Below are 55,832 nucleotides of genomic sequence, written 5' to 3' on the forward strand. Positions count from 1 at the left end.
TACACCTGCGCCTACTTCGAGCGCGACGACATGACGCTCGAAGAAGCTCAAATCGCGAAGTTCGACCTGGCGCTGGGAAAGCTGAACCTCGAGCCCGGGATGACGCTGCTGGACATCGGCTGCGGCTGGGGCGGCGCCCTGAAGCGGGCTGTCGAGAAGTACGACGTCAACGTCATCGGAATCACGCTGAGCCGCAATCAGTTCGAGTACAGCAAGAACAAGCTGGCCGCGTTGCCGACCGACCGCAACATCGAGGTGCGCCTACAAGGCTGGGAAGAGTTCGAAGACAAGGTCGACCGGATTGTCACGATCGGCGCCTTCGAAGCTTTCAAGATGGAGCGCTACTCGGCATTTTTCGAGCGCGCGTACGACATCCTTCCCGATGACGGCCGCATGCTGTTGCACACGATTTTGGCGTATTCCCAAAAGCAGCAGCATGAGCGCGGTGTTTCGATCACGATGAGCGATTTGCGCTTCATGCGATTCATCGGCCAGGAAATCTTCCCCGGCGGACAGCTGCCGGCGCAGGAGGATATCTTCAAGTTCGGTGAGGCTGCTGGCTTCTCGATCGAACGGGTGCAGTTGCTGCAGAAGCATTACGAGCGGACCCTCAACATATGGGCGGCCAATCTGGAAGCCAATAAGGACAAGGCGATCGCTGTCCAATCGCAAGAGGTCTACGACCGTTACATGCACTACCTGACGGGGTGCGAGAACTTCTTCCGCAAGGGCGTCTGCAATGTGGGGCAGTTCACGATGGTCAAGTAGGACAAAGCAATTCAGCCCCGAACGTGATTCGTTCGGGGCTGATTGCTCGTTGTGGTCCGGTTACTTTTCCAGCGTGAATTGATTGACGTCGGTGTATCCCTCACGGAACAGCTTCGCGCAGCCGGTCAGGTACTTCATGTACCGGTCGTAGACCTCGTGGGACTGGATCGCCAGGGCCTGCTCGCGATTGGCCTCGAGGGCTTCGGCCCACAGGTCCAGGGTTCTGGCGTAGTGCAATTGCAGCGACTGGACGCGGGTCAACTCGAAGCCCGTCGTCACCCCATACTCGCCGACGGTCTGCGGGGTCGGCAGCCAGCCGCCGGGGAAAATCTCGGCCAGAATGAATTGCGAGAACTGGACGATCTCGTGGGTCAGTGTCATGCCCTTGGCCCGGGCGTCCTTGAACGACGGACGAACGATGGTGTGCAGCAACATCACTCCGCCGGGCGGCAGCGCCTGGTAGGCCATCTTGAAGAAGCGGCCGTAGCGTTGCCGGCCGAAGTGCTCGAACGCGCCGATCGACACGATGCGGTCCACCGGCTCGTGGAACTTCTCCCAGCCTTCCAGCAGCACACGTCGGGTGCGGGAGGTATCCATCTGGTCGAAGGACTGCTGCACGTGCTCCGCCTGGTTCTCCGACAGCGTCAGGCCCACGACGTTGACGTCATATTTCTCGATGGCCCGCCGCAGCGTGGCGCCCCAGCCGCAACCGATGTCCAGCAGCGTCATCCCGGGCTCGAGGTTCAGCTTTCCCAGCGCCAGGTCGAACTTCGCGATTTGAGCTTCTTCGAGCGTCATGTCGTCGCGCTCGAAATAGGCGCAGGTGTAGCCCATTGTCGCGTCTAGGAATAATGCGAAGAATTCATCCGAGACGTCGTAGATGGACTGCGACTCCTCGTAGTACGGTTCCAAACTTGTCATGCTCGATGTAGACCTTTCGTCCTATTCAACGCGAGCATACTAACCGACCGTCCGGTGGCCAGCCGTCTGGGCACGGACGGGTAGTGAGACGTTACTCAATAGGTATAGAACCCCTGGCCCGCCTTCTTGCCGAGCCGGCCGGCCTCCACCATACGCAGCAATAGCGGCGGCGGTGCGTACTGCGGTTCCTTGAACTCCTCGAACATCTTGTCCGCGATCAACTTCAAGGTGTCCAAACCGACCAGGTCGGACAGCCGCAGCGGGCCCATCGGGTGCGACAGCCCGGCCACCACGGCCTTGTCGACGTCTTCGACGGTGGCGAAGCCGGCTTCCACCATGCGGATGGCCGACAGCAGGTAGGGCACCAGGAGCGCGTTGACCACGAACCCGGATCGGTCGGAGCAGCGCACCACCTGCTTGCCCAGCACCGCGCTCGCGAATTCCTCGGTGCGGGCGGCGGCGGCGTCATCGGTGACCAGCGTGCTGACCAACTCGACCAACGGCAGCACCGGGACCGGGTTGAAGAAGTGCAGACCGAGCACGCGTTGCGGGTTCTTGGTGGCCGCGGCGATCTTCATGATCGGGATGCTGGAGGTGTTGGACGCCAGCACCGCTTCGGGGTCGGTAATCACCCGGTCGAGTTCGGCGAACACCTGCGCCTTGACCGCATCGTCCTCGATGATCGCCTCGATGACCAACTGGCGGTCGGCAAGGTCCTTCAGGTCTGTGGTGAAGGTCAGCTTGCTCAGCGCCCGGTCGCGTTCCCGCTCGGTCACCTTGCCGGCGCTGACGCCGCGCTCCAGCGACTTCACGATGCGGTTGCGTCCGGCCGTGATCAGGGCCTCGGTGGTCTCGAACACCGTCACGTCGACACCGGCGCGGACGGAGACCTCGGCGATGCCGGACCCCATCTGGCCGGCCCCGACAACGCCTACCCGCTGAATCGTTGCATCACTCACTGTCTTCTCCGGTGTCGTATCGTCTTGCACCGCAATAGGCCCCGCCCAGCTTTAGCCGGGCGGGGCCTACGCTACTTCATCTCATTTTCGGCGGCGGCGTGCGCCGCGACCTCGCGGGCTCAGTGACTCAAGCCGTCGGTTTCACTTCGTCCTCGCGGGCCGAGGCCCGCTCGTCCTCAGTGAAACTGGCCCTCTTCGGTGGAGCCGGTCAGCGCGGTGGTCGACGAGGTCGGGTCCACGGTGGTGGCGATGCGGTCGAAGTAACCGGCACCCACCTCGCGCTGGTGCTTGGTGGCGGTGTAGCCACGCTCCTCGGCGGCGAACTCGCGCTCCTGCAGCTCGACGTACGCGCTCATCTGGTTGCGGGCGTAGCCGTAGGCCAGATCGAACATCGAGTAGTTCAGGGCGTGGAAGCCGGCCAGCGTGATGAACTGGAACTTGAATCCCATTGCGCCAAGCTCCTTTTGGAACTTCGCGATGGTGGAGTCGTCCAGGTGCTTGCGCCAGTTGAACGACGGCGAGCAGTTGTAGGCCAGCATCTGGTCGGGGAACTCGGACTTGACGCCCTCGGCGAACTTGGCGGCGAGCTCGAGGTCCGGAGTTCCGGTCTCCATCCAGATCAGGTCGGAGTACGGCGCGTAGGCCTTGGCCCGCGCGATGCACGGCTCCAGGCCGTTGCGGACGCGGTAGAAGCCTTCCTTGGTCCGCTCCCCGGTGATGAACGGCTGGTCGCGCTCGTCGACGTCGGAGGTGATCAGGGTGGCGGCCTCGGCGTCTGTCCGGGCGATGACGACGGTCGGAACGTCGCACACGTCGGCCGCCAGGCGGGCCGAGGTCAGGGTCCGGATGTGCTGCTGGGTCGGGATCAGCACCTTGCCGCCCAGGTGGCCACACTTCTTCTCCGAGGCCAGCTGGTCCTCCCAGTGCGATCCCGCCACACCGGCGGCGATCATGGCCTTCTGCAGTTCGTAGACGTTGAGCGCACCACCGAAACCGGCCTCGCCGTCCGCGACGATCGGGGCCAGCCAGTTCTCCACCGAGGTGTCACCCTCGACCTTGGCGATCTCGTCGGCGCGCAGTAGCGCGTTGTTGATCCGGCGGACCACCTGCGGCACCGAGTTGGCCGGGTAGAGGCTCTGGTCGGGGTAGGTGTGGCCGGACAGGTTGGCGTCACCGGCGACCTGCCAACCCGACAGGTAGATGGCCTTCAGGCCGGCGCGGACCTGCTGCACGGCCATGTTGCCGGTCAGGGCGCCGAGCGCGTTGATGTACTCCAGGTCGTGAAGCTGCTCCCAGAGCACCTCGGCGCCGCGGCGGGCCAGCGTAGCCTCCTCGACGACGGTGCCTTGCAGCGCGACGACGTCCTGGGCGCTGTAGGTCCGGTTGACACCCTTCCAACGCGGGTTGGTGTCCCAGTCCTTCTGGATCTGCTCGGCGCTCTTGGGGGTGCCAACGACAGACATTGGGCATGCTCCTTCACGATCTTCACTACTGAGTTGCTGGATGCTTCACCGGCCGTAGCTAGCGGCTCAACTTCACTGGTGTGCTAACTCGAAGATGGCACAGCCTGACCATGCATTTCCACCCGTTTCATTTGCCAATTTCGGCAACGGCTTCGCGCGAAATTGCAAATTTTGCGAAGATGAACGGTAACTGAACCGTTTCAGAAGCTACCCGCCAGTAACCGGAATCCGCAGGTCAGCTGGCAATTTAACGGGACGCTTGTCCGGTTAGCGATTGAAGAGCGCGGCGACCGCTTTGGTCTCGTCGCCGACCGCATATGTGAGCGTTGTAACAGGCCGATCGACGAGCCCGGGACCGAATTGTTCGGTCGATCCGGCCGGATGGATGTGCGAGATGATCTCCAGCTTGTCGCCCAGCGCCACCGGCGCCTCGTGCTCGATGGTGATGCGCAGCGGCCGCGCCATCAACGCCAGGTGCGACGCCAGATAGTCCTCGATGACGCTCCAGTACACCGAGTTGTTCATGTGGTCGAACAGGTCGATGTCGGTGACCCGGAGCGGAAACTCGTGAATCTCGACCGCGTCGTCGCGGCTGCCCGGCTTCAGATAGCCCTTCCACCGCAGCCGGTCGACGGACGTGGTCTTGTGCAGGCCCGCCAGGAAGTCGTCGGAGATGCGCGACGGCATCTGGGTTTCCCGGTTGATGTTGATCCAGAAGGCCTCGGACTCGATCAGCCCGCCCTTGCGGCCGTCGACCCGGACCCGCATCTCGCACCACCGGTTCGAGGTGCCCGAACACCAACGCCGGCACCGCAGCATGTCCTGGAATTCGATCGGGCGGATCAGGTCGAGCATCGTGCGGCGGACGATCCACAGCGGGTGGGTTTCCTCGAAGCCCATCTCGCGCAGCTGGTCCTGGCCGATGTCCTGAATATGCCGGCACGCCGCGTCCAGGCGCAGCCGGCCCGTGCGATCGATGTCGGCCACCCGCAGCGGCCATTCGCGGTCGAACACGTCGGGGTGGCCGTCGGGAACCGGCATCAGTTCTTTGTCCAGGCTCACGGCTTCGCTCCCCGTTTCCTCCTCGTGGGCACCCCAGGCCAGTCCTCGGGCCTCCGTTGCGAATCATGCCAACGACCTGGGCCAAAAACCAATTGCGACGCGACCGTGCTTGCTGCCAACTCTGCGAACCAGACCTTCGCATAGCCGGTAACCTCGGAGAAGTGTCCAAAACGTTCGTCGGCTCCCGCGTTCGCCAGCTGCGCAACGAACGCGGGTTCTCCCAGGCCGCCCTGGCTCAGACGCTGGAGATCTCGCCGAGCTACCTCAACCAGATCGAGCACGACGTTCGCCCGCTGACGGTGGCCGTGCTGCTGCGCATCACCGAGGTTTTCGGGGTGGACGCGACCTTCTTCTCCTCTCAGGACGACACCCGGCTGGTCGCCGAGCTGCGCGAGGTCACCATGGACCGGGATCTCGACATCGACGTCGACCCGACCGAGGTCGCCGAGATGGTCAACGCCCATCCCGGGTTCGCCCGTGCGGTGGTCAACCTGCACCGGCGCTACCGGATCACCACGGCGCAGCTGGCGGCCGCCACCGAGGAGCGGTACTCCGACGGCAGTGGCAGCGGGTCGATCACCATGCCGCACGAGGAAGTGCGCGACTACTTCTATCAGCGGCAGAACTACCTGCACGAGCTGGACACCGCCGCCGAGGACCTGACCATCAAAATGCGATTGCACCACGGCGATTTGGCGCGTGAGCTCACCCGTCGGCTCACCGAGGTGCACGGGGTGCACATCAACCGCCGGATCGATCTCGGCGACACCGTGCTGCACCGTTTCGACCCCGAGACCAAGACGCTGGAATTCAGCAATCACCTGTCGCTGGGGCAGCAGGTGTTCAAGATGGCCGCCGAGCTGGCGTACCTCGAGTTCGGGGATCTCATCGACACTTTGGTGGAGGAGGGCAAGTTCACCAGCGACGAGTCGCACACGCTGGCCCGGCTGGGATTGGCCAACTACTTCGCCGCGGCCGCCGTGCTCCCCTACCGCCAGTTCCACGACGTCGCGGAGAATTTCCGCTACGACGTCGAGCGGCTGTCGTCGTTCTACTCGATCAGTTATGAGACCATCGCGCACCGGCTTTCGACGTTGCAGCGGCCCTCGATGCGCGGCGTGCCGTTCTCGTTCGTCCGGGTCGACCGGGCCGGCAACATGTCAAAACGTCAGTCCGCCACCGGTTTTCACTTCTCCTCCAGCGGAGGCACCTGCCCGCTGTGGAATGTCTACGAGACGTTCGCCAATCCGGGCAAGATCCTGGTGCAGATCGCCCAGATGCCCGATGGCCGCAACTACATGTGGGTGGCCCGCACCGTGGAACGTCGCGCGGCCCGGTATGGTCAGCCGGGTAAGACCTTCGCGATCGGCTTGGGCTGCGAGCTTCGCCACGCGCACCGGCTCGTCTACTCGGAAGGACTCGACTTGTCGGGGGAAATAGCGACACCGATCGGCGCGGGCTGCCGGGTCTGCGAACGCGACAACTGCCCGCAGCGCGCCTTCCCGGCGCTCGGCCGCGCGCTCGATCTCGACGAGCACCGCAGCACGGTGTCCCCCTACCTGGTGACCCAACCATGAGTACCGCACCGGACGGCCGCATCCCGTCGGGCCGGTTTCGCGAACTGGGGCCGATCAATTGGGTGGTCGCGAAGTTGGGTGCGCGCACCGTCGGCGCCCCGGAGATGCACCTGTTCACCACCCTGGGCCAGCGCCGGCTGTTGTTCTGGACGTGGCTGGCGTACGGGGGCCGGTTGCTGCGCGGCAAGCTTCCCACCATCGACACCGAATTGGTGATCCTGCGGGTGGCGCACCTGCGCGCATGCGAATACGAGTTGCAGCACCATCGCCGGATGGCGCGGGCGGCCGGGCTGGATGCGGACCTGCAGACCGCGATCTTCGCCTGGCCCGAGCAGCTGGACCCGGTCGAGGCCCGCCTGACCGTGCGTCAGCAGGCGCTGCTGGCGGCGACGGACGAGTTCGTCCAGGACCGCACGGTCACCGCCGATACCTGGCGTCAGCTGGCGACTCATCTGGATCGGCGGCAGCTGATCGAATTCTGCTTGCTGGCAAGCCAATACGATGGACTTGCCGCGACGATGTCCGCGCTCGAGATTCCGCTGGACAACCCGCACCGGTCATAGATAGACGTCGGTGAGGATGGCCAGCGTCAGGATCACCGGAAGTACCGGCAGCGCGAAGGCGAACGCGCCCCAGGACTGCTTGCCGCGCCGTCGCTGCCGCACGCCCCACACCGCCGCGCCGATCCCCAGCACCACCGATGCCAGCAGCACCAGCGGGCCCCACTGGCCGGCCGTCGCGTTGTCGCCGTTCGAAATGGCCAGCAACCACAGGACATAACCGGTCGCCAGGCCGGCGACGGCACCCGCGATGGTCTGGGGGCTGACGGTGCGCATGATCGGCGGGTCAGAAATTGATCATGTGCCCGACCAGGCCGTGGAAGCATTCCTGCAGCGCCTCGGACATGGTCGGGTGGGTGTGCACGTTGCGCGCCAGCTCGGTGGCGGTCAGATCCCACTTCTGGGCGAGTGTCAGCTCCGGGAGCAGCTCGGAGACGTCGTGGCCGACCAGGTGTCCGCCCAGCAGCTCACCGTATTTGGCGTCGGCGATCAGCTTGACGAACCCGCTGGGGTCGCCCACGCCGTGGGCCTTGGCGTTGGCGGTGAACGGGAACTTCGCCACCACGACGTCGTGGCCTTCGTCGCGGGCCTGCTCCTCGGTGAGTCCGAAGCTGGCGACGTTCGGCTGGCAGAACGTCGCGCGCGGCAGCATCCGGTAGTCGCCGAGCGCCAAAGTCTCGGCGCCGGCGATGGTTTCGGCGGCCACCACCCCCATGGCCTCGGCGACGTGGGCCAGCATCAGCTTGCCGGTGACGTCGCCGATCGCGTAGATGTGTTCGATGTTGGTGCGCATGTAGTCGGTGATCCCGATGGCCTTGCGGTCGGTCAGCGCGACACCGGCCTTCTCCAGGCCGAAGCCCTCGACGTTGGGCGCAAAACCGATGGCCTGCAACACCTTCGCGGCCTTGAGTTCTTGTGAGTTGCCGTCCTTGCTGACGACGACGGTCACCTCGGAGCCGTTGTCGTTGATGGACTCGACTTTCGTTCCTGTCAGGATCTTGACGCCCAGTTTCTTGAACTGCTTCTCGACCTCTTTGGAGACCTCGGCGTCCTCGTTGGGCAGCGCGCGCGGCAAGAACTCGACGACGGTCACGTCGACGCCGTAGTTCTTCAGGACGTAGCCGAACTCCATGCCGATCGCGCCACAGCCGGCGATGATGATCGATTCCGGCAACTCCCGGGACAGGATCAGTTCTTCGTAGGTGACCACGTTTTCCGACAGCGACGTGCCGGGAACCAGGCGGGTGCTGCTGCCGGTGGCGATGATGGCGTTGTCGAACGTGACGGTCTCGGTGCCGCCGTCGTTGAGGTCGACCGACAGCGTGTTGGCGTCGGTGAACCGGCCGTACCCGTGGATCTCGGTGATCTTGTTCTTCTTCATCAGGAAGTGCACGCCGGCGACGCGGCCCTCGGACACTTTGCGGCTGCGGTCGAACGCGATCCCGTAGTCGAAGGTCGCCTCGCCGCTGATTCCGAAGGTCTTGGCCTCCTTGGTGAAGATGTGCACGAGTTCGGCGTTGCGCAGCAGCGCCTTGGACGGGATGCAGCCGACGTTGAGGCAGACCCCACCCCAGTACTTCGGTTCGACGACTGCGGTGTTCAAGCCCAATTGCGCGGCGCGGATGGCTGCGACATATCCGCCGGGACCGGCCCCGAGGACGACGACGTCATAGTGAGAAGTCACGAGCCCACCCTAGTGCGCCGTGACCCCTGGTGGCCGCCCGGGCGAGGCGTCAATACGGAATGACGCCGACCAGACAGTGCCCCACTCGCTCGCAGTGGTAGTAGCCGTACAGGGGCGCCGCGGCGACCAGCGCCGCGAACGGGCCGGACATCACCGCCACCGAGAGCGCCGACACCAGCGGCCTGCCCTGGGTCATCGCCAGCATCACCGCGCCGACGATGCACGCCACCACGTAGGCCAGGACCGCGAACAGCGCCGCAGTCTTGTCGGCCGAGTGGTACCACCAATAGAACAGGCCCAGCCCGATCACGGCCGCCACCGCCCATACGCCGAAGAGCACCAGGGCCAGCTTCCACCACTTGAGGTAGAGGTACCGGCCGGGCACGTTGATCGGTTGCACCGGGCCGGCGGGCTCGGGCGGCGCTTCGTCGGCGTCCGGCGTGGGCGTGGTGTCCCCGTCCTCCGCGGTCTCGGTGGAGGGCGCGGGCTCGGTCGCGACGGGGTGCTCGCCGGTGTCGTCATCGAAATCGGGGACCCATGACTGGGTGCCGGTGTGCTCGGAGTCGTCTTCGCCATCCGAGAAGTCCGGCACGAAGGCCTCGGTGCCGGGGCTCGAGGCGTCCTTACCGCCAGGTGCGTCGTCTTCAGGCGCCTTGTCGTCAGGCACCGGCGGTCACCCGCAACGCGACCAACATGCCGAACCAGCCCGGCGCCACCGACAACAGGAACGCGCCCAGCATGGTGACCCACCGGCGTCCGGAAAACAGGATCGTCGCCAGCCCGACCACGCTGAGGATGCCGACCCCCGACGCGAGGGCGACGCCCGGGCGGACACTGCCGTGGATCGCCACGGCGCACGCCACACCCGCCAAGAGTCCGACCGCACTGCCGATCAACATGGCGCTGGCCAACAACCACGGACGCGGAAGGGGAATCACTTTCCCGACTGTACTGCGGTTACCGGCGCAGGGGGCTCGTCCCCGTCGCCGCGTCGGCCACCACCGGACCCCGGGTCGCGGGGCGTTCACCGCGTTCGTAATCGGCGCCGGTGATCACCGCCGCGGCGGCCAGCGCGGTCCGTTCCTCGTCGGTGAAGACCCGGCCGCGGGACAGGAACCGCACCCCGTCGGGCGCCTCCAGGCTGAAACCGCCGCCGCGGCCCGGCACCACGTCGATGACCAGTTGGGTGTGCTTGTCGCGATAGTGGGCCGTGTACTGCGGACCCGAAATCCACACCGGCACCCCGTCTGTCCCGACGTCGAGGACGCCGAGCAAGACGTCGCGGTCGCCGACCAGAAAGTCGCCCAGCGGGTAACACATCGGCGACGACCCGTCGCAGCAGCCGCCGGACTGGTGGAACATCACCGGGCCGTGGCGGTCCTGCAGGCGCGCGAGCAGCTCGGCGGCGCCGGCCGTGATAACCACCCCGGCTGGCGGGAGACCCATGACGCCCATCCTCCTCCGTTTTTCCGGTCGCTCTGCTCCGTCTATCGTCGCCGGCGCATCAGAAGAACCCTTGCGCCTTCTCGGAGTAGGACACCATCAGGTTCTTGGTCTGCTGATAGTGATCGAGCATCATCTTGTGGTTCTCCCGGCCGATGCCGGACTGCTTGTAGCCGCCGAACGCCGCGTGCGCGGGATAGACGTGATAGCAGTTCACCCACACCCGGCCGGCCTGGATGTCGCGCCCGGCCCGATACGCGGTGTTGCCGTCGCGGCTCCACACCCCGGCGCCCAGGCCGTAGAGGGTGTCGTTGGCGATCGAGATCGCGTCGTCGTAATCGGCGAACGACGTCACCGTCACCACCGGCCCGAAGATCTCCTCCTGGAAGACGCGCATCTTGTTGTTGCCGCCGAAAATCGTCGGCTGCATGTAGTAGCCGCCGGACAGGTCGCCGCCGAGCTCGGCGCGTTCGCCGCCGGTGATGATCTTGGCGCCCTCGTCCTTGCCGATTTCGATGTAGGACAACACCTTCTCCAGCTGGTCGTTGGATGCCTGCGAACCCAGCATGGTCTCGCTGTCCAGCGGGTCGCCCTGGCGGACCGCCTTGGTGCGGATCGCGGCCAGTTCGAGGAACTCGTCGTAGATGTCGGCCTGGACCAGGCTGCGCGACGGGCACGTGCACACCTCGCCCTGGTTCAGGGCGAACATGGTGAAGCCCTCCAGCGCCTTGTCCTGATAGTCGTCGGCCTTGGCCATCACGTCGGAGAAGAAGATGTTGGGACTCTTGCCCCCGAGTTCCAGGGTGACCGGGATCAGGTTCTGCGATGCGTACTGCATGATCAGTCGCCCGGTGGTGGTCTCTCCTGTGAACGCGATCTTGGCGATCCGGTTGCTCGACGCCAGCGGCTTGCCGGCCTCTGCGCCGAACCCGTTGACCACGTTGAGGACCCCGGGCGGCAGCAGATCACCGATCAGTGACATCAGGTAGAGCACCGAAACCGGTGTCTGCTCGGCGGGTTTGAGCACCACCGCATTGCCGGCCGCCAGCGCGGGCGCCAGTTTCCACGCGCCCATCAGGATCGGGAAGTTCCACGGGATGATCTGCCCGACCACGCCGAGCGGCTCGTGGAAGTGGTAGGCCACGGTGTCCTCGTCGATCTGCGACAGCGAGCCCTCCTGCGCGCGCAGCGCCCCGGCGAAATACCGGAAGTGGTCGGCGGCCAACGGAATGTCGGCGGCCAGCGCCTCGCGGATCGGCTTGCCGTTGTCCCAGACCTCGGCCACCGCCAGCGCGGCGGTGTGCTCCTCGATGCGGTCCGCGATCTTGTTCAGGATCGCCGCCCGCTCGGCGGGTGCCGTCTTGCCCCAGCCCGGAGCCGCAGCGTGCGCGGCGTCGAGCGCTTTCTCGATGTCGGCCTCGTCGGAGCGCGCCACCTCGCAGAACGTCTGGCCGGTGACCGGGGTCGGGTTCTCGAAGTAGCGTCCCTTCGCCGGCGCAACCCACTGCCCCCCGATGAAGTTCTCGTAGCGGGATTCATATGACATCAATGCCCCGGCAGAACCCGGACGTGCGAAAACAGTCATCTGCTCTCACCCCTCGTTCGGCTGTGTAATTCACCTCACACTACCGCCGGAGCCACAATGGATTTCTATGGCTTCTATGACGTCGCAAGCTCACGCCGCCCCGCACGACAACGAAGATCCGTACCTGTGGCTCGAGGACGTCACCGGTGACGAGGCGCTGGATTGGGTGCGGGCCCGTAACGAGCCGACGCTGGCGCGCTTCCGCGACGAGAATTTCGAGCGGATGCGCGTCGAGGCGCTCGAAGTGCTCGACACCGACGCCCGCATCCCGTATGTGGTCCGCCGCGGCGAGTACCTCTACAACTTCTGGCGCGACGCGGCCAACCCCCGCGGGCTGTGGCGGCGCACCACGCTGGACAGCTACCGCACCGACTCCCCCCAGTGGGATGTGCTGATCGACGTCGACGAGTTGGGCCGGGCCGACGGCGAGAAATGGGTGTGGGCCGGCGCCACCGTCATCTACCCCGAATACACCCGCGCGCTGGTCAGCCTGTCCCGCGGCGGCTCCGACGCCTCCATCGTGCGTGAATTCGACATGCTGACACGGGAATTCGTCGACGACGGGTTCGAGCTTCCGGAAGCCAAGTCGCAGGTCAGCTGGGACGACCCGGACACCGTGCTGGTCGGCACGGACTTCGGCGCCGACTCGCTCACCGATTCCGGTTACCCGCGGGTGGTCAAGCGGTGGCGCCGCGGCACCCCCCTCGCCGACGCCGAAACGGTCTTCGAGGGGGCACGTTCGGACGTGAACGTGGTGGCAAGCACCAGCCGGATTACCGGCTACGAGCGCACCCTGATCGGCCGGGCTTTGGACTTCTGGAACGAAGAGGTCTACGAACTGCGCGGCCCGGAGCTCATCCGCATCGACACCCCCACCGACGCCAGCGTGAGCCTGCACCGCGAGTGGCTGTTGATCGAGTTGCGCAGCGACTGGTTATTGGGCAACGCCACCTATACCGCCGGGTCGCTGCTGGCCGCCAACTATGAGGAATTCCTCGCCGGCACAGCGCAATTGCAGGTCGTCTTCGAACCCGACGCGCACACGGCCCTCAACCACTATGCGTGGACCAAGGAGCGGCTGCTGATCGTCTCACTGGCCGACGTGGCCAGCCGCGTGGAGATCGTCACGCCCGGCAGCTGGCGGCGTGAGCCGGTGGCCGGCATTCCGGCCGCGACCAACACCGTCGTCGTTTCCGCCGACGACACCGGCGACGAATTCTTCCTGGATTCGAGCGGATTCGACTCGCCGTCGCGGCTGATGCGCGGAACCGACGGCGCGCAACTCGAACAGATCAAGTCCGCACCGGCCTTCTTCGATGCCGAAAATATCACGGTGGCACAGCATTTCGTCGCCTCACAGGACGGCACGCCGATCCCCTACTTCGTGGTGCGTCCCGGCGGCCCGCAAGCGTCCGACGGCCCGGCGCCCACCCTGCTCTACGGCTACGGCGGCTTTGAATCGTCGAACACCCCGGGCTACAGCGGTGTGCTGGGCCGGCTGTGGCTGGCCCGCGGCGGCACCTACGTCCTGGCCAACATCCGCGGCGGCGGCGAGTACGGCCCGGCCTGGCACACCCAGGCGATGCGCGAGGGCCGGCACAAGGTGGCCGAGGACTTCGCCGCCGTGGCAACGGATTTGGTGGAGCGCGGCATCACCACGGTCGACCAGCTCGGCGCGCAGGGCGGCAGCAACGGCGGCCTGCTGATGGGCATCATGTTGACCAAGTACCCGGACAGGTTCGGCGCCCTGGTGTGCAGCGTTCCGTTGCTGGACATGAAGCGCTATCACCTGCTGCTCGCCGGCGCCTCCTGGATGGCCGAATACGGCGACCCGGACAATCCGAAGGATTGGGCGTTCATCTCCGAATACTCGCCGTACCAGAACGTTTCGGCGACGCGCCACTACCCGCCGGTGCTGATGACGACGTCGACCCGCGATGACCGGGTGCATCCGGGTCACGCCCGCAAGATGACCGCGGCACTTCAGGCCGCCGGTCATCCGGTCTTCTACTACGAGAACATCGAGGGCGGGCACGCCGGCGCGGCCGACAACGAGCAGGTCGCATTCAAGTCGGCGCTGACCTATTCGTTCCTGTGGCAGATGCTCGCCCGCCCCTAAGATCATCAGCGTGTCAGCGATCCAACGCATCGAACTCACGCTGCTGGCGACGGGATTGATCTTCATCCTGGTCTCGGCGGCCCAGGCGCGCTATCGGTTCATCAAGCACCGTCGCGCCGGGCGCCGGTTCTACTGGGCGACCGCGATCGTCGGCATCGTCTGCTTTGCGTTCGGGACCGGCCAGCTCTGGCCGAACGGCGTCCTCTCGGCGGCGGTCTTTTCCGCCATCGTCGCCTTCTCGGCCTACCTCACCACGCCGTATCTGAAGATCAACGGGCACATCTACGCCTCCTCGCCGGAAAATCGGGAGCCCGATCCAGAATGACCCCGCAAGACTTCGAGACGCTGCTCTACACGACGGCCGGTCCGGTCGCCACCATCACGCTGAACCGCCCCGAGCAGCTCAACACCATCGTGCCGCCGATGCCCGACGAGATCGAGTCGGCCATCGGCCTGGCCGAGCGCGACGCGGCGATCAAGGTCATCGTGCTGCGCGGCGCGGGCCGCGCCTTCTCCGGGGGGTACGACTTCGGCGGCGGGTTCCAGCACTGGGGCGAAGCCATGATGACCGACGGCAAGTGGGACCCGGGCAAGGACTTCGCGATGGTCAGTGCCCGTGCGACCGGGCCGACGCAGAAATTCATGGCCATCTGGCGGGCGTCCAAGCCGGTGATCGCCCAGGTGCACGGCTGGTGTGTGGGCGGGGCCAGCGACTACGCGCTGTGCGCGGACCTGGTCGTCGCCAGCGAAGACGCCGTGATCGGCACGCCCTACAGCAGGATGTGGGGGGCGTATCTGACCGGGATGTGGCTCTACCGGCTGAGCCTGGCCAAGGCGAAGTGGCACTCGCTGACCGGCCGGCCGCTGACCGGCGCGCAGGCCGCCGAGATTGAGCTGATCAACGAGGCGGTGCCGTTCGAGCGGCTCGAGGCGCGCGTCGCCGAGATCGCCGCCGAGCTGGCGCAGATCCCCCTGTCGCAGCTGCAGGCGCAGAAGCTGATCGTCAACCAGGCCTACGAGAACATGGGGCTGGCGTCCACCCAGACGCTGGGCGGGATCCTCGACGGCCTGATGCGCAACACCCCCGACGCGCTGGCCTTCATCGACACCGCGCAAACCCAGGGCGTGCGGGCCGCCGTCGAGCGCCGCGACGGCCCGTTCGGCGACTACAGCCAGGCCCCGCCGGAGCTGCGGCCCGACCCGACGCACGTCATCGCCCCTGATCGCGACTGATACTGAGATGCACTAGCGAAATCCTGGCAGTGAGCTGGGAACTGTCCCAGGCCAGCCAAAAAGTGCTACCGTAACAGCTATGTCTCGGCTGAGTACTGGCCTGCGTGCAGGCGCCGCGTTCCTAGCTCTGGGTATCACCGCTGCGATCTTTCCGTCGACCGCGGGGGCCGATTCGACGGAGGACTTCCCGATCCCCCGCCGGATGATCAATACGACGTGCGACGCCGAACAGATCCTGGCGGCCTCCCGGGACACCAGCCCGGTGTACTACCAGCGCTACATGATCGACTTCAACAACCACCCGAACGTCCAGCAGGCCACCATCGACAAGGCGCACTGGTTCTTCTCGCTGTCGCCGCAGGACCGCCGGAACTACTCCGAGAACTTCTATGCGCCCGTCTCCGACCCGCTGTGGGTGGCCTGGCCCAACCACATGAAGATCTTCTGGAACAACAAGGGCGTGGTGGCCAAGGCCACCGACATCTGCAACACGTATCCGGCCGGCGACATGTCGGTGTGGAACTGGGCGTAACGCCTTCTCAGGCCGCCGTCCCCCGATCGGGGGACATCCCAATCATCCGTTGACAGGATGGTCCGCCGCGCCTCGCCGCGGGATAGTTGTGCCATGCACAGCACAGGCGCTGAGTCATCCCGGGGCGAGGCCCACCGCGACGGATTCGCGGGCATCCTGGCGACGCTCGACTGGCATGAAATCACCTGCCAATCCGACGCCGGCTGCACCAGCCGCGCCAGCCACGTCGTGCACCGGCACGCCGTGGACGGCTGCAATCGGCCCGCCCTCGACCCGCTCGGCAATTCCGTCGGCATTCTGTGCACCGGCTGCCTGCGCGACCTGCAGACCGAGGTGCTGCGGCAGCTCGACCGCATCAGGTCCACCCCGCATGCCTACTGCCTGACCTGCGGCAGACCCGTACACAAGCTGAGTCAGGCCCTGCGCGTGACCGACCTCCGTCGGTAGTGCGGCGCCGTGGCCGCCGCAGTTCGACATTGACGCGCCGCGTGAGATCAGCGCGGTTGTACCACTCCGCCCGGTGGGTGCGCGTCGACGTCGTTGAGGATCAGCTGGCGCACGGCGCGACGCGGTCCGTACGGACGCAGCATGGTGCTGGCCGGCCGTGGACGCACGTGCTGCGGCCACCAGAACCAGCGCCCGAGCAAGGTGGCCAGCGACGGCGTCATGAACGACCGCACGATCAAGGTGTCGAACAGCAGACCCAGCGCGATCGTCGTACCCACCTGGGCCATCACCAGCAGCGGGCTGAACATAAATGTGGCCATGGTGGCGGCGAACACCAGACCGGCGGAGGTCACCACCGAGCCCGAACCGGCCATCGCGCGGATCGTCCCCGTCTTGAGTCCGGCGTGGATCTCCTCCTTGAACCGCGATATCAGCAGCAGGTTGTAGTCCGAGCCCACCGCCAGCAGCAGGATGACCGCCATCGCCAGCACCATCCAGTGCAACTTCAAACCCAGGATGTACTGCCATAAGAGGACGGAGAGTCCGAACGAGGCGCCCAGTGACAGCAACACCGTACCGACGATCACGACGGCCGCCACGACGCTTCGGGTGATCACCAGCATGATGACGAAAATCAAAGTGGCCGCGGCGATTCCGGCGATCATCAGGTCGACGTTGGAGCCGTCGTGCATGTCCTTGTACGTCGCGGCGGTGCCGCCGAGGTAGACCTTGGCGCCCTCCCAGGGGGTGCCCTTGATCGCCTCGTGCACGGCCTGCTTGATCGGTGCGATGTGGTTGATGCCTTCAGGAGTCGCCGGGTCGCCTTCATGGGAGATGATCAGCCGGACTGCGTGCCCGTCCGGCGAGATGAACTGCTTGAGACCCCGCGCGAAATCCGGGCTCTTGAACGCCTCCGGCGGCAGGTAGAAGGTGTCGTCGTTCTTCGCTTTGTCGAAGGCATCGCCCTGCGCGGTGGCGTTGTCGGACTGCGCTCTCGCCTGTTCGTTAAGACCCTGCGTGATCGCATAGTTCGACATGATGGTGTCGAGGTTGCGCTGCTGGCTCTCGATCTGCGGCGGTATCAGCGCCACCAGCTTGGGCTGGATCCGATCCAGCTTGTCGAGGTTCGCGCTGAGGTTCACGATGTTCTCAGCCACCTGGTCGATGCCGTCGAGCGCATTGAAGACCGACCGCAGTGCCCAGCAGACCGGGATGTCGTAACAGTGCTTCTCCCAGTAGAAGTAGCTGCGGATCGGCCGGAGGAAGTCGTCGAAGTTCGCGATGTCGTCGCGCAACTTCTCGGTGATCTGCACGGTTTCTTTGGTGAGCCTGGTGGTTTCGTGCGTGGTGTTGCTCAGATCCTGGGTGACCTGCATCTGCTCATGCAGCGTTGCCATCGTCTTGTGCAGCTCGTCCGCCTGCTTGAGTAGGTTCGCCGCCTGCTCGTCCTGATAGTGCTGGGTCTGGATCCGCCCTGCGGCCTGGGCACCCATCTGAAAACCGAGGGTGCTGTGATCGAGCGGCGTGCCCAACGGCCGGGTGATGGTCTGCACCCGGCCGATACCGGGGATGTGGAAGACCGCCTTGGCGACCTTGTCCAGGACGATGAAGTCGGCCGGGTTACGCAGGTCGTGATCGGTCTCTATCATCAACAGCTCGGGATTGAGCCGAGCCTGGTCGAAGTGCCGGTCCGCGGCGGCATAGCCGACATTGGCCGGGGTGTCCGCCGGCAGGAAGTGGCGGTTGTCGTAGTCCGTCTTGTAACCGGGCAGGGCGAGCAGACCAACCAACGCGACCGCGATGGTCACCGCGAGAACCGGTGCGGGCCAGCGGACGACCGCGGTGCCGATGCGACGCCAGCCCCGGGTCTGCAGCTTGCGTTTCGGATCCATGAGCTTGAAGAACGAAGCCACCGTCAGAATCGCCGGACCCAGCGTCAAAGCCGCCAACACCGCGACCAGCATGCCGACCGCGCAAGGCACCCCCAGCGACTCGAAGTACGGCAGCCGGCAGAAGCTCAGGCAGTACATCGCGCCGGCGATGGTCAGGCCGGATCCCAGCACGACATGCGCGGTGCTGTGGAACATGGTGTAGAACGCTTCTTCGCGCGTCTCGCCCAGACCACGGGCCTCCTGATAGCGGCCGACCACGAAGATCGCATAGTCCGTCCCGGCGGCGATCGCCATCAGCACCAACATGTTGTTGGCGAAGGTCGACAGCCCCATGATCCCGTAATTGCCCAGCGTCGCGACGACGCCACGGGCGGCGGCCAGCTCGATGAACACCATCGCCAGCATGATCAGCATGGTGCTCAGCGACCGGTAGACGAAAAGCAGCATCACCACGATCACTAAGAAGGTGACAAGAGTGACGACCGCGACGCCCTTCTGCCCCGAGTGGGACTGGTCGGCGAACAGCGGACCCGCGCCGGTGACGTATGCCTTGATTCCCGGCGGCGCGGGCACCGAATCCACGATCTTGCGGACGGCCTCGGCAGACTCGTTCGCCAGCCCGCTGCCCATGTTGCCGGCGAGGTAAACCTGGACGTACGCGGCCTTTTGATCGTGGCTCTGGGAACCCGCCGCCGTCAGCGGATCACTCCAGAAATCCTGGACGTGCTGAACGTGTTCCCTGTCTTGTTCGACGCGCCTGACGATCTCGTCGTAGTAGCGGTGCGCTTCGGCCCCGAGTGGCTTGTCGCCCTCCAGCAAGATCATGGCCGAGTTGTCGGAGTTGAACTCTTTGAACGTCGATCCGACCCGCATCATCGACTGAAAGGATGCCGCGTCGGTCGGACTCATCGACACCGAGTGGGTTTTCGCGACGACCTCCAGCTGCGGCGCCACGGTGTTGGTGATAAAGACGATGCCCAACCACACCAGGACGATCGGCAGCGCCAACCGGTGGATCATCCGCGGCAGGAACGGCGGGATCAGCGGCTGATCGACGCGCGGCGGAGCCTCGACTGCCTCGCTCATGCGGACTTGTCCAGGCAGTAGACGAAGGCGTTCACGGTTTGGTTGGGATCTGAGCGGTTCGGAGTCTTGATGACGTCACCGCTGCCGTCGTGCTTGTTCACCACGAACTGGCAGGCGATCCAACTGCCGTCTCCTTGCGCCACCAGGTTTGCCGGAATGCCGGGCTTCGTTGAACTCAATATTTTGCTCCAGGGCAAGGGCACGTTGAGAGCCTGCTGCGGATGGGAGTTTTCGTCGAGGTAGTTGATGGTTGCCGTGCTGCCCGGTGGGCCCCAGACCTCGAGCGTGATTGTCTTGGCGTTGAACTCATCGAGGACCTCGCCCGAGGTGCCACCACCGAACGAACCTTTGTGAACGCCGAAGACCCCGTGCAATCGGTATACGACGAATCCCGAGACCGCGACGACAGCTGCAATCGTGAGCACCAGCCAGAAACGCCCCAGAAGCCCCTTTTTCCTGGCACGCTGCGGGCCGACTTCGTTGCCCTCGCTGCCGGCGGAACCCTGCTTCATCAGCGGCTCGGTCCTTGGCTCAGTCGTCGTCATGGGCGCTTCAAGTCTTTCACCGGTTGCAATTCGCCAAGCCATAGCGCTCCCCCCTTTCTGAGTTCATGAGGATTCCGAGATGAGGCCGATGCACGTGGCCGTCAGCAGGCGGGTGAGCGCGGACGCGAAGTCCAGATTCCACTCGGGCGGAACGACTTCGGGCTCCTCGGCATAGACGTCGGTCAACTGCTCCGGCGGGTTCGCGACCTGCCACAGCGTGGCCGCCAGCGAGTACGCGGCCAGCAGGATGTCGAGCGAGCCCGACCGTCCGAGTTCCGGCAGCGCGCTGCCGATCGCGTCGGCGAGCGACAGGGTGGCGGCGGTGCTGATCCGCCTGACCTCGATGACCCGCTCCGCGTCCACCTCGTGTTCGAGGTGCAGGTGCAGGTTGGCCAGCAGGTCACAGAACAGCGGGTCGTCGGCCAGGGCTTCGGCCAGCGTCTCGGCGATGCGCGAGGGCGACTTCGCGCCGGGCTCGGCCAGCTTCTCGGACACCGTGTTTGACCATCGCACCCAGCCCTCGGCGGACAGGTGCAGCAGAACTTCCTTGTGCGAGGTGAAGTACCGGCGCACCGCCGAGTAGTGAATCCCGGCGCGGGTGGCGACTGCGGTCAGGGTGACCGACGCGACGCCGGCCTCCATCGCCAGCGAGCGTGCGGCTTCCACAAGGGCCTCCGCACGTTGGCGCTTTTTTTCCTCGGTGCGGGCGCGCTGGAATGTTAGTTGCGCCACCGGCTGAGCGTAACGCACAACGCGTGATTTGTATAACGCACGTCACATGATTTGTGCCGCGGTCACTCTCCGGCGCCGAAACAGGTAAAGGTGTAGCCATGCGCACCGCCCGGCGTCCTTCGAGCCCCTCCGACTAGCCCGTGCAGACCATCGCCCTGATCGGGTTTCTCGGCGGGCTCATCACCGGCATCTCGCCATGCATCCTGCCGGTGCTTCCGGTGATTCTGCTGTCCGGCATGGACACCGGAGCCCGCCGGCGCAGCGTGAGTTCCGCGGCGCGACCGTACCTGGTGATCGCGGGCCTGGTGTGCAGCTTCAGCCTGGCCACGCTGATCGGCTCCGCACTGCTGACGGCGCTGCACCTGCCGCAGGACGCGATCCGGTGGGCCGCGCTGGTGGTGTTGATCCTGATCGGGCTGGGATTGATCTTCCCGCCGGTGCAGCACCTGATCGAGCGGCCGTTCGCGTATTTCCCGCAACGCCAAGTCGGCTCGGGGACAGATGGTTTCGGCCTGGGACTGACGTTGGGTGCGCTGTACGTGCCGTGCGCGGGGCCGGTGCTGGCCGCCATCGTGGTGGCCGGCGGGACCTCGTCGATCGGCCCCGGCGCGCTCGTGCTGACCGCGACGTTCGCGATCGGCAACGCGCTTCCGCTCCTGGCTTTCGCACTGGCCGGGCGGCGCGTCACCGAACGGGTGGCCGCGTTCCGCCGTCGGCAGCGCGCGATACAGATCGCCGGCGGGATCGCGATGATCGTGCTGGCCGTGGCGCTGGTGTTCAACCTGCCCGCGATGCTGCAGCGAGCCGTCCCCGACTACACGACGGCGATGCAGAACAAGCTGGGGGCCAACGACATTCAGCGCAGCCTGGGCCCCGCCCCCACCCAGCAGCCCAACCACGGCAGCGGGCTGCAGCTGAGCCCGCCCAGCACCACCGTCGACGGGGCGTTGAGCGACTGCTCCAGCGGCTCTTCCGACCTGCAACAGTGCGGACCGGCACCCGCCCTGACGGGCGTCACCGGGTGGCTCAACACCCCGGACGGCAAACCGCTGGAGCCGGCGTCGGTGCGCAACAAGGTGATCCTGATCGACTTCTGGGCCTATTCGTGCATCAACTGTCAACGTGCCATCCCGCACGTAATCGATTGGTACAACCGGTATCGCGACAGCGGGTTTATGGTCGTCGGGGTGCATACGCCCGAGTACGCGTTCGAGCGGGTGCCCGCCAACGTGGCCAGCGGCGCCGCCGACCTGCACATCACCTATCCCATCGCGCTGGACAACGACTACGCGACGTGGAACGCCTTTCAGAACCTCTACTGGCCGGCCGAGTACCTGATCGACGCGAATGGGCAAGTGCGCCACACCAAGTTCGGTGAGAGCGACTATGACGGCACCGAGAAGCTGATCCGCAAGCTTCTCCTCGACGCCCACCCCGGCGTCCAGCTGCCCGCGCCGACGAACTCGCCCGATATGACGCCGCAGACCAGGCTCACCCCCGAGACCTACCTGGGTGTCGGCAAGTCCGGAAACTACGGCGGCGGCGGGGATTACAAGGAGGGCGCCGCCACGCTGAGCTTCCCGCCGAACCTGACCGAGGACAAGTTCGCGCTGCGCGGCCGCTGGACCCTGGACGACCAGGGGGCGACGGCGGACGGCGACGACTCCGCCGTCCGGCTGAACTACACCGCGAAAGACGTCTACGCCGTCGTCGGCGGCGCCGGCGCCCTCACCGTGACCCGCGACGGCAAGACCACCACGACGCCGATCGGCGGGGCGCCCACGCTGCACCGGATCGTCGCCGACGACTCCGCGCACCGCGATCAGCTGGACATGGGGGTCAGCAAGGGCCTGCAGGTGTTCTCGTTCACGTTCGGGTAGCAGCCGGGCTCACGACTTCTTCACCACACCGCCCAGCATCGCGGTGATCACACCGAGCGCGACCAGGGCGGCGCCGGCGAGCAACGTGGCGTTGAGCCATTGGTGCAGACCGGATTCGGCGTGTTCGACCATCACCTCGGCGACGCGCCGGACGTTGCCGGTGGTGCGGTTGAGCGCATCGTTGACATAGCGACCGGCGACCTCGATGCCCGCCCACCCGGCCGCACCGACGAGCAGGGCCGAGACCCCCAGGCTGCTCAGCGCCTTGCCTCGGCGGCGGGCGGCGGCCACCGTGAGCAGCGCGCAGACACCGCACAGCGCCGCCGCCCCCACACTGATCCACGGGCCCCAGGTGGACAGCCGGCTCAGCCGTCCTTTCGATTGCGGGACCGAAACGGTCAGCGGGACAGTCAGTTTCGCGGGGACCGTTACGTTGTGGCGGCTCAGTAGCGGCTGCATCGAGCCGTCGTTGAGCATGGGTGCCACGTCGACCGCCCACTGGTTGCCGTCCCCGCCGGCGCCCGGGTCGCTGAACAACCAGCCGTGCGCCGCCCGGTTCGCCTGGGCGAACAGTGGCGGGAACGCCGGCCCGGCGGTGAAGGCGCCGGCGGCCTCGTGCACTTGCGAACCGTCGATCGGATAACGGCCGCCGCCGTGCTCGGCGATGAGAGCCATTGCCCGGGCGCTCAGTTCGGCCGCCATGGCCGACTGCAGAGCCGGATCGGCCGCCGCGCGCTGCGCCATCGCCGCGTAGCCGTCGGCGTCAACGACATGCAGCTGCGTCCACGCGGCGGGGACCGCCACCGCAAGCGCGAGCGTGGTGATGAACCACAACAGCACGGTCGCCGCGAATCGCACGCCTGCGAATCTACGCAATCCCCCGCACGTACGCGGCCTGCCCGAGGTGCTGGGCGCAGTCGTCGATGATGCTCACCAATCGCGCGCTGGCCGTCACCGGCGGGTCCCAGTTGGTGTCCACGACGCGGGCCAACTCGTCGGCGGTCACCCCGGCGAGGTATTCGAGGGTGAGCTTGTGCACCGCGTGGTAGTAGCCGGACAGCAGATCCGCGGGCGCCTTCACCTTGGCCACGTCGTCGGGCCCGTGCCCATAACCGCTGTCGCCGCGCGGCAGGTCCAGTCCGAACCGGTCCACCCAGCCGTCGCGGAACCACACCTGCTCGACGCCGGCGACATCGGCCAACTGGATGTCCTGCACCCGCGCGCTGTGCCAAAGCAGCCAGGCGATGCTGTTGGCGCCCGGGGCCGGCCGATAGCCGGACACCTCGTCGGTCAACCCCTCGGTGATCTGGTCGACGTGTTCGATCAACCGGGTGAACGCGTCGCGGAGCAGTTCTTGAACGCATGCGTCGGGATTCGCCATGTCTCCGACACTACGGGAGCCAAATGACCTGGCACGACCTACCGAAACGGTCGTAGATTGTTTGGATGACTTACGACCTGATCATCCGCAATGGCACCATCGTCGACGGGCTCGGGGGTGAGCCGTACGTCGGTGACGTGGCCGTGCAAGACGGCGTCATCAAGGCCGTCGGGCACGTGAACGGAGAAGCCGCGACGCGGGAGATCGACGCCACCGGGTTGCTGGTCACGCCCGGCTTCGTCGACCTGCACACCCACTACGACGGCCAGTCCATCTGGTCGGAGCGCCTGACTCCGTCCTCGGCACACGGGGTGACGACGGTGGTGATGGGCAACTGCGGGGTCGGCTTCGCGCCCTGCCGCCAGGCCGACCACGACGTGCTGGTCGACGTGATGGCCGGTGTCGAGGACATTCCGGGCGTGGTCATGACCGACGGCCTGCCGTGGACGTGGGAAACGTTCCCCGAATACCTGGACGCGCTCGACGCGGGCAAGCGGGACATCGACGTGGCGGCGTATCTGCCGCACTCGCCGCTGCGGGTGTACGTGATGGGGCAGCGCGGCGCCGACCGCGAGCCGGCCACCGACGAGGACCTGGCGAAGATGCGGGCGCTGGCCAAGGAGGCGATCGAGGTCGGCGCGCTGGGCTTCGCGTCGTCGCGGCTGACCATCCACAAGACCGAAAGCGGCTCGCCCATCCCGAGTTACGAGGCCGCGCGGGAGGAGATCGAGGAGATCGCCCGCGGCGTCGTCGACGGCGGCGGCGGGCTGCTGCAGTTCGTTCCCGACATCCCCTCGGGCGGCTACCAGCCCGTGTTGCAGACGGTGTTCGACGTCGCCGAGGACGTCGGGCTGCCGGTCACCTTCACCCTCGTCGTCGCCAACTCGGGCGACCCGACCTGGCCGGACGCCATCACCATGATCGAGAAGGCGAACGCCGCCGGTGGCGACGTGACCGCGCAACTGCTGCCGCGCCCAATCGGGTTGATCATCGGCCTGCAGCTGACCGCCAACCCGTTCGTGCTCTACCCCAGCTACCGCGAGATCGCCCACCTGCCGCTGGCCGAGCGGGTCGCCGAAATGCGCAAGCCCGAGGTTCGCGCCCGCATCCTGGCCGACAAGCCCGGGCAGGGGCACCCGATCCTGTACGTGGCGCAGATGTGGGACTGGATTTTCCCGCTGGGCGACACCCCCGATTACGAGCCCGACCCGTCGACAAGCATCGGGGCCCGCGCCCGCGCCCGCGGCGTGGATCCGATGGAGGAGGCCTACGACCGGCTGCTCGACGACGACGGCCGGGCCATGCTGTTGGTCGCGACCAGCAACCTGCAGAACAACTCGCTGGACACCGTCGGCGAGCTGCTGCACCGCGACGACGTGGTGCTCGGCCTCGGCGACGGCGGCGCCCACTACGGAATGATCTGCGACGCCAGCTACTCGACGTACTTCCTGACGCATTGGGCGCGGGACCGCACGGCCGGACGGTTCACGGTGTCCGAGGCGGTTCGCGAGCTCACGTCGGTGCCGTCCCGCATCGCCGGGCTGGGTGATCGCGGCCGGGTCGCCGTCGGCTACAAGGCCGATCTCAACGTCATCGACCACGCCGCATTGCGGCTGCATAAGCCGATGATCAGCTACGACCTGCCCGCCGGGGGGCGGCGCCTGGACCAGACCGCCGACGGGTATGTCGCCACGATTGTGGCCGGCGAAGTGATCGCGGAGAACGGCGTTCCCACCGACGCCCGCCCCGGGAAGTTGGTCCGCGGCCGCCAGCCCATCCCCGCAGCCTCGCGATAACGCCCCCAAAAGTGGCATATACCAGCTAAGTTGGGTCCGTGACGAACCCGCATTTTGCGTGGTTGCCGCCAGAAGTCAACTCGGCACTAATATTCTCCGGACCAGGTCCCGGGCCGCTGCTTGCTGCCGCGGCGGCGTGGGACGGGCTGGCCGGGGAGTTGGCCTCGTCGGCGTCGTCGTTTTCTTCGGTGACGACAGATCTTGCCACCGGGTCCTGGCAGGGCGCGTCGTCGGCGGCCATGATGTCCGTGGCCAGCCGATACGTGAGCTGGCTCAGCGCCGCGGCCGCGCAGGCCGAGGAGGTGTCCCACCAGGCCTCTGCCATCGCGACCGCGTTCGAGGTGGCGCTGGCAGCCACCGTGCAGCCCGCGGTGGTGGCGGCCAACCGTGCCTTGGTGTCGGCGTTGGCGGCTAACAATCACCTGGGTCAGGCCACCGCGGCGATCGCCGATATCGAGGCCGCCTACGAGCAGATGTGGGCCGCGGACGTGGCGGCGATGTTCGGCTATCACGCCGACGCGTCGGCAGCCGTGGCCAAGTTGCCGCCCTGGAATCAGGTGCTGCAGAATCTCGGCTTCTCCAACACCAGCACCGCCGTCACACGCCCGGCCAGCTCCGGCGCCGTCGCCCGCGGCTACACGTCGCGCATCGCCGGGTTCCTGCGGCCCGCGGGACCGCAGTAGCCCCGGGCCGCACCTATCCTGGGAGATCATGCGCTCCAAGAAAAAGGTCGATCTCCAGGCGCTGGCCGACGCGCTCGTCGACTTCCCCTATGCGTACCTGATCACGGTCGACGACGAGTACCGGGTGCACACCGTGACGGTCGAGCCGCAGCTGCGGGAAGGCACCCTCGAAGTCGGACTCATCGGCGGGCGCACCCGAAACAATCTCGCCCACCGCGCCGACGTGACCCTGGTGTGGCCGCCCGCCGCACCGGGCGGCTACTCCCTGATCGTCGACGGCACCGCCGAAGTGACCGACGCCGGCGACGAAACCGCCCGCCTGAGCGTGGTTCCCACCCGTGCGCTGCTGCACCGCGACGCCGACTCCCCCGATGCGGCCAAGGGCTGCCTGCACGACTGCGTGGTGTTCTCGCTGCCGGTCTGAGGCCGTACAGTCTCATCCGTGAGCCGCGTCGCACCGCTCGCCCCGCCGTGGAGCGAAGAAGATGCCGCTGGCATCAACAGCTGGGGTCACCCCGACCGCACCTACGAGCCGCTGCTCTTGGTGCGTTGCCTGCAGCGCCACCCGGCGCTCGCCTCCCGGCTACGCAAGCTCGGCGAATCCCTGTATGTCGCGGCGCTTTTGCCTGGACGGACGCGGACCATCGCCATCCTTCGCATCTGTGCCCTGGTGGGCTGTCGGTACGAGTGGGGCGGGCAGGCGGCGTTCTGGGGGCCGATCGCGGGGGTCTGCGACGACGAGTGCGACGCGCTGGTCACCGGCGGCAAGGATGCCTCTGCCGACCCGCGCTGGAGCCCGGCCGAGCGGACGCTGATCGGGGCGGTGGACGAACTCGAGGGCATCGGCTCGTGGTCGGAAGCGACATGGGACGCGCTGGGCCGCGACCTGACCGACGAGCAGCGGATCGAATTGCTTACCGCGGTCGGCTGGTATCGCACCATCTGCACGCTGTGCAACGCGCTCGCGCTTCCGGTGGAGGGCTGGATGCGGCCCTGGCCGGAGTCAGGGCGCTGAGCGGTCCCTGCGCAGTCCCGGATGCTGGTTCTTCAGCAGCGGCAACAGCACCCGCCGCGGCATGAACTGGAACAACCTGGTGCTGATCTGGCTCGGCAGCCCGGGTATCACGGTTGCGCGGTCGTGGTCTAACGCGTCGACTCCGGCGCGCGCCACGTCCCGCGCAGGTTTCCACATGAACTTCGGGAACGCGTCGGCGAAGGTCCGCTCGTCCATGCCGGCGCTCTCGAGGAATTCGGTGCGCACCGGGCCCGGGTTCAGCAACGCGACCGTGACGCCGGTGCCGGCGAGTTCGCCGCGCAGCCCCTCGGTGTAGGTGATCACGAACGCCTTGGTGGCGGCGTAGCCCACCTGCCCCGGGAAGGGGTGGTAGCCGGCGGTGGAGCCGACGTTGAGGATCGCACCCTTTCCGCGGGGGGCCATCTGCTGGACCACGCGGGTGGTCAGGTCGATGACGGCCTCGACATTCACCCGCACCTGGGCGATCTCGTCGTCGACGGAGGTCGTCGTGACCGACCCGATGGTGCCGATGCCGGCATTGTTGACCAGGATGTCGACGGTCAGGCCGCGGCGGGCCACCTCGTCGAGGAGACCGGCGCGGGCGGCGGAATCGCCGACGTCGCAGGCGATCACCTCGACGCGCACCCGGCCCGCGAGTTCGTCGGCCAGCTCGCGGAGGCGGTCTTCGCGGCGGGCGACCAGCGTGACGCCGTGGCCGCGGTCGGCCAGTTCGCGGGCGATGTCGGCGCCGATGCCCGACGAAGCGCCGGTCACGACCGCGGTGCTGGTGGGTGAGGGAGTCGGAAGGGCCACGCCGTCGAACCTACCGCTCGCCGAGTGCGCGGCTGGCCGCACGCTCGGCGTCGAATGTGCGGCAGGCTGCACATTCGACGAAGGCCCCCACATTCAACGCACGAAAAAGCCCGGCCCCCGCAAGGGAACCGGGCTTCTTCGTAGACGGACTTAGAAGTCCATGCCGCCCATGCCACCGGTCGGGTCGCCCGCGGGTGCGGCCGCCTTCTCCGGCTTGTCGGCGACGACGGCCTCGGTGGTGAGGAACAGCCCCGCGATGGACGCCGCGTTCTGCAGCGCCGAACGGGTCACCTTCACCGGGTCGGCAACGCCGGCCTTCAGCAGGTCCTCGTACTCACCGGTGGCCGCGTTCAGGCCGGTGCCGGCCTTCGAGTTGCGGACCTTCTCGGCGACAACGCCGGGCTCCAGCCCGGAGTTGAAGGCGATCTGCTTCAGCGGAGCCTCGAGCGCCACGCGGACGATGTTGGCACCGGTGGCCTCGTCGCCCTTGAGCTTGAGCTCCTCCAGGGCCGGTGCCGATTGCAGCAGGGCCACGCCACCACCGGCGACGATGCCCTCCTCGACGGCGGCCTTGGCGTTGCGGACCGCGTCCTCGATGCGGTGCTTGCGCTCCTTGAGCTCGACCTCGGTCGCGGCCCCGGCCTTGATCACCGCAACACCGCCGGCCAGCTTGGCCAGGCGCTCCTGCAGCTTCTCGCGGTCGTAGTCGGAGTCGCTGTTCTCGATCTCGCTGCGGATCTGGGCCACCCGGCCGGCGATGGCGTCGGAGTCACCGGCGCCCTCGACGATGGTGGTCTCGTCCTTGGTGACGACGACCTTGCGGGCCTTACCCAGCAGGGCGACGTCGGCGCTCTCCAGCGAGAGGCCGACCTCTTCGCTGATGACCTGACCACCGGTGAGGATGGCCATGTCCTGCAGCATCGCCTTGCGGCGGTCACCGAAGCCGGGGGCCTTGACGGCCACCGACTTGAAGGTGCCGCGGATCTTGTTGACGACCAGGGTGCTCAAAGCCTCGCCCTCGACGTCCTCGGCGATGATCAGCAGCGGCTTACCGGCTTGGATGACCTTCTCCAGCAGCGGCAGCAGATCCTTGACGGTGGACACCTTGGAGCTGACCAGCAGGATGAAGGGGTCCTCGAGGACGGCTTCCTGACGCTCGGCGTCGGTGACGAAGTAGCCCGAGATGTAGCCCTTGTCGAACCGCATGCCCTCGGTGAGCTCGAGCTGCAGGCCGAAGGTGTTGGACTCCTCGACGGTGATGACGCCCTCGTTGCCGACCTTGTCCATCGCCTCGGCGATCAGGTCGCCGATGGACTGGTCGCCCGCGGAGATGGCCGCGGTGGCCGCGATCTGCTCCTTGGTTTCGACGTCCTTGGCGGACTTGAGCAGGGTCTCGGTGACCTTCTCGACGGCCTTCTCGATGCCGCGCTTGAGGCCCAGCGGGTTGGCGCCGGCCGCGACGTTGCGCAGACCCTCTTTGACGAGCGCCTGGGCGAGAACCGTGGCCGTCGTCGTGCCGTCACCGGCGACGTCGTCGGTCTTCTTGGCGACTTCCTTGACCAGCTCAGCGCCGATCTTCTCGTAGGGGTCCTCCAGCTCGATCTCCTTGGCGATGGACACACCATCGTTGGTGATCGTGGGGGCACCCCACTTCTTCTCCAGGACGACGTTGCGGCCCTTGGGACCCAACGTCACCTTTACCGCGTCGGCGAGGGCGTTGAGCCCGCGCTCGAGGCCGCGACGGGCCTCTTCGTCGTACGCAATTGTCTTGGCCATTGCGAAGTGATTCCTCCGGATTGGGAATGAAACGCGGGTCACCGGGTTACGGCAACCCCGCTACTTACGCTGGCCGGGCGCAGTGCCCGCGACGGACGACCAGAGCTGGCCTCACCGTCCCGACCTAGCACTCACCCACTGCGAGTGCCAGTGTCATTCTTAGCACTCGCCTATGTCGAGTGCAAGAAGAGGTCAGCGCTATCGCCCAGCGCGTAAACCGTCGACGACGACGTCGGTCACCCGCTCGGCCAACGCCGAGTCATAGGCCTCCATGGCCTGGCACCCAACCATGATCGCCTTCACCTCGCGCACCCCGATGTCCTGGCGCGCGGTGCCCGCCCGCTGCGCGGCCCGCAGCAGCTCGTCGAGCATGGCCAGGAACGCGTCCTCGGCTTCGGGCGCGGCGGTGGCGACGTCGATCCCGAACCCGGCCAGCGCGTCGACCAGGCCGCGATCGGCCGCACCCCACTGCAGGACGATCGACCGCAGGTAGACGAACAGCGCTTCGCCGGGGCCGACGGACTCCAGCAGGGCGCGCCCGTCGTCGACCAGCCGTTGCATCCGGTCCTCGATGACCGCCTGGAACAGCGCCTCCTTGGTGGGAAAGTGCCGGTAGACGGTGCCGGCCCCGACGCCGGCGCGGCGCGCGACCTCGTCGATGGGCACCGCGAGGCCCTCGGCCGCGAAGGTCTCGTAGGCGACGTCCAGCACGCGCGCGCGATTGCGCGCCGCGTCGGCGCGCAGCGGGCGATCGGGCTGCGCCATCTGTTCACTCCTCCGCAGTTGACAAAGCGGGGCGAGCGTTCCGTATAGTACCAATCAACCGGAGCGCTCGCCCCGTTTACTCTACAAGTTCAAGGAGCCCTCCCATGGCCAAGTGGACCACCGCGGACATCCCCGACCAGACCGGCCGGGTCGCCGTCATCACCGGAGCCAACACCGGCCTGGGCTTCGAGACCGCCCAGGCGCTGGCCGAGCACGGCGCCCGCGTGGTGCTGGCCGTGCGCAACCTGGACAAGGGCAAGGAAGCGGCGGCCCGGATCACCGCCCGCGCCACGCACGCCGACGTCGCGTTGCAGGAGCTCGACCTGACCTCGCTGGAGTCCGTCCGGGCCGCGGCCGACCAATTGCGGTCCGCGCACGATCGCATCGACCTGCTGATCAACAACGCCGGGGTGATGTACACCCCGAAGTCGAACACCAAAGACGGCTTCGAGCTGCAGTTCGGCACCAACCACCTGGGCCACTTCGCCCTCACCGGCCTGCTGCTGGACCGGCTGCTCCCGGTCGCCGGCTCGCGGATCATCACGGTCAGCAGCGTCGGTCACCGCATCCTCGCCGACATCCACTTCGACGATCTGCAATGGGAACACCGCTACAACCGGGTCGCCGCCTACGGGCAGGCCAAGCTCGCCAACCTGCTGTTCACCTACGAACTGCAACGGCGGCTCGCCCCGCACGGCACGACGATCGCCGCGGCCGCGCACCCCGGCATGTCCGACACCGAGTTGATGCGCAACATGCCCGGCCCGCTGCAATTCGCCTTCGAGCGGATCGCACCGTTCGTCGCCCAGAACCCGGCCATGGGCGCGCTACCCACCCTGCGCGCGGCCACCGACCCGGCGGTGCTCGGTGGGCAGTACTACGGACCCGACGGCCCCGGCCAGACGCGGGGCTATCCCAAGATCGTGGGCTCGAGCGCCAAGTCGCACGACGTCGACCGGCAGCGCCGGCTGTGGGCGGTTTCCGAGGAGCTCACCGGGGTGGTCTACCCGTTCGACTAGCGGGCTCGCCGATCAGGGCAGATGGTGCCGACCCGCCGCGCCCGGCGCACGCGCCGCGCTTGCGATCGGCACTAGGGCAGATGGTGCCGACCCGCCGCGCCCGGCGCACGCGCCGCGCTTGCGATCGGCACTAGGGCAGATCGAGCAGCTGCTCGTAGAACCCGCCGAAACCGCGCGAGCGATCGACGAGGTGGATCTCGAGGATCCAGTGGCAGGTGCGGCCGCGCGGATCGGTGCGGCGCATCGGTTTGTCCGACCCGGGCATGATGTACCACTCGACGCCCGGCCCGGCGATTTTCTTGTGCGGGAACTCGCCGATCAGATGGCCCGCGATGCGGCTGCCCCACTCGAAGCCCTCGGCGTGGGCCACCCCGACAACGAAGTCGAACAGCTCGGCCCCGGTGACGTCGGGGCGCCCCTCGAAGTACTCGCGGCCGGCCTCCCACACTCGCGGCAGGGCGTCGCGAACGGCCGTCTTGTGCGGGTCGTCTCCGAGCACGAACGTCCGCCCGAAGTCGGCCTCCCACTCCTCGAAGATCGGACCCAGGTCGAGGAAGACGATGTCGCCGTCGCCGATCAGCCGATCCGGCGGGCGTTCGTGGAACGGCTGCAGCGTGTTCGCCCCGGCCCGCACGATCCGCCGGTGCCAGTGCCGGGTCACCCCGAACATTTCGCCGGCGAGGTCGTGGATGTCATCGGACAGTTCCTTCTCGGCCAGCCCGGGGCGAATCATGGCCCGCCGCTCGATCTCGTCGAACAGTTGCGCGGCTTTGCGTTCGGCGTCCAGCAGTCGTTGCACGCGAACATCTTCGGCGGTCGATCGGTCCACAACGGCGATGCTATGCGCACACTGGAACCATGTCCCTTGTCGTGCCGCCCTATCCGCCAGCCCGATACACCAAAGACGAACCGGAGATCAGCGCCTGGCTCAAGCGGGCCGATCAGCCACCCGACTACGAGACGTCCGGGGTCAAGTACCACTACCTGGCCAACCAACGGGACACCGCCGGCGACTACGGGCTCTACCGGGTCGAAATCGCGCCGGCCGGCGGCGGGCCTCCCGCGCATTTCCACCGGGCCATGTCCGAGGCGTTCTTCGTGTTGTCCGGAGCGATGAAGCTTTACGACGGCACCGAGTGGACGGACGGCCGACAAGGCGACTTCCTCTACGTGCCGCCCGGGGGCGTGCACGGTTTTCGCAACGAGGCGGACGACCCGGCATCGATCCTGATGTTGTTCGCGCCCGGCGCCCCCCGCGAGGCCTACTTCGAAGGCTTCGCGGCCCTGGCCGACATGACCGACGACGAGCGCCGGGAATGGTTCATCCGCCACGATAATTTCTGGGTGCAGTAAACCGTTCCATTAATCCGGATTTTCCTCTGCCGTAACGTTTCTGGCCGCTCGCATCGAGCGCTGGTCACCGGCGTAGGGTGTGGCCGTGCGGACGAGGAAGCCGTCGAAGCGGGCTGCGGCCTGGATGCGGCAGAGAATCGATTGGTCGATGAGCGCCCCGGTAATGATCAGCCTGCGCATCAAACGCCGGAAACCCCGCAGCACACCGGATTTTCGGCCGCGCCCACCGGCGCCGGTCGCCGTGCGGGAACGCGGCATCCGGGTTAGCGGCTATCAGCGCGGCGGCCGGGGATACCGCGATCGGGCCCAGGCACGCCTGTCCCTGGCGCCGCCCGCGATGACCCGACGGCCCCGCGTGCCACGCACGTCGGGCCGGCGCCCGCCGCCCGTTCGATAACGGCGCACCGCCGGACCGGCGCCTAGCGCGCGCCTTTCAGGTCGCCGTCGACGTAGCGCTGCAGGTTGGGACCGATGGCCGCGATCGCCTCGTCGTCGGTCATCGATGCGAGCGGCTCGATCTGCCAGACGTAGCGCATCAGCGCGAGGCCGATCGTCTGTGACGCGATCAGGCCGCTGCGGACCAGGCGCTCGCGCTCGTCGCGGCCGAGCTGCGCGACGCCCATCAGGCTGCCCGCGACGACGCGTCGCAGTTTCTCCCGCGTGGCCGGTTCGTGCGCCGCGGTTTGCAGGATGGCGTGCAGCGTCGGCCCGATCTCCTCGTCGGCCCAGCTGTCCAGCATCAGCCTCAGCACGGCGGCGCCGAGCCGGTCCACCGGTGTGGTCCAGACCTTGGCGACGTTGTCCAACCATTTCTGCGGCGGGTTCGTCGCCGCGTCGAGCAGCTTCTCCTTCGATCCGAAGTAGTGGTAGACCAGCGCGGGATCGACGTCCGCGGCGCGGGCGATCGCGCGGATTGTGGTTCCCGCCCAACCGTTTTCGGCGAATTGCTCGCGGGCGGCGGCCACGATCCGCGCCGCCAGCACCCCGCGTTCATCCCGCGGACCGGGAGTTAACGGTTTCTTCGCCATGAGTTTCATCCTAGCGTGAATTTCCTCTTGCGTTGAGACTTGTTTCAACGTAGCGTGAGACTAGTCTCAACGGGCCGTGAAAATGAGGAGCAGGCCACCATGTACACCTACGACATCGACACCGCGGCCATGTTCGACGACCGCACCGATCAGTTCGCGAAGTTCGGCATCCCGCTCGGCGACATCGAGCGGGTCCGCGCGGCCGTGGACGACATGTGGGCCGATGCACCCGGCGGCTGGGTCTATGAATGGTCTTGCCTGGCAAGCGAATACGCCGAGCGCGGGGAGCACCGGATGGCCTCCCTGGTCTACGGGTGCGCCAAGTTCCCCTGCCTCACCGACCCGGCGCGGGTCAAGGCGATGCAGCACCAGCTCGAGCAATTTCAGTTGGCGGCCGGCGAGTTTCCGGTGCACTTCGAGCGGCGCATCGTCACCGTCCCGCATCGCGGTGGGTCCGTCGAGGTGCCGGTGCACCTGTATTCCGCCGACGGCACCTACGCGAGGCGGCCGGTGCTGATCGCCAGCGGCGGTGTGGACACCTGGAAGATGGACATCCACCCATGGTGGGTCGGGTTCACCCAGGGCGCGGGCGTGACCACGATGGCCTTCGACCACCCCGGCACCGGCGAGACCGCGATCCCGCTCGACGGGCACGCCGACGACGTGATCCGTGGGCTCGCCGACTACGCCCGGAAGCTGGGCGACGGCCGGGTCGCCCACTTCGGCGCGTCGTTCGGCGGCAACTTCGCCGCAATGTCCGGGCTGTCCGGAATCGTTGATGCCGCAGTCGATCTCGGCGGTCCGGTCGTCGCCGCGTTCGGTCCGGAAAATCTCGGCAGGCTGCCCTACGGCATGCACGACATCCTCGGCAACGCCATGCACCGGGACCACTCCCCCACCCTCGACGAACTCAGCGCAGGTATGAATCACCTGAACCGAGGGAATCTTCTTGCCCGGCATGATAATTCGGCGATGTTGGTGATCAACGGGGCCGACGACTACTTCATCCCGCAGTCCGACACGCTGGTCTTCCAGGGCCGCCGCGACACCGAGGTGCACCTGATCGAGGGCACCGGCCACGTCGCGATGAGCAAGGCGCCCGAGGTGGTGCCGAAGATCATCGGGTGGCTGCGCACGCAGTTCGCCGAGAGCTACGGGCTCAGCTCGTAGTCGTCGTCGACCATCGCGCGCGTGCGCTCGAAGAATGTCCGCCCGCTGTAGGGCAATTGGGTGACGACCTTGCCGCTGGGATGCCGGAAGTAGTTGGTGCACGCCAGCCAGACCTTGCCCGCCATGTCGGCCTGGATCTCGTCGTTGTAACGCCGCTGCGCGTCGGGCGTCACCTCGACGGTGTGGGCCCCGCGATCACCCATCACGTCCAGGATGTGGCGGACGAAGGTCGTCTGCGCCTCGTGGATGTAGATGATCGAGTTGACGCCGTTGGTGTTGGGGCCGTACAGCATGAAGAAATTCGGATACCCGGCCACCAGCGTGCCCAGGTAGGCCTCGGCCCCCTGGGTCCACTCGCCGCGGAGATGCCGACCGCCGGCTCCGTACACGTCGATGCTGGCCAGATAGTCGGCGGCTTTGAACCCGGTGCCGTAGATGATGGTGTCGACGCGGTGCTCGACGCCGTCGGCGGTGCGCACCCCGCGTTCGGTCAGTTCGGCGATCGCGGTGGTTTCCAGGCTGACGTTGGGCAGCGCGAAGGTGGGATACCAGTCGCGCGACATCAGCGGCCGCTTGCAGCCGGCGGGATAGTCCGGCGTCAGCTTCGCCCGCAACTCGGGGTCGGCCACCTTGCGGTGCAGGTAGCTGCGGGCAAGTTCGGTCGCCTCGCGCGTCTGCGCGTGGTCGGTGTCGAAGCTGGCCGACTCGTAGGCGTCGAAGGCTTCGTCGCGCAGCTTTTGCGCCGTGGCCGGGTCTCGCTCAAACTCCTCGTGCTGCTCGGGGGTGAACGGGAAGTCGAACCGGGGCGCGATCCAGATCGGGGTCCGCTGAAAGACCGTGAGATGACCGGTCTTTCGCGCGATTGCCGGAACGTATTGGATCGCGCTGGCGCCGGTGCCGATGGAGGCCACCCGCTCCCCGGCCGTCGACTTGCTGTGATCCCAGCGCGCCGAATGAAACCGGCGTCCCCGAAACCGCTCCGCGCCCGCAATATCCGGAATGTGGGGCACATCGAGCATTCCGACCGCACTGACCACCGCGTCGAATTCGTGCTCGCGCCCCTCGTCGGTGATCAGCGTCCAGCGCCGCGTGACGTCGGACCACCGAACCGTGCTGATCGCGGTGCCCGGCCGCAGGTGCCCGGCCAGCCCGTGCCGGTCGGCCACGCTCTCCAGATAGGCCAGGATCTCGGGCTGGTTCGCATACGTCTTGCTCCACCGCGGGTTTGGCGCAAAGGAATACGAGTACAGATGTGACGGGACGTCGCAGGCCGCTCCCGGAAAGGTGTTGTGGCGCCACGTGCCGCCGAATCCGTCGGCTCGATCGAAGATGGTGAACTCGTAGCCGCCCTGGGCCAGCTGGATCCCCATCGCGATGCCGCCGGCGCCCGCGCCGATGATCCCGACGGAGGGCTTTCGCGGCATCAGACCCCCTGCGCGAAATAGGGGCGCTCGGGCCGGCTCTTTTCCACCAGGATGAACACAACACCCCACGGGTCGACGAACCAGGTGGTGCGCACTCGCGCGACATCGGCGATTCCACTGACCAGGAAGCGCACCCCCTTGCGCTCGAGTTCTGCCCGGGTCGCGCTGAGATCGGTGCAGATCAAGCCGACGTGGGACAGTCCGTGATCGGAGACGGCCGCACGGGCCCGCTCATCTGAGCCGTCGACACCGAGGTATTCGATCACCTCGAGCACCCGGTCGCCGTCGTCATCGAATCCGAGGATGGCCGCCTTCATGCTGGGGTCGGACACCAGCTCACCCATGTCGTCGCGAATGGCATTACCCGTCATGACATATGGCGGCGACAGCACACGTAGGCCCAACACGTCTCGGTAGAACGCCACCGCCGCCTCGCAGTCCGGGACGCACACGCCGCTGTGGGCCAGTCCGGTAATCACGTTCTCAACCTAGCGCCCGATCGCCCACCCGACGACGGCCAACCCGAATGAGTATGTTTGGGGGCCATGGCTTCCACCGACACTGACGCGCGCGGATGGTCGGAGGGTGACGTCCCGGATCAGAGCGGCCGCGTCGTCGTCATCACCGGCGCCAACACGGGCATCGGGTATGAGGCGGCCGCCGTGCTGGCGTACCGCGGCGCCCACGTCGTCCTCGCGGTTCGCGACCTGGAGAAGGGCAACGCGGCGTTGTCGCGCATCGTCGCCGCCAGTCCCCGCGCGGATGTCACGCTGCAGCGGCTCGATCTGACCTCCCTGGACTCGGTGCGCTCGGCCGCCGCCGCACTGCGCGGCGCCTACCCGCGCATCGACCTGCTGATCAACAACGCCGGGGTGATGTGGACGCCCAAGCAGCTCACCCAGGATGGCTTCGAATTGCAGTTCGGCACCAACCATCTGGCCCACTTCGCCCTGACTGGGCTGCTGCTCGACAAGCTGCTGGTGGTGCGGGATTCGCGGGTGGTGACGGTCAGCAGTCTCGGCCACCGGCTGCGGTCCGCGATCGACTTCGACGACCTGCAGTCCGAACACCATTACGACCGGATCGCCGCCTACGGGCGGTCCAAGCTGGCCAACCTGCTGTTCACCTATGAGCTGCAGCGCCGGCTGGCGGCCACGCCCGACGCGAGAACCATCGCGGTCGCCGCCCATCCCGGCGGCTCCAACACCGAGCTGGCCCGCAACCTGCCGGGCGTCTTCCGGCCGGTCAAGGCCGTGCTGGGGCCGGTGCTGTTCCAGAGCCCGGCCATGGGCGCGCTGCCGACGCTGCGGGCCGCCACCGATCCGGCCGTGCAGGGCGGGCAGTATTACGGCCCGTCCGGCTTCCTCGAGCAGCGCGGCCGCCCGAAGCTCGTCGAATCCAGCGCCCAATCCCACGATCCGGAGTTGCAGCGCCGGCTCTGGGCCGTCTCCGAAGAACTCACCGGCGTCAGCTTCCCCGTCTGACGCGCGGATAATGGCTCCGATGCGCTCAGTCGCCGAACATCAGCGGGTCGTCACCGAATTGATTCGTGCCCGGCCCCCGGTCGCGGTCCCGCTGGCCGAGGCCCAAGGCCTGGTCCTGGCCGAAAATGTGGTGGCGCAGCTGGCGCTGCCGGTCTTCGACAACTCCGCGATGGACGGCTACGCGGTGCGCGCCGAAGACACGTCGGGCGCCACGCCCGAACATCCGGTGGTGCTGCCCGTGGCCGAGGACATTCCGGCCGGGCGCACCGACGAGCTGACGCTGCAACCCGGCACGGCCCACCGGATCATGACGGGGGCGCCGCTGCCGGCCGGCGCGACGGCCGTCGTGCCGGTGGAGGACACCGACGGCGGCGTGGAGACCGTGTCGATCCGCGCGCCCCGCGAGGCCGGCAGGCACATTCGCCGCGCGGGCGAGGACGTCTCGCCGGGCACCACGGTCCTGCGCAGCGGCCAGGTCGTGACGCCGGCGGTGCTCGGGTTGGTGGCGGCGCTGGGCATCGCCGAGTTGCCGGTGATCCCACGCCAGCGGGTGCTGGTGATCTCGACCGGGTCGGAGCTGGTGATGCCGGGCACCGCGCTGCGGCCGGGGCAGATTTACGAGTCCAACTCGATCATGCTGGCCGGCGCCGTTCGGGATGCGGGCGCCGAGCTGGTCGCCGTGGCCACCGCGGAAGACGAAGTGGCCCAATTCAGTTCGATCATCGACCGATACGCGGGCGACGCGGATCTGATCATCACCAGCGGCGGCGTCAGCGCCGGTGCCTACGAGGTGGTCAAGGACGCCTTCGGGCGCGAGGGCGACCAGGGCGTGGAATTCGTCAAGGTCGCCATGCAGCCGGGCATGCCCCAAGGCGTGGGACGGGTGGCCGGCGCGACCATCGTCACGCTGCCCGGCAACCCGGTCAGCGCGCTGGTGTCCTTCGAGGTGTTCATCCGGCCCGCCCTGCGCAAAGCCATGGGCCTGCCGGACCCGGAACGCCCGCACCGCACCGCGGTGCTCGCCGAGTCGCTGACCTCGCCGCGCGGCAAGCGCCAATTCCGGCGCGCGGTGCTCAGCGACGACGACGGCACCGTCGTCAGTTACGGGCCGCCGGCGTCGCATCACCTGCGCTGGCTGGCGTCGGCGAACGGGTTGCTCGACATTCCGGAGGACGTCGTCGAGGTGCCCGAGGGAACCCCGCTGCAGGTCTGGGATCTGCGCTAGCGCCGATCGCGTTCAGGCCGCGGGGGTGGCCACGTCCCGGTGGAATTCGTCGGCCTTGTCGAAGGCCGGGGTGCAGCGGATGGCGATGCCGACGATCGACATCATCACCGGGATGGTGACCAGCGCCGCCGACAGCCCGACCCGACCGGACAGCTGGCCGATCAGCGGCGGCCCCAGCAGGTAGCCCAGCCACCCGGTCGCGGCCACGATGGCGATCGCCGATCCGGCGCCGCTCGCGCCGTAGGCCGCGCTGAACGCGGTGGGCACCAGCAGCGCCACCCCGACGCCCAGCGCCGCGAAACCGAGCACGCCGACCCACGCGGTGCCGGTCGCCAGCGTCACGCTCATGCCCACCACGGCCACCAGCGCCAGCGCCGGGAGCAGCCGCCGGCTGGACACCCGCGCGTGCAGTCGCGGTGCGCCGAACCGGGTGACGACCATCGTCAGCGTGTAGGCGGCGTAGCTCAGCGCGGAGACGCTCGGGCCGGCGCCGATGACGTTGCGCAGGTAGTTGGCCGACCAGTCGGTGGCGGCGCCTTCGCACAGAAACGACGCGAACGACACCGCCGCCAGGATCGCCACCGTCGGCGTCATCCAGGCCCGCCTACCCCGGGCCGGCTCCGGCGACGCGGCGGAGGCGTCCACCGCGTCGGGGATCAGCCGACGGGTCAGGGTTTCCACCACGATCAGGACGACCAGCCCGAGCACCGTCAGCTGAACGGTGAGGCCGACACCCGCGCCGACGCACGCCGCACCGATGACGGCCCCCACCAACGCCCCGACGCTCCACATGCCGTGGAACCTGGCCATGATCGGGGCTTTGGCGAGCCGCTCGACCGTGCCCGCCTGGGTGTTCATCGCGACGTCCAGCGCCCCCTGGAACAGCCCCCACAGCGCCAGCGCACCGAACAGCGAGGCCGCGGATCCGGCCAGCCCCACCGTCATTCCGGCCAGGGCATAACCGGCCACCGTGACCGGGATCAGCCGGTGGCTGCCCCAGCGCGGCAGCGCCCAGTGGCTGAGCAGCGTGGCCACCACCGATCCCAGCGGCGCGCCGAACAGCGCCGTGCCCAGTGCCGCGTCGGACAGGCCGAGCCCGGCCTTGACGTGGGGAATGTGGGCGGCCCAGGACGAGAAGACCACACCGTGCGCGATGAATACGGCGGTGACCGCGACTTTCGCCCGGCCCACGGGTGTTGCCGGCCGATCGATGGATTGCATGTCGAAGGTGGGCGTTCCCTCTGCGGGCGTCTACGAATCAGCCGCGCGCTCCGTAAGATGGCCGCGTGGCACGACGCCCCCGCACTATCGGCCCCACCGCTTCGGACCCGGGCTTCAGCCCGCAGCATGCGCTGGAGCTGGTGCGCTCGGCCGTCCCACCGGTGCATCCGGCCGGGCGGCCGTTCATCGGCGCCGGGCTGGCGCTGGCCGACGTCGGCCGCCGGCATCGATGGATACGACGGGCGGGCCTGCTGGCGGCGGGCGCCTGCGCGGGCTTCTTCCGTCACCCCCCGCGGGTGCCACCCACCCGGCCCGGCGCGGTCGTCGCCCCGGCCGACGGCGAGGTCTGCGTGATCGACTTCGCCGCCCCGCCCGCCGAACTCAGCATGGGCGACACCCCCCTCCCACGGATCAGCATCTTCCTGTCCCTGCTGGACGCCCACGTGCAGCGCGCCCCGGTCAGCGGCGAGGTGATCGCCGTGCAGCACCGGCCTGGCCGGTTCGGCTCGGCCGATCTGGCCGCGGCGAGCTCCGAAAACGAGCGCACCAGCCTGCGCATCCGCACCGCCGGCGGCGCGGACGTCGTCGCGGTGCAGGTGGCCGGGTTGCTGGCCCGGCGCATCATCTGCAACGCGCACGTCGGGGACAAGTTGTCGATCGGTGACACCTACGGCCTGATCCGGTTCGGCTCCAGGCTGGACACCTATCTGCCGGCGGGCGCCGAGCCGCGGGTGAAAGTCGGCCAGCGCGCGATCGCCGGCGAGACTGTCCTGGCCGAGCTGCCATGATCAGCAAGCCGCGCGGGCGGCCCGCGGTCAATCTGCAAATCCTGCCGAGTGCGATGACGGTGCTCTCCGTCTGCGCGGGACTGACCTCTATCCGGTTCGCCCTCGAACACCAGCCCAAGGCCGCGATGGCGCTCATCGCGGCGGCCGCGATCCTGGACGGACTCGACGGGCGGGTGGCCCGCATCCTGGACGCCCAGTCGCGGATGGGCGAGGAGATCGACTCGCTGGCCGATGCGGTGAACTTCGGCGTGACCCCGGCGATCGTGCTCTACGTGACGCTGCTGACCAAGTCGCCGGCGGGCTGGGTGGTGATCCTGCTCTACGCGGTGTGCGTGGTGCTGCGGCTGGCGCGATTCAACGCGCTGCAGGACGACGGCAGCCAGCCGTCCTACGCGCACGAGTTCTTCGTCGGCATGCCCGCGCCGGCCGGTGCGATCTCGATGATCGGTCTCATCGGACTCAAGCTGCAGTTCGGTGACGGCTGGTGGACGTCGCCGCTGTTCCTGTGCATCTGGATCACCGGGACCTCGATCCTGATGGTCAGCAAGATCCCGATGCGCAAGATGCACGCGGTCGCCGTGCCGCCCAGCTGGGCCGCACCCCTGCTGGCGGTGCTGGCGATCTGCGCGGCGGCGGCGGTGCTGGCGCCCTACGTCTTGATCTGGGTGATCATCGTCGCCTACCTGTGCCACGTGCCGTTCGCCATCCGCAACTCGCGTTGGCTGGCCGCGCACCCCGAGGCGTGGGATGACGCACCCAAGCAGCGCCGCGCCACGCGGCGGGCGATCCGCCGGGCCCAGCCCCACCGCCGGTCGGTGGCGCGGCTGGGCCTGCACAAGCCGGGCAGGCGCTTGCCGTGAGTCGCTCCGGCGACGACGCGGGCCGCTCCGGCCCGGGCAGTGGCGGGGCCATCGGCTCCGGCCCGGCCCGACAGCTCACCCTGACCGCGCGGCTGAACACCTCCGCCGTCGACTCCCGCCGCGGCGTCATCCGGTTGCATCCGAACGCCATTGCCGCACTGGGGATTCGGGAGTGGGACGCGGTATCCCTGATCGGGTCGCGGACCACGGCGGCGGTCGCCGGCCTCGCCGGCCCGGACACGCCCGTCAGCACCGTGCTGCTCGACGACGTCACATTGTCCAACGCGGGGCTGCGGGAGGGAACGGCGGTGATCGTCGGCGCGGTCACCGTCTACGGCGCGCGGTCGGTGACGCTGTCCGGCTCGGCGCTGGCCACCCAGTCGGTCACGCCGGTCACGCTGCGACAAGCGTTGCTGGGCAAGGTGCTTACCGTGGGCGACGCCGTGTCGCTGCTGCCCCGCGACCTGGGGCCGGGCACGTCCACCTCGGCCGCGACCCGTGCGCTCGCCACCGCGGTGGGCATCAGCTGGACCTCGGAGTTGCTGACGGTCACCGGCGTCGACCCCGCGGGACCGGTCAGCGTGCAGCCCAACTCGCTGGTCACCTGGGGCACCGGTGTTCCGTCGGGCGTCTCGTCGCGGATATCCGTCGAAGTCGCCAGGCCGGAGATGGTCGTCGAGGAGCTCAAGGGCACCCAGCCGCAGGCCGCCAAGCTCGTCGAATGGCTCAAGCTCGCGCTCGACGAACCGCACCTGCTCAAGACATTGGGCGCCGGCGCCAACCTCGGCGTGCTGGTGTCGGGGCCCGCCGGCGTGGGCAAGGTGACTTTGGTGCGCGCGGTGTGCGGCGACCGCAGGCTGGTCACCCTGGACGGCCCGGAGGTCGGCGCGCTGGGCGCCGAAGACCGGCTCAAGGCCGTCGCCTCGGCGGTGCAGGCGGTCCGCGACGGCGGAGGCGTCCTGCTGATCACCGACGTCGATGCCCTGCTGCCGGCCACCGCCGAGCCGGTGGCCTCGCTGATCCTGGGCGAGCTGCGGACCGCGGTGGCCACCGAGGGCGTCGCCCTGATCGCCACGTCCGCGCGGCCCGATCAGCTCGACGCCCGGCTGCGGGCCCCCGATTTGTGCGACCGCGAGCTGGGCCTGCCGCTGCCCGATGCCGGCACCCGCAAGGCGCTGTTGGAGTCGCTGCTGCGAAACGTTCCCAACGGCGATCTAGATCTGGATGAGATTGCTTCTCGCACACCGGGTTTCGTCGTCGCCGACCTGGCCGCGCTGGTTCGCGAAGCGGCACTGCGGGCGGCGTCGCGGGCCAGCACCGACGGCCGGCCCCCTGCGCTGAAACAGGAGGACCTGGCCGGCGCGCTGACCGTCATCCGGCCGCTGTCCCGATCGGCCAGTGAGGAAGTCAGCGTCGGCGACATCACGCTCGACGACGTCGGCGACATGGCCGAAGCCCGACAAGCGCTGACCGAGGCCGTGCTGTGGCCGCTGCAACACCCGGACACCTTCGCCCGGCTGGGTGTGCAGCCGCCGCGCGGGGTGCTGCTGTACGGGCCGCCGGGCTGCGGCAAGACCTTCATCGTGCGCGCGCTGGCCAGCACGGGGCAGCTGTCCGTCCACGCCGTGAAGGGCTCCGAGCTGATGGACAAATGGGTGGGCAGTTCGGAAAAGGCCGTGCGCGAACTGTTTCGGCGCGCCCGGGATTCGGCGCCCGCACTGATCTTCCTCGACGAGGTGGACGCGCTGGCACCGCGACGCGGGCAGAGCTTCGATTCGGGCGTGACCGATCGGGTGGTCGCCGCGCTGCTGACCGAGCTCGACGGTGTCGATCCGTTGCGCGACGTGGTGGTGCTGGGTGCCACCAACCGACCGGATCTCATCGACCCCGCGCTGCTGCGCCCGGGCCGGCTGGAGCGGCGGGTCTTCGTCGAACCGCCCGACGCGGAGGCACGCCGCGAAATTTTGCGCACCGCAGGCAAATCCATCCCGCTGAGCGCCGACGTCAACCTCGACGACGTGGCCGCCGGACTCGACGGGTACAGCGCCGCCGATTGCGTGGCGCTGCTGCGGGAGGCGGCGCTGACGGCGATGCGCCGGTCGATCGACGCCACCGACGTGACGGCCGCCGACCTCGCGGCGGCGCGCGAAAACGTCCGGCCCTCTTTGGATCCCGTACAGATCGAGTCGCTACGGGCGTTCGCCAAAGCTCCGTAGCACGGCCAGGGCCGACGCCGCGACGTCCTTCTCCAGCCAGCTCGGCATCGGGTCGTCACGCGCGTGGCGCCGCACCACGGCGTAGGGCAGGTCCGCGACCGCCCGCGCGACGGCGTCGACGGATCGCGGCTTGCTGTTGCCGTATAGCTGCCGGGCCAACGCCGCAATGCGCTGCGTCAGCGGGGCGTTCATCGCGGCGAGCGTCTGCTGGAACGCCGCGTCGGGCTCGTCGTCGAGTAGGTCGCCCGGGCGGATCGTCAACAACAGCCGGGCGTCTTCGGGGAGGGCGCGCGCGAAGCCGACGGCGGCGACGGCCATCGCGACAGCGGTGTCAAGAGGGGTGTCGCCGTCGGCGGCCAGTGCGCGTTGCTGGAAGCGTTCGAGCGCGCGCAGCCACGCCGCCGTCAGAATGCCGTCGCGGTTGCCGAACCGGTGGTACAGCGTGCCCGCCGGTGCGCCACTGGCTTTCGCGATCGCGGCCACGCTGGCCGCGCGCGGCCCGCCGTCGAGCACCAGCCCGCGGGCTGCGTCGAGGATCACATCGGTTCCGTGCTTCCGCGGAGGTGCCACGATCTAGTACAGTCCTTCTATATGGAACGATTACCCTATATCGACGAGCATGCCATAACCATCGACGCCACGCGCGACGACACGTGGTCGGCGCTGTTGCGGGTGATGTGCCGCGACCCGCACGACCCGTCGAGCGTGCCTTTCGGCTTCGTCCTGGACGAGGCCCGGCCACCGGAGCGGTTCGGGCTCAAGGGCCGTCACCCCTTCGCGGTCTACCGCTGGGTGTTCGAGTTGGACGCCCTCGGCTCCGCCCGCACCCGGCTGCGGGCGGCCACCTGGGCGGACTTCCCCGGCCTGCACGGCAAGGCCTATCGGGCGCTGGTGATCGGCACCGGCGGGCATCGCGTCGTGGTGCGGCGAACCCTGAAGCGCGTTGCCGCGGCGGTGCTCGACGAGCGCGCGCAGACCGGTGAGACCGCGGCCGACTACGTGGACGTCTTCGAAGTTCCCATCGCCGCCGGCGACGTGCGCTCCGCCGAGCAAGCGTTTCGCGACGGCCTCGGCGACAGGCCGGGCGCGGGCGGACACCTGGTGTTGTGGATCCACCGCAACGTGTTGAGGTTGCGCCTGGGCCCGCCCCGCTCCCCCGGTCACCTGATCGGCTGGCCGATCGTTCGGTCGGATCCGGACGAACTGGTGCTCTCGACGCGTGGGCCATTGATGCGCGGCGAGCTGACGCTGCGCCGCCAGGACGGTCAACGCGCCGTGCTCACCACCCGCCTGCACTACCGCCACCGGACCGCCGCCCGGGCGGTCTGGGCGTTGATCGGTCCTTTGCATCGAATCGTGGCGCCGCGGCTGATGCAGCGCAGCGCCCACAAGGGTGGTGCCCTGGCGGCGATAAGTTAGTCCGCATGGCCGAACGTCCGACCGCGCTGCAAGCCGTCGATGGAATCGATTTGTCCGCCAAGACATGCGTGATCACCGGCGCGTCGTCGGGTCTGGGCCGCGAGTCGGCCCGGGCGCTGGCCGCCGCGGGCGCCCACGTCATCGCGGCCGCCCGCAACCGCGAGGCGCTCGCGGAGACGGCCCAGTGGATTGCGGCCGAGGTACCCGGAGCCCGGCTCTCCACGGTGCAGCTCGACCTCACCGCGTTGTCCAGCGTTCGGGCGGCGGCCGCCGCAATCGGCGGCATCACCCCGGTCGTCGACGTGCTGATGAACAACGCCGGCGTCATGTTCACGCCCTTCGACCGCACTCGGGATGGCTTCGAACTGCAAATCGGGACAAACCATTTCGGGCACTTCGAATTCACCCGGCTGCTCATCCCCCAGCTCACCGCCGCCGGCAGGGCTGGTGGACAAGCCCGGATCGTCGCCCTGTCGTCCGGCGGACACGTGCTGGGTGATGTCGACTTCGAGGACCCCAATTGGGAACGACGCGAATACGACAAGTTCGCCGCCTACGGAGCCTCCAAGACGGCGAACATCCTGCACGCGGTGGAGGCCGACCGCCGCCTGCGCCAATTCGGAATCCGCGCCTACGCGGTGCATCCCGGCACCGTGGCCACCTCGCTCGCCCGGTACATGTCGCGCGCGGATTTCTCGCAGTTGCGCAAGCTCGCCGCAGCGAACAGCCCCGAACCCTCCGACGGCTTCCTCGACTTCGTCATGCCCGAACACGGCGCGGCGACGCAGGTGTGGGCCGCCGCCGGCCCGGAGCTGGCCGACCAGGGTGGTCTCTACCTGGAAGACTGCCGGATCAGTGAAGCCGCACCCCACGCTCGCGATCCGGGGCGCGCGGCCGAGTTGTGGGAGCTCTCCGAGAGGCTTTGTGCCACAACCTGATCGCACGCCGGTTCACGGCTCGGGAAGCGGCGTCCATTCGCGGGACAGCCGCGAGGTGAAGCGCGGCGGCCGGCGATCGAGGAACGCGGCGACGCCCTCGGCGGCATCGGCACCGCCCATCACGCGTTCGTGCAGAAGGGTTTCCAGTGCCGCGACCTGTCGCGGTGTGTAGCGGTTGATCGCGCTGTCCCAGAGCAGGCGCTTGCACAGGGCCGCCGACATCGGCGCCACGTTGACCGCGATGTCGCGGGCGACGGTCAGCGCGTGGTCGAGCACCTGTCCGGCGGGCATGGCCCGGTTGGCGACGCCGAGCGCGGCGGCCTCCGTCCCGCCGAATGTGCGCCCGGTGAGCAGGATGTCGGCGGCCACCCCGAGGTTGGTCAGCTGGGTCAGCGTCCAGTGCGCCATGCAGTCGGGTATCACGCCCCGGCGGACCTGCACCACACCGTATTTCGCGTCCTCGGCGACGATGCGGATGTCGGCCTGTAGCGCGATGGTCAGCCCGATGCCGATGGCGTGGCCGTTGACCGCGGCGATCACGGGTTTGCGCAACTCGAATGCCGCGGGGGTGATCGGCGACGCCGAGAATGTGCCGTCTTCGGCGGGTGCGTCGAACGGGCTTGCGCCGCCGGAGAAATCGGCCCCGGCGCAAAACGCGCGCCCGGCGCCGGTCAGCACGATGGCCCGGACGTCGTCGTCCTCGTCGCAGTCCCGGTAGGCGCTGCTGAGCAGCGTGCCCATCTCGGCGGTGTAGGCGTTGAGGTGGTCGGGCCGATTGAGCGTGAGCACCGCCACGCCCGAATCGATGTCGACGGTCAAGTCGGTGCTCATGGCAGCGCCGGCACCCGGTGCAGGGCGCCGATCATGTCGGCGACGTCCGCGGGACGGGGGGTGTAGCCGGGGAAGTAACAGCACACCTCGCCGGCGTGCTCACCGAACCGCGCGGCGATCTGCTCTGCGCACTGCTCTGGCGTGCCGACGATCCCGATCCGGGCCACCATCTCGTCGGTGATCAGCCGGCGCATCTCGGCGAAGCGGCCCTGCTTGGACAGCGCGTTGAGCTCGGGCTGGACGTCGGCCCAGCCCTCGACCTGCAGCACGGGCAGGTACGCCGGCGTGGAGCCGTAGAACGCGATGAGGGAGGCCACCCCGTTGACCGTGGTCGCCAGGTCGGCCTCGTCGCGGCCGACGGCGACCATGGCCTGGGCGATGATCTGAAACTCACCCAACGTCCGTCCCGAGCGGCGCAGCCCCTCGCCGATGGCGGGCACGGTGCGTTCGGCGAAGTGGCGGGCGCTGTTGAACGGCATCACCAAGAGGCCGTCGGCAACCTCGGCCGCGGTGCGCGTCATCACCGGGCCCAGCGCACCCAGCAGCACCGGCGGCGGCCCGAACGGGTTGGGGCCCGGGTTGAAGTTGGGCGCCATGATGGTGTGCGTGTAGAACTCGCCGCGAAAGTCCAACCGGGCCCGGCCTTCCCACGCGTTGAAGATCGCCTTGATCGCGGCGATGGCTTCGGCCATCCGCGCCGCCGGCCTGTCCCAGCTACTGCCGTAACGCTTTTCGATGTGCACCTTGATCTGCGAGCCCAGTCCGAGCCGGAACCGGCCGCCGCTGTAGAGCTGCAGGTCGTAGGCGGAGTGCGCCATGTGCAGCGGGCTGCGCGGCGGGGCGATCGCGACGTTGGTCATCAAGTCCAGGCCGGTCGTTCCGGCGGCGATGAGCAGCGGGAAGAAGACGTCGTGCTGGCCCTCGAAGGTGAACAGGCCGTCCGCGCCCGTCGCGGCGATGTCGGCGGCACTCGCCGCCGCCTCCGCCGGTGAACCGCTGACCTGAAGCTGAACCTTCATGCGTCCGTCCTTAACCCGCCCGGTCATTCGGAAAGCTGAAACTCCACGACTTCGGCGACCGCGTCCACGCCTTCGCGCAGCGCGACCAGGCGGGCGGCGGCCGTCGGCGCCGACAGCACCGAATAGCGGTCGGCGGTGCCGATCGGGATGCGAGATGCCAACGCGAACAGGCGCTTTCCCGCCGATCCACCCCGGTCGTCGCCCAGGATCACCTCGCGGTCGGGGAGCTGGATGTCGCGGGCCTGCGCGATCCGCTCGAACAGCGCCATGGCGCGGTCTTCGACGTCGAGCAACTGGGCGTCCGAAACCTCGTCGCCGGGCTCGTCGGGCCACGGGGTGACCCGCGCGCGGGGATAGGGGTCGTCGGGTAGCCACTCGGACACCCGAATGCGTTCCCCGGTGCGGCAATTCAGCACGTAACGCCCGGCGCCTTGGTCGGCGCATTCGACGATCCGGGACAGGACGCCGACGTCGCAGCGCGCGTCGCCGCCACCGACCTCACGTCCGCGCGAGATCAGTACCACCCCGAACGGGTCATCGGTGTCCAGGCAGTGCCGCACCAGCGCGCCGTAGCGCGGCTCGAAGATCCGCAGCGGCAGGTCCTGGTCGGGCAGCAGCACCGACTCCAGCGGAAACATCGCCAGCTCAAGGGGTTCCGTCATCAGATGTCCAACTCGCCCACCAGCGCGTCGACCACCGCCCGCAGGTCGCCGTCGTGCTCTTCGGCCACTCGGCGCTGCCGCTGATACGAGGCACCGCGGCGGGGAATGTCTGCCACCGCGGCCAGCTCGTCGGCGCAATTCAATTTTTTGGCGACCGGCTCCAGCCGGTTCAGCACGTCGTCGAGGTCCTCGGTGACCAACCGCTCGTTGCTGTCGGCGTCCAGGATGATCACCGCATCCAGTCCGTAGCGGGCCGCGCGCCACTTGTTCTCCTGGTTATGCCAGGGCGGCATGCTGGGCAGCGACTCGTCGGCTTCCAGCCTGCGGTCCAGATCGACCACCAGGCAATGCGTCAACGCGACCAGCGCGCCCAGCTCCCGCAGGTTGGACACGCCGTCGCAGACCCGCATTTCGAGCGTGCCCAGGTGCGGCGAAGGCCTGATGTCCCAGCGGACTTCGTCGACGTGGTCGATGATGCCGGTCTTCTTCTGGTCGTAGACGAAGCGTTCGAACTCCGCCCACGTCTGGAATTGGAACGGCAGCCCGGCGGTGGGCAGCTGCTGAAACATCATCGCCCGGTTGCTGGCGTATCCGGTGTCCACGCCGGTCCACCACGGTGAGGACGCCGACAGGGCCAGCAGGTGGGGGTAGTAGTTGAGCAGCGACGTCATGATCGGCATCACCTTGTTCGGCGAGGAGATCCCGACGTGCACGTGCACACCCCAGATCAGCATCTGCCGTCCCCACCATTGGGTGCGCTTGATCAGTTCGGCGTAGCGCGGGGCGTCGGTGAGCTTCTGAGAAGTCCACTGCGCGAACGGGTGTGCGCCGGCGCAGAACAGCTCCATGCCGCGGTCCCGTACGATGCGGCGCGCCGGCCCGAGGGTCTGCCGCAGATCATCCATGGCCTCTCCGGCGGATTGGCAGATGCCGGTGACCACCTCGACGGTGTTGCGCAGCAATTCCTTGTGTACGCGCGGGTTTTCGCCGATCTCGGCGATCACCGCGGTGGCCTCGTTGCTCAGGTCGCGGGTGTGCGCGTCGACGAGTGCGAACTCCCATTCGACCCCGAGGGTCGGCCGCGGCGAACGGGCGAAATCGATGTGTGTGAGGGCCTTTTTAGCCGGCACCGATGACACCGCACGCCACCCGCTTGCCGGCGTCACCGGTACTCATCGTCATGTCGTTGGGTCCCGGCGTGCCACTGGTCTGGTTGTTGCTTCCTGATGGAGGGGTGGCGGAGCTTGCCGCACCGGCGTGAATGATGATCGCGGTCTTCTGCCCGGTGAGCAGATCCTCCATGGCGAACGCGTCCGTGGTGGTCATCAACGTGCCGGAGCCGTCCTTGCGCACCTGCAAGGTGGGCAGGGCTCCACTGGCGGGCTCGCCGGTGTGCCCGGGCGCCTGGAAGTGGTCGCCGGCGGACAGGAAGTCGCCGGGCGCGCCGCCGGTCGGGGCGACCGAATTGGGCTCGCACTTGCCGACCTTGTGGATGTGCATGTCGTGGAACCCGGGCGCGAGCACACCGTTGGCGGTCGTCTCGATGGTGACGGTGGCGTAGCCGTTGTTGAATTCGAACGTCGCGGTCGCGACCTGGGTGCCGTCCGGAGCCTTCAGGTGCGTGGTGATGCTCGGTGCCGCCGCGGGCCCGGGCTCCGAGGCTTTGGCGCCCGAGGGCGACGGCGATCCGGTCCAGACCGCGGGGGTGGTACCCGGAACCGACGACACGTGCTCGGGTGACGAACAGGCGCCCAGCAGCACGACGCAACCGGCCAGAACCAATGGGGGCAGCTTAGGCATAGCCAGCAGCCTAGCCCGGCGACGATGCGAGCCGGAACGGGCGCGCTGGGGGTACCTCCCGCTTGCGGGGGAGAACCGGGCAATCAACTCCAGCCGCGGCTACCCCGCGACGAGGACGATGACACCCGGCGGCTCGCCGCTGAGCGCGGGGATTCGCGGTTCGACGGGTGCGCCTAGGTTCTTGCCCACCGCATCGGCGGTGGCGTGCTCGTCGCCGGCATCGGTGTAGTAGACCGTGGTGGCCGACACGTCGGGCACCGTCATGTTGTCGACCTTGGTGACTTTGAATCCGGCGGACGTCAACTGGTCCTTGGTGCGCGCGGCCACACCCTCTTTCGAGGAGATGTTGTAGATCTGCACCTCGGCCTGGGTGCTGGGCGGCTTGCTGGTGGGCGACGCGGAGGCCGAGGTGGTGGCGCTCGCGCTGGACGCGGGCGACGCCGAATCGTCGTCAGAGCTCCCGGATGACCCCAGGGCCTGCCATCCGAGCAGCAGGAAAATGACGCCGAGGAACAACAGCACCATCACCATTGCCCGCAGGGGCAGACCGGTGGAGTCGGGAACTCGTTCTTTCATCGAGCCCTACTGTAACGAGTCAGGTCACCTCGAAGCCGAGGCGCCGCGCCGCACGTGCCTTTTGCCTGCTGGCGCGCAGCCGACGGAGCCGTTTCACCAGCATCGGGTCGGCGGCCAGCGCCTCGGGGCGGTCGACAAGCGCGTTGAGCACCTGGTAGTAACGCGTCGCCGACATCGAGAACAACTCTTTGATGGCGTCTTCCTTCACACCGGCGAACTTCCACCACTGGCGTTCGAAGGCCAGGATGTCGTGCTCGCGGCGGGTCAGCCCATCTGCGATCTCAGAGTCGTCCCCCGATCGATTTGCCCGCGCCATGGCGCTGTCCATATCGCTTCCCCTGGACCCTTCCGGCGAATTCCGAACTGCTCGAATGACTTGACTTAGCTAAGGGCGTGTTTCGGCGAATATTGAAACACGCTGCAAACCCTCAAGCCGTCATCCAGACCCGCGAGTCGGCGGATTGCCCTAGATTGCCCGGACTGAAGATCGCCGGCCGAGCAGCCCGCGGGCGTGCGGTAGCTTAGCCGACCATGGCAGTCGTTCCGATCCGCATCGTGGGAGATCCCGTCCTGCATACCCCGACACAGCCGGTGCCGGTCGCTGCCGACGGTTCGCTGCCGGCGGATCTGGCCGGGTTGATTGCCGACATGTACGACACCATGGACGCCGCGCACGGGGTGGGGCTGGCGGCCAACCAGATCGGTGTCGCCCTGCGGGTCTTCGTCTACGACTGCGCCGACGACCGGAGCCGCGCCGAGCGGCGGCGCGGTGTCGTCGTCAACCCGGTGCTGGAGACCTCCGACATTCCCGAGACCATGCCCGACCCGGACCACGACGACGAGGGCTGCCTGTCGGTGCCCGGCGAGTCGTTCCCCACCGGCCGCGCCAAGTGGGCACGCGTCACCGGACTCGACGCCGACGGCAAGGCGGTCTCCATCGAAGGCAACGACCTGTTCGCGCGGATGCTGCAGCACGAGACCGGGCACCTGGATGGCTTTCTCTATCTGGACCGCCTCATCGGTCGGCACGCGCGCAGCGCGAAACGCGCCGTCAAATCCCACAACTGGGGCGTGCCCGGCCTCTCCTGGATGCCCGGCGAGGGACCGGACCCGTTCGGTCACTGATGTTCTCGTGGCCCGAACCGGGAACGCGGGTGACGGTTCGCTACCGGCGCCCGGCCGGATCGGTGCCGCCGCTGACCGATGCGGTGGGGCACCTGCTGGCGGTCGACCCGATGGTGCGGGTGCGGACGAAGACCGGCGGGGTCGTCGAATTCGCGCCTTCCGAAGCGGTCGCGCTGCGGGTGCTGACCGACACCCCCGTCCGAACCTCGCAGATCCGCGCGCTCGAGCATGCCGCGGCCGCGGCCTGGCCGGGCGCGCAGCATGTTTGGCTGGACGGCTGGCTGCTGCGGGCCGGCCCCCCAACCGGCAAGGGCGCCGGGCTCGCCGCGAATTCCGCGGTGCCACTGGACTTTTCAGCTCAGACCAGTGCCATACCGGCGATCGCTGATTGGTATGAGCGCCACGGCCTGCAGCCGCGACTGGCCGTGCCCGATCGGCTGCTGGCGCTGCCGCCGGGGGTGACCGCCGAAGGCACGGAAAAGGTTGTCGTGCGCGAGCTTTCCGGCTTGGCCACCCGCGAAGCCGATCCGTCCATCAGCTTGTCACCACGCCCCGACGGGGCGTGGCTGCGGCTATCCGGCGGTGAGTTTCCCATCGACGTGCTGACCGCCGTCATCGACGGCGAGCTCGTGTTCGGCACGCAGCGCGAGGCCACCGTCGCGCGTGCCGCGGTGACCGACGCGCCCGATGGCGCGCGGTGGCTGGGCATCTCGGCGGTGCGCTCCACCGAGCATGCCGACGAGCGATCGGCGGCGCAGTTGTGTGAGGCGTTGTTGGCGTGGGGTTCCGATCGCGGCGCGACGCGCGGCTACATGGTGCTGCCCGACACCGGCGCGACGACGCTTGCCGGGGCGCTGGGATTCCGGCTGCACCACCGCCGCCGCTACGTCCCGGTGCCCTCGGGCGGCTGGGATAGCGTCTAGCCATGCCCGACGGGAACGACCTGCAGCCCGGCGTTGATGGCGGCGACCCGCTGCGCCCGACCGCGCCGCCCTCGCGATCGCCGCTGCGGCTGGCCACCTGGAACGTCAATTCGATTCGCTCACGGCTGCCCCGCGTCGTCGACTGGCTTGCCCGTGCCGACGTCGACGTGCTGGCGATGCAGGAGACCAAATGCTCCGACGGCCAGTTCCCCACTTTGCCGTTCTTCGAACTCGGCTACGAGGTCGCGCACGTCGGTTTCAATCAGTGGAACGGCGTGGCCATCGCCTCACGCGTCGGTCTCGACGATGTACAGATCGGATTCGACGGCCAGCCCACCTGGAGCAGCAAGCCGGAAGTCGCCGCCACCGCGGAGGCTCGCGCCCTGGCCGCCACGTGCGGCGGCGTCCGGATGTGGAGCCTCTACGTGCCCAACGGCCGTGCCCTGGGCGATCCGCACTACACCTATAAGCTCGAATGGCTTGCCGCACTGCGTGATTCGGCATCAGCCTGGTTGCGCGACGATCCCTCCGCCGCGATCGCGCTGGCCGGCGACTGGAATATCGCTCCGCAAGACGACGATGTCTGGAGCATGGAGTTCTTTGCCGGCGCCACCCATGTCTCCGAGCCGGAGCGCCGCGCGTTCCACGCCATCGTCGAGGCGCAATTCACCGATGTGGTGCGGCCTTTCGCGCCGGGCCCCGGGGTCTACACGTACTGGGACTACACCCAGCTGCGGTTCCCGAAGCGGCAAGGCATGCGCATCGATTTCATCCTGGGCTCACCGGCTTTGGCCGGCCGGGTGACGGACGCGCAGATCGTCCGCGAAGAACGTAAAGGCAAGGCGGCCAGCGATCACGCGCCGGTGCTCATCGACGTGAGGCGCGACTGACCGCGATCATGGCGGCCGGGCCGGGCCGACATCGCGTTAACCTCAGGCAAATTTGATCCGGCTTCTCGTTGTATGCGCGATGGCAAGGTGGCAGGCTTTGGATATTCAGCAGCACAAGCAGGGAGTCATCATGAGTGTCATCGGCGGAGCAGTCCGGGGCGTGAGTCAGGCGGTGAACCGCGCGGCGACCGCGACGACCGCGGCCGCCGGTGCCGTGGGTGGCGCGGCGGTCAACGGAGTCATCGGCGGCGTGACCGGAGCGGCGGAGGGCGTCAAGCGCGGCATGAGCAGCGGGAGCCACTCGGCGCCCGCGGCCGCCCTGGCCTTCGGCGCGCTCGGCGTCGCCGGATTGGTCGAGTGGCCGGTGCTGCTGGCGGTCGGGGGCAGCGCCCTGCTGATTCAGAGGTTGAGCCACAGACAAAACGGCGAGCCGCGGGCGGTCAAGGCGAATCTGAAAGCGGTGCCGGTGGAGCCGGTGCCGGAGAAGCCGGCGCCCGCGAAGGCCGCCAGCAAGTCGACGGCCAAGAAAACGGCCGGACGCCGGGCGGGCACTACGGGGTTGCGCAGCACCAACTAGGCGAGCCGCCGCTGATCAGCCGGTCGTTTGGTCCCACATGCCGGGGCTACCTGCGGAGATGTCCATCGCGCAACGCGATCCGTCTCGTGAGCGCTCGGATCCGGGCAGATCGGACCCCGAACCGCCCGGGACGGCGCCTTCGCACCGCGACGAGACGCCCCATCGCTGTGCCGAATCTCGACGACCCCGACGCGCCACAACAGCGCATAGAGTTCGACTAGCGGCACTTTCAGCACCAAAGCGAACGATGAAACTAGCGGATCGCCCCCGGCGTCGGTCATCGTCGACATAAGACCGACGGTGAACGCGCGACCCAGCGAGACGGGAAACCCTTCGTTACCGAAAGGCAAATGATGGCGGAAAAGAAGTCGCGGCGCGGCACTCCCCAGCGCGAGGCGGTGCAGAAGATCCGCGAGGGCGAGACCTTTGTGGTGAATCTGCCGGCGATCGGACAGGTGGAAATCCCCCGGCCAGAGCAGTTGGCGTACTTCGGCGGGCTCGCAGCCCTGGCGGCCCTCGAACTCATCGACTGGCCGGTGGCCGTGGTCATCGCCGCAGGTCACCTAC

General features: G+C 67.9%; 59 protein-coding genes and 2 pseudogenes (1 of these 61 running past the window's edge). 28 read left to right on the plus strand and 33 right to left on the minus strand.

What is annotated here, in order from left to right:
* On the plus strand, positions 1–768 hold a 768-nt coding region (locus A5688_RS10080; RefSeq protein WP_068268145.1), incomplete at its 5' end, for a cyclopropane mycolic acid synthase family methyltransferase.
* 60 nt (positions 769–828) lie between these two features.
* On the opposite strand, the gene A5688_RS10085 is transcribed toward A5688_RS10080, so the two are convergent.
* The 4 genes from A5688_RS10085 to A5688_RS10100 form a co-directional block, all read right to left on the minus strand.
* Positions 829–1,689: a cyclopropane mycolic acid synthase family methyltransferase gene (locus tag A5688_RS10085; protein WP_068268146.1), complete on the minus strand. Its 861-nt coding sequence runs from the start codon at positions 1,687–1,689 to the stop codon at positions 829–831.
* Between the two features lie 95 nt (positions 1,690–1,784).
* A complete protein-coding gene (locus A5688_RS10090) occupies positions 1,785–2,648 on the minus strand; it encodes a 3-hydroxybutyryl-CoA dehydrogenase (protein ID WP_067910258.1) in 864 nt (287 codons plus the stop codon).
* A 176-nt stretch (positions 2,649–2,824) separates the two neighbouring features.
* The gene (gene aceA / locus A5688_RS10095) at positions 2,825–4,111 is read right to left on the minus strand and encodes an isocitrate lyase (protein WP_067837548.1); all 1,287 of its coding nucleotides are present in this window, start codon (positions 4,109–4,111) and stop codon (positions 2,825–2,827) included.
* Positions 4,112–4,378: 267 nt separating this feature from the next.
* A complete protein-coding gene (locus A5688_RS10100; RefSeq protein ID WP_067837551.1) occupies positions 4,379–5,173 on the minus strand; it encodes an acyl-[acyl-carrier-protein] thioesterase in 795 nt (264 codons plus the stop codon).
* Between the two features lie 161 nt (positions 5,174–5,334).
* On the opposite strand from A5688_RS10100, the gene ramB reads away from it, so the two are divergent.
* Positions 5,335–6,750, plus strand: a complete 1,416-nt coding sequence (ramB, locus tag A5688_RS10105) for an acetate metabolism transcriptional regulator RamB (RefSeq protein WP_067910255.1) — start codon at positions 5,335–5,337, stop codon at positions 6,748–6,750.
* Entirely contained in the window at positions 6,747–7,313 is a 567-nt protein-coding gene (locus A5688_RS10110) for a carboxymuconolactone decarboxylase family protein (protein WP_067837555.1), read from the plus strand. The genes ramB and A5688_RS10110 overlap by 4 nt, the downstream gene beginning before the upstream one ends.
* Here the strand turns inward: A5688_RS10110 and A5688_RS10115 are convergent.
* From A5688_RS10115 to exaC, 6 genes are read right to left on the minus strand one after another with little or no spacing between them, the layout of a single operon-like run.
* On the minus strand, positions 7,308–7,589 hold the full coding sequence (locus A5688_RS10115; protein WP_067837559.1) for a hypothetical protein: 282 nt from the start codon (positions 7,587–7,589) through the stop codon (positions 7,308–7,310). The genes A5688_RS10110 and A5688_RS10115 overlap by 6 nt on opposite strands.
* A gap of 7 nt (positions 7,590–7,596) precedes the next feature.
* Positions 7,597–8,994 (minus strand): dihydrolipoyl dehydrogenase, encoded by a 1,398-nt coding sequence (gene lpdA, locus A5688_RS10120; RefSeq protein WP_067910252.1) that lies wholly within the window; start codon positions 8,992–8,994, stop codon positions 7,597–7,599.
* A gap of 49 nt (positions 8,995–9,043) precedes the next feature.
* Positions 9,044–9,661, minus strand: a complete 618-nt coding sequence (locus A5688_RS10125) for a hypothetical protein (RefSeq protein ID WP_207546638.1) — start codon at positions 9,659–9,661, stop codon at positions 9,044–9,046.
* Positions 9,654–9,932 carry a putative holin gene (locus A5688_RS10130; protein WP_207546639.1) on the minus strand — a complete coding sequence of 93 codons (279 nt, stop codon included), beginning with the start codon at positions 9,930–9,932 and terminating at the stop codon, positions 9,654–9,656. The genes A5688_RS10125 and A5688_RS10130 overlap by 8 nt, the downstream gene beginning before the upstream one ends.
* A gap of 19 nt (positions 9,933–9,951) precedes the next feature.
* Positions 9,952–10,440, minus strand: coding sequence for a DUF779 domain-containing protein (locus A5688_RS10135; RefSeq protein ID WP_067837691.1), 489 nt, complete (start codon positions 10,438–10,440; stop codon positions 9,952–9,954).
* Positions 10,441–10,498: 58 nt separating this feature from the next.
* The gene (gene exaC, locus A5688_RS10140; RefSeq protein ID WP_067837565.1) at positions 10,499–12,022 is read right to left on the minus strand and encodes an acetaldehyde dehydrogenase ExaC; all 1,524 of its coding nucleotides are present in this window, start codon (positions 12,020–12,022) and stop codon (positions 10,499–10,501) included.
* A 76-nt stretch (positions 12,023–12,098) separates the two neighbouring features.
* Here exaC and A5688_RS10145 point away from each other — a divergent pair, with 76 nt between their 5' ends.
* The 5 genes from A5688_RS10145 (at position 12,099) to A5688_RS10165 (ending at position 16,353) form a co-directional block, all read left to right on the plus strand.
* Positions 12,099–14,141, plus strand: a complete 2,043-nt coding sequence (locus A5688_RS10145; protein ID WP_082955084.1) for a prolyl oligopeptidase family serine peptidase — start codon at positions 12,099–12,101, stop codon at positions 14,139–14,141.
* A 10-nt stretch (positions 14,142–14,151) separates the two neighbouring features.
* Entirely contained in the window at positions 14,152–14,466 is a 315-nt protein-coding gene (locus tag A5688_RS10150; protein WP_067910246.1) for a hypothetical protein, read from the plus strand.
* A complete protein-coding gene (locus tag A5688_RS10155; protein WP_067910243.1) occupies positions 14,463–15,374 on the plus strand; it encodes a crotonase/enoyl-CoA hydratase family protein in 912 nt (303 codons plus the stop codon). Before A5688_RS10150 ends, A5688_RS10155 begins: the two co-directional genes overlap by 4 nt.
* Before the next feature lie 79 nt (positions 15,375–15,453).
* Complete coding sequence (locus tag A5688_RS10160) at positions 15,454–15,906, plus strand: DUF5078 domain-containing protein (RefSeq protein WP_067910241.1); 453 nt, start codon at positions 15,454–15,456, stop codon at positions 15,904–15,906.
* 93 nt (positions 15,907–15,999) lie between these two features.
* Positions 16,000–16,353: a hypothetical protein gene (locus tag A5688_RS10165; RefSeq protein ID WP_242660266.1), complete on the plus strand. Its 354-nt coding sequence runs from the start codon at positions 16,000–16,002 to the stop codon at positions 16,351–16,353.
* 47 nt (positions 16,354–16,400) lie between these two features.
* Here A5688_RS10165 and A5688_RS10170 read toward each other — a convergent pair whose 3' ends face one another.
* From A5688_RS10170 to A5688_RS10180, 3 genes are all read right to left on the minus strand, one after another.
* Positions 16,401–19,331, minus strand: a complete 2,931-nt coding sequence (locus A5688_RS10170) for an RND family transporter (RefSeq protein ID WP_067837580.1) — start codon at positions 19,329–19,331, stop codon at positions 16,401–16,403.
* Positions 19,328–19,876, minus strand: a complete 549-nt coding sequence (locus A5688_RS10175) for an MmpS family transport accessory protein (protein WP_067837582.1) — start codon at positions 19,874–19,876, stop codon at positions 19,328–19,330. Before A5688_RS10175 ends, A5688_RS10170 begins: the two co-directional genes overlap by 4 nt.
* A 63-nt stretch (positions 19,877–19,939) precedes the next feature.
* Positions 19,940–20,626 (minus strand): TetR family transcriptional regulator, encoded by a 687-nt coding sequence (locus A5688_RS10180; RefSeq protein WP_120312368.1) that lies wholly within the window; start codon positions 20,624–20,626, stop codon positions 19,940–19,942.
* 122 nt (positions 20,627–20,748) lie between these two features.
* Between A5688_RS10180 and A5688_RS10185 the strand changes: the two genes are divergently transcribed.
* Complete coding sequence (locus tag A5688_RS10185) at positions 20,749–22,488, plus strand: cytochrome c biogenesis protein DipZ (protein WP_067910237.1); 1,740 nt, start codon at positions 20,749–20,751, stop codon at positions 22,486–22,488.
* A 9-nt stretch (positions 22,489–22,497) separates the two neighbouring features.
* Here A5688_RS10185 and A5688_RS10190 read toward each other — a convergent pair whose 3' ends face one another.
* Positions 22,498–23,346, minus strand: a complete 849-nt coding sequence (locus tag A5688_RS10190) for a hypothetical protein (protein WP_067837589.1) — start codon at positions 23,344–23,346, stop codon at positions 22,498–22,500.
* A gap of 10 nt (positions 23,347–23,356) precedes the next feature.
* Positions 23,357–23,869: a mycothiol transferase gene (locus A5688_RS10195; RefSeq protein WP_067910234.1), complete on the minus strand. Its 513-nt coding sequence runs from the start codon at positions 23,867–23,869 to the stop codon at positions 23,357–23,359.
* 65 nt (positions 23,870–23,934) lie between these two features.
* Between A5688_RS10195 and A5688_RS10200 the strand changes: the two genes are divergently transcribed.
* From A5688_RS10200 to A5688_RS10215, 4 genes and pseudogenes are all read left to right on the plus strand, one after another.
* Positions 23,935–25,665, plus strand: coding sequence for an N-acyl-D-amino-acid deacylase family protein (locus tag A5688_RS10200; RefSeq protein ID WP_067910232.1), 1,731 nt, complete (start codon positions 23,935–23,937; stop codon positions 25,663–25,665).
* Positions 25,666–25,703: 38 nt separating this feature from the next.
* Positions 25,704–26,324, plus strand: a pseudogene (locus A5688_RS10205) (PPE family protein); the annotation flags it as partial.
* 52 nt (positions 26,325–26,376) lie between these two features.
* Positions 26,377–26,772, plus strand: coding sequence for a hypothetical protein (locus A5688_RS10210; RefSeq protein WP_067910229.1), 396 nt, complete (start codon positions 26,377–26,379; stop codon positions 26,770–26,772).
* A gap of 18 nt (positions 26,773–26,790) precedes the next feature.
* Positions 26,791–27,363 carry a carboxymuconolactone decarboxylase family protein gene (locus A5688_RS10215; RefSeq protein WP_067910226.1) on the plus strand — a complete coding sequence of 191 codons (573 nt, stop codon included), beginning with the start codon at positions 26,791–26,793 and terminating at the stop codon, positions 27,361–27,363.
* Here A5688_RS10215 and A5688_RS10220 read toward each other — a convergent pair.
* The 3 genes from A5688_RS10220 to A5688_RS10230 all read right to left on the minus strand — a co-directional run bounded on the left by A5688_RS10220 (position 27,352) and on the right by A5688_RS10230 (position 30,717).
* Positions 27,352–28,176, minus strand: a complete 825-nt coding sequence (locus A5688_RS10220; protein WP_067837605.1) for an SDR family NAD(P)-dependent oxidoreductase — start codon at positions 28,174–28,176, stop codon at positions 27,352–27,354. The two genes, A5688_RS10215 and A5688_RS10220, sit on opposite strands and share 12 nt — an antisense overlap.
* Before the next feature lie 150 nt (positions 28,177–28,326).
* Positions 28,327–29,952 carry a chaperonin GroEL gene (groL, locus tag A5688_RS10225; protein ID WP_067837608.1) on the minus strand — a complete coding sequence of 542 codons (1,626 nt, stop codon included), beginning with the start codon at positions 29,950–29,952 and terminating at the stop codon, positions 28,327–28,329.
* Between the two features lie 198 nt (positions 29,953–30,150).
* Positions 30,151–30,717, minus strand: coding sequence for a TetR/AcrR family transcriptional regulator (locus A5688_RS10230; protein ID WP_067910223.1), 567 nt, complete (start codon positions 30,715–30,717; stop codon positions 30,151–30,153).
* A 104-nt stretch (positions 30,718–30,821) separates the two neighbouring features.
* Between A5688_RS10230 and A5688_RS10235 the strand changes: the two genes are divergently transcribed.
* Positions 30,822–31,736, plus strand: a complete 915-nt coding sequence (locus A5688_RS10235) for an SDR family NAD(P)-dependent oxidoreductase (protein WP_067837615.1) — start codon at positions 30,822–30,824, stop codon at positions 31,734–31,736.
* Positions 31,737–31,866: 130 nt separating this feature from the next.
* Here A5688_RS10235 and A5688_RS10240 read toward each other — a convergent pair whose 3' ends face one another.
* The gene (locus tag A5688_RS10240; protein WP_067910220.1) at positions 31,867–32,565 is read right to left on the minus strand and encodes a M24 family metallopeptidase; all 699 of its coding nucleotides are present in this window, start codon (positions 32,563–32,565) and stop codon (positions 31,867–31,869) included.
* Positions 32,566–32,594: 29 nt separating this feature from the next.
* On the opposite strand from A5688_RS10240, the gene A5688_RS10245 reads away from it, so the two are divergent.
* Entirely contained in the window at positions 32,595–33,089 is a 495-nt protein-coding gene (locus tag A5688_RS10245) for a cupin domain-containing protein (protein ID WP_067910217.1), read from the plus strand.
* Positions 33,090–33,098: 9 nt separating this feature from the next.
* On the opposite strand, the gene A5688_RS10250 is transcribed toward A5688_RS10245, so the two are convergent.
* Positions 33,099–33,347, minus strand: coding sequence for a hypothetical protein (locus A5688_RS10250; RefSeq protein ID WP_067837626.1), 249 nt, complete (start codon positions 33,345–33,347; stop codon positions 33,099–33,101).
* 161 nt (positions 33,348–33,508) lie between these two features.
* Positions 33,509–34,126 carry a TetR family transcriptional regulator gene (locus A5688_RS10255; RefSeq protein WP_207546640.1) on the minus strand — a complete coding sequence of 206 codons (618 nt, stop codon included), beginning with the start codon at positions 34,124–34,126 and terminating at the stop codon, positions 33,509–33,511.
* A gap of 90 nt (positions 34,127–34,216) precedes the next feature.
* Between A5688_RS10255 and A5688_RS10260 the strand changes: the two genes are divergently transcribed.
* Positions 34,217–35,287: an alpha/beta hydrolase gene (locus tag A5688_RS10260; protein WP_067911061.1), complete on the plus strand. Its 1,071-nt coding sequence runs from the start codon at positions 34,217–34,219 to the stop codon at positions 35,285–35,287.
* Here A5688_RS10260 and A5688_RS10265 read toward each other — a convergent pair.
* Positions 35,269–36,711 (minus strand): flavin-containing monooxygenase, encoded by a 1,443-nt coding sequence (locus A5688_RS10265; RefSeq protein ID WP_067911060.1) that lies wholly within the window; start codon positions 36,709–36,711, stop codon positions 35,269–35,271. The genes A5688_RS10260 and A5688_RS10265 overlap by 19 nt on opposite strands.
* Entirely contained in the window at positions 36,711–37,190 is a 480-nt protein-coding gene (locus A5688_RS10270; RefSeq protein WP_067911051.1) for a VOC family protein, read from the minus strand. Before A5688_RS10270 ends, A5688_RS10265 begins: the two co-directional genes overlap by 1 nt.
* Before the next feature lie 66 nt (positions 37,191–37,256).
* Between A5688_RS10270 and A5688_RS10275 the strand changes: the two genes are divergently transcribed.
* Both A5688_RS10275 and moeA read left to right on the plus strand, forming a co-directional pair.
* On the plus strand, positions 37,257–38,195 hold the full coding sequence (locus A5688_RS10275) for an SDR family NAD(P)-dependent oxidoreductase (RefSeq protein WP_067837638.1): 939 nt from the start codon (positions 37,257–37,259) through the stop codon (positions 38,193–38,195).
* Positions 38,196–38,214: 19 nt separating this feature from the next.
* Entirely contained in the window at positions 38,215–39,420 is a 1,206-nt protein-coding gene (moeA, locus tag A5688_RS10280; protein ID WP_067911048.1) for a molybdopterin molybdotransferase MoeA, read from the plus strand.
* A gap of 12 nt (positions 39,421–39,432) precedes the next feature.
* On the opposite strand, the gene A5688_RS10285 is transcribed toward moeA, so the two are convergent.
* Positions 39,433–40,641 (minus strand): MFS transporter, encoded by a 1,209-nt coding sequence (locus tag A5688_RS10285; RefSeq protein ID WP_067837643.1) that lies wholly within the window; start codon positions 40,639–40,641, stop codon positions 39,433–39,435.
* A gap of 65 nt (positions 40,642–40,706) precedes the next feature.
* On the opposite strand from A5688_RS10285, the gene A5688_RS10290 reads away from it, so the two are divergent.
* The 3 genes from A5688_RS10290 to A5688_RS10300 are packed head-to-tail and all read left to right on the plus strand — an operon-like array spanning position 40,707 to position 44,505.
* Positions 40,707–41,429 (plus strand): phosphatidylserine decarboxylase, encoded by a 723-nt coding sequence (locus tag A5688_RS10290; RefSeq protein ID WP_207546641.1) that lies wholly within the window; start codon positions 40,707–40,709, stop codon positions 41,427–41,429.
* The gene (gene pssA, locus A5688_RS10295) at positions 41,426–42,289 is read left to right on the plus strand and encodes a CDP-diacylglycerol--serine O-phosphatidyltransferase (protein ID WP_067837646.1); all 864 of its coding nucleotides are present in this window, start codon (positions 41,426–41,428) and stop codon (positions 42,287–42,289) included. Before A5688_RS10290 ends, pssA begins: the two co-directional genes overlap by 4 nt.
* 50 nt (positions 42,290–42,339) lie before the next feature.
* Positions 42,340–44,505, plus strand: a complete 2,166-nt coding sequence (locus A5688_RS10300; RefSeq protein WP_067837707.1) for an AAA family ATPase — start codon at positions 42,340–42,342, stop codon at positions 44,503–44,505.
* On the opposite strand, the gene A5688_RS10305 is transcribed toward A5688_RS10300, so the two are convergent.
* Positions 44,479–45,075: a TetR/AcrR family transcriptional regulator gene (locus A5688_RS10305; protein WP_067837649.1), complete on the minus strand. Its 597-nt coding sequence runs from the start codon at positions 45,073–45,075 to the stop codon at positions 44,479–44,481. The genes A5688_RS10300 and A5688_RS10305 overlap by 27 nt on opposite strands.
* A 21-nt stretch (positions 45,076–45,096) precedes the next feature.
* Here A5688_RS10305 and A5688_RS10310 point away from each other — a divergent pair, with 21 nt between their 5' ends.
* A complete protein-coding gene (locus A5688_RS10310; protein ID WP_067911045.1) occupies positions 45,097–45,924 on the plus strand; it encodes a DUF2867 domain-containing protein in 828 nt (275 codons plus the stop codon).
* 5 nt (positions 45,925–45,929) lie between these two features.
* On the plus strand, positions 45,930–46,862 hold the full coding sequence (locus tag A5688_RS10315) for an SDR family NAD(P)-dependent oxidoreductase (protein WP_067911042.1): 933 nt from the start codon (positions 45,930–45,932) through the stop codon (positions 46,860–46,862).
* Between the two features lie 12 nt (positions 46,863–46,874).
* Here the strand turns inward: A5688_RS10315 and A5688_RS10320 are convergent, their stop codons facing one another.
* From A5688_RS10320 to A5688_RS10350, 7 genes are all read right to left on the minus strand, one after another.
* The gene (locus A5688_RS10320) at positions 46,875–47,693 is read right to left on the minus strand and encodes an enoyl-CoA hydratase-related protein (RefSeq protein WP_067837654.1); all 819 of its coding nucleotides are present in this window, start codon (positions 47,691–47,693) and stop codon (positions 46,875–46,877) included.
* On the minus strand, positions 47,690–48,712 hold the full coding sequence (locus tag A5688_RS10325) for a TIGR03617 family F420-dependent LLM class oxidoreductase (RefSeq protein WP_067911039.1): 1,023 nt from the start codon (positions 48,710–48,712) through the stop codon (positions 47,690–47,692). Before A5688_RS10325 ends, A5688_RS10320 begins: the two co-directional genes overlap by 4 nt.
* Before the next feature lie 23 nt (positions 48,713–48,735).
* Complete coding sequence (locus tag A5688_RS10330; protein ID WP_067911036.1) at positions 48,736–49,374, minus strand: LON peptidase substrate-binding domain-containing protein; 639 nt, start codon at positions 49,372–49,374, stop codon at positions 48,736–48,738.
* The gene (locus A5688_RS10335) at positions 49,374–50,513 is read right to left on the minus strand and encodes a glutamate--cysteine ligase (RefSeq protein ID WP_431602666.1); all 1,140 of its coding nucleotides are present in this window, start codon (positions 50,511–50,513) and stop codon (positions 49,374–49,376) included. The genes A5688_RS10330 and A5688_RS10335 overlap by 1 nt, the downstream gene beginning before the upstream one ends.
* Entirely contained in the window at positions 50,494–51,174 is a 681-nt protein-coding gene (sodC, locus tag A5688_RS10340) for a superoxide dismutase[Cu-Zn] (RefSeq protein ID WP_067837664.1), read from the minus strand. The genes A5688_RS10335 and sodC overlap by 20 nt, the downstream gene beginning before the upstream one ends.
* A 99-nt stretch (positions 51,175–51,273) precedes the next feature.
* Complete coding sequence (locus tag A5688_RS10345) at positions 51,274–51,750, minus strand: LytR C-terminal domain-containing protein (RefSeq protein ID WP_067837671.1); 477 nt, start codon at positions 51,748–51,750, stop codon at positions 51,274–51,276.
* 19 nt (positions 51,751–51,769) lie between these two features.
* Positions 51,770–52,078, minus strand: coding sequence for a DUF3263 domain-containing protein (locus tag A5688_RS10350; protein WP_007768412.1), 309 nt, complete (start codon positions 52,076–52,078; stop codon positions 51,770–51,772).
* A 203-nt stretch (positions 52,079–52,281) separates the two neighbouring features.
* Here A5688_RS10350 and A5688_RS10355 point away from each other — a divergent pair, with 203 nt between their 5' ends.
* The 4 genes from A5688_RS10355 to A5688_RS10370 all read left to right on the plus strand — a co-directional run bounded on the left by A5688_RS10355 (position 52,282) and on the right by A5688_RS10370 (position 55,265).
* The gene (locus A5688_RS10355; RefSeq protein ID WP_067837674.1) at positions 52,282–52,875 is read left to right on the plus strand and encodes a peptide deformylase; all 594 of its coding nucleotides are present in this window, start codon (positions 52,282–52,284) and stop codon (positions 52,873–52,875) included.
* The gene (locus A5688_RS10360) at positions 52,875–53,798 is read left to right on the plus strand and encodes an N-acetylglutamate synthase, CG3035 family (RefSeq protein ID WP_067911035.1); all 924 of its coding nucleotides are present in this window, start codon (positions 52,875–52,877) and stop codon (positions 53,796–53,798) included. The genes A5688_RS10355 and A5688_RS10360 overlap by 1 nt, the downstream gene beginning before the upstream one ends.
* A gap of 83 nt (positions 53,799–53,881) precedes the next feature.
* The gene (locus A5688_RS10365; protein WP_067837710.1) at positions 53,882–54,688 is read left to right on the plus strand and encodes an exodeoxyribonuclease III; all 807 of its coding nucleotides are present in this window, start codon (positions 53,882–53,884) and stop codon (positions 54,686–54,688) included.
* A 130-nt stretch (positions 54,689–54,818) separates the two neighbouring features.
* Positions 54,819–55,265, plus strand: coding sequence for a hypothetical protein (locus A5688_RS10370; protein WP_067911063.1), 447 nt, complete (start codon positions 54,819–54,821; stop codon positions 55,263–55,265).
* 68 nt (positions 55,266–55,333) lie between these two features.
* Here the strand turns inward: A5688_RS10370 and A5688_RS28100 are convergent.
* Positions 55,334–55,546, minus strand: a pseudogene (locus A5688_RS28100) (Rv1535 domain-containing protein); the annotation flags it as partial.
* A gap of 72 nt (positions 55,547–55,618) precedes the next feature.
* Here A5688_RS28100 and A5688_RS10375 point away from each other — a divergent pair.
* Positions 55,619–55,832 carry the 5' portion of a hypothetical protein gene (locus A5688_RS10375; RefSeq protein ID WP_120312372.1) on the plus strand. Its footprint extends 62 nt past the window's final position, so the window shows 214 of its 276 coding nt (coding positions 1–214); it begins with the start codon at positions 55,619–55,621; its stop codon lies beyond the right edge, outside the window.

This window comes from Mycobacterium mantenii, assembly GCF_001667865.1.
GTDB classification, from domain to species: domain Bacteria; phylum Actinomycetota; class Actinomycetes; order Mycobacteriales; family Mycobacteriaceae; genus Mycobacterium; species Mycobacterium mantenii_A.

Excerpts from the sequence above, each read along its gene's own strand:
- A5688_RS10085 (WP_068268146.1), bottom strand. The coding sequence starts at position 1,689 with ATGACAAGTTTGGAACCGTACTACGAGGAGTCGCAGTCCATCTACGAC.
- aceA (WP_067837548.1), bottom strand. The coding sequence starts at position 4,111 with ATGTCTGTCGTTGGCACCCCCAAGAGCGCCGAGCAGATCCAGAAGGAC.
- A5688_RS10110 (WP_067837555.1), top strand. The coding sequence starts at position 6,747 with ATGAGTACCGCACCGGACGGCCGCATCCCGTCGGGCCGGTTTCGCGAA.
- A5688_RS10135 (WP_067837691.1), bottom strand. The coding sequence starts at position 10,440 with ATGGGTCTCCCGCCAGCCGGGGTGGTTATCACGGCCGGCGCCGCCGAG.
- exaC (WP_067837565.1), bottom strand. The coding sequence starts at position 12,022 with ATGACTGTTTTCGCACGTCCGGGTTCTGCCGGGGCATTGATGTCATAT.
- A5688_RS10145 (WP_082955084.1), top strand. The coding sequence starts at position 12,099 with ATGACGTCGCAAGCTCACGCCGCCCCGCACGACAACGAAGATCCGTAC.
- A5688_RS10155 (WP_067910243.1), top strand. The coding sequence starts at position 14,463 with ATGACCCCGCAAGACTTCGAGACGCTGCTCTACACGACGGCCGGTCCG.
- A5688_RS10160 (WP_067910241.1), top strand. The coding sequence starts at position 15,454 with ATGTCTCGGCTGAGTACTGGCCTGCGTGCAGGCGCCGCGTTCCTAGCT.
- A5688_RS10165 (WP_242660266.1), top strand. The coding sequence starts at position 16,000 with ATGCACAGCACAGGCGCTGAGTCATCCCGGGGCGAGGCCCACCGCGAC.
- A5688_RS10170 (WP_067837580.1), bottom strand. The coding sequence starts at position 19,331 with ATGAGCGAGGCAGTCGAGGCTCCGCCGCGCGTCGATCAGCCGCTGATC.
- A5688_RS10175 (WP_067837582.1), bottom strand. The coding sequence starts at position 19,876 with ATGACGACGACTGAGCCAAGGACCGAGCCGCTGATGAAGCAGGGTTCC.
- A5688_RS10195 (WP_067910234.1), bottom strand. The coding sequence starts at position 23,869 with ATGGCGAATCCCGACGCATGCGTTCAAGAACTGCTCCGCGACGCGTTC.
- A5688_RS10200 (WP_067910232.1), top strand. The coding sequence starts at position 23,935 with ATGACTTACGACCTGATCATCCGCAATGGCACCATCGTCGACGGGCTC.
- A5688_RS10210 (WP_067910229.1), top strand. The coding sequence starts at position 26,377 with ATGCGCTCCAAGAAAAAGGTCGATCTCCAGGCGCTGGCCGACGCGCTC.
- groL (WP_067837608.1), bottom strand. The coding sequence starts at position 29,952 with ATGGCCAAGACAATTGCGTACGACGAAGAGGCCCGTCGCGGCCTCGAG.
- A5688_RS10230 (WP_067910223.1), bottom strand. The coding sequence starts at position 30,717 with ATGGCGCAGCCCGATCGCCCGCTGCGCGCCGACGCGGCGCGCAATCGC.
- A5688_RS10235 (WP_067837615.1), top strand. The coding sequence starts at position 30,822 with ATGGCCAAGTGGACCACCGCGGACATCCCCGACCAGACCGGCCGGGTC.
- A5688_RS10245 (WP_067910217.1), top strand. The coding sequence starts at position 32,595 with ATGTCCCTTGTCGTGCCGCCCTATCCGCCAGCCCGATACACCAAAGAC.
- A5688_RS10250 (WP_067837626.1), bottom strand. The coding sequence starts at position 33,347 with ATGCCGCGTTCCCGCACGGCGACCGGCGCCGGTGGGCGCGGCCGAAAA.
- A5688_RS10255 (WP_207546640.1), bottom strand. The coding sequence starts at position 34,126 with ATGAAACTCATGGCGAAGAAACCGTTAACTCCCGGTCCGCGGGATGAA.
- A5688_RS10260 (WP_067911061.1), top strand. The coding sequence starts at position 34,217 with ATGTACACCTACGACATCGACACCGCGGCCATGTTCGACGACCGCACC.
- A5688_RS10265 (WP_067911060.1), bottom strand. The coding sequence starts at position 36,711 with ATGCCGCGAAAGCCCTCCGTCGGGATCATCGGCGCGGGCGCCGGCGGC.
- A5688_RS10275 (WP_067837638.1), top strand. The coding sequence starts at position 37,257 with ATGGCTTCCACCGACACTGACGCGCGCGGATGGTCGGAGGGTGACGTC.
- moeA (WP_067911048.1), top strand. The coding sequence starts at position 38,215 with ATGCGCTCAGTCGCCGAACATCAGCGGGTCGTCACCGAATTGATTCGT.
- A5688_RS10285 (WP_067837643.1), bottom strand. The coding sequence starts at position 40,641 with ATGCAATCCATCGATCGGCCGGCAACACCCGTGGGCCGGGCGAAAGTC.
- pssA (WP_067837646.1), top strand. The coding sequence starts at position 41,426 with ATGATCAGCAAGCCGCGCGGGCGGCCCGCGGTCAATCTGCAAATCCTG.
- A5688_RS10310 (WP_067911045.1), top strand. The coding sequence starts at position 45,097 with ATGGAACGATTACCCTATATCGACGAGCATGCCATAACCATCGACGCC.
- A5688_RS10315 (WP_067911042.1), top strand. The coding sequence starts at position 45,930 with ATGGCCGAACGTCCGACCGCGCTGCAAGCCGTCGATGGAATCGATTTG.
- A5688_RS10320 (WP_067837654.1), bottom strand. The coding sequence starts at position 47,693 with ATGAGCACCGACTTGACCGTCGACATCGATTCGGGCGTGGCGGTGCTC.
- A5688_RS10325 (WP_067911039.1), bottom strand. The coding sequence starts at position 48,712 with ATGAAGGTTCAGCTTCAGGTCAGCGGTTCACCGGCGGAGGCGGCGGCG.
- A5688_RS10330 (WP_067911036.1), bottom strand. The coding sequence starts at position 49,374 with ATGACGGAACCCCTTGAGCTGGCGATGTTTCCGCTGGAGTCGGTGCTG.
- sodC (WP_067837664.1), bottom strand. The coding sequence starts at position 51,174 with ATGCCTAAGCTGCCCCCATTGGTTCTGGCCGGTTGCGTCGTGCTGCTG.
- A5688_RS10345 (WP_067837671.1), bottom strand. The coding sequence starts at position 51,750 with ATGAAAGAACGAGTTCCCGACTCCACCGGTCTGCCCCTGCGGGCAATG.
- A5688_RS10350 (WP_007768412.1), bottom strand. The coding sequence starts at position 52,078 with ATGGACAGCGCCATGGCGCGGGCAAATCGATCGGGGGACGACTCTGAG.
- A5688_RS10355 (WP_067837674.1), top strand. The coding sequence starts at position 52,282 with ATGGCAGTCGTTCCGATCCGCATCGTGGGAGATCCCGTCCTGCATACC.
- A5688_RS10360 (WP_067911035.1), top strand. The coding sequence starts at position 52,875 with ATGTTCTCGTGGCCCGAACCGGGAACGCGGGTGACGGTTCGCTACCGG.
- A5688_RS10370 (WP_067911063.1), top strand. The coding sequence starts at position 54,819 with ATGAGTGTCATCGGCGGAGCAGTCCGGGGCGTGAGTCAGGCGGTGAAC.